This is a genomic window from Streptomyces sp. CB00455, from assembly GCF_001905445.1.
In the GTDB taxonomy this organism is placed as follows: domain Bacteria; phylum Actinomycetota; class Actinomycetes; order Streptomycetales; family Streptomycetaceae; genus Streptomyces.
The window spans coordinates 171021-226105 of record NZ_LIVQ01000005.1 but is presented as its reverse complement, the minus strand read 5'-3'; the positions used below and the strand labels follow the sequence as shown (position 1 = coordinate 226105).

56 protein-coding genes and 2 pseudogenes (2 of these 58 cut by a window edge) are annotated in these 55085 nt (G+C 73.1%); 22 read left to right on the top strand and 36 right to left on the bottom strand.

The features are described from left to right. The 4 genes from AMK16_RS21270 to AMK16_RS21255 all read right to left on the bottom strand — a co-directional run. Nucleotides 1–337, bottom strand: partial view of a sigma-70 family RNA polymerase sigma factor gene (locus tag AMK16_RS21270; RefSeq protein WP_073918169.1) — the 5' portion only. Its footprint begins 557 nt before the window's first position; only the first 337 of its 894 coding nucleotides appear in the window; its start codon is at nucleotides 335–337; its stop codon lies beyond the left edge, outside the window. A gap of 128 nt (nucleotides 338–465) precedes the next feature. After that, the gene (locus tag AMK16_RS21265) at nucleotides 466–999 is read right to left on the bottom strand and encodes a hypothetical protein (protein WP_073918168.1); all 534 of its coding nucleotides are present in this window, start codon (nucleotides 997–999) and stop codon (nucleotides 466–468) included. A 267-nt stretch (nucleotides 1000–1266) separates the two neighbouring features. Next, entirely contained in the window at nucleotides 1267–2091 is an 825-nt protein-coding gene (locus tag AMK16_RS21260) for an SGNH/GDSL hydrolase family protein (protein ID WP_073918166.1), read from the bottom strand. Further along, on the bottom strand, nucleotides 2078–2647 hold the full coding sequence (locus AMK16_RS21255) for a PadR family transcriptional regulator (RefSeq protein WP_073918846.1): 570 nt from the start codon (nucleotides 2645–2647) through the stop codon (nucleotides 2078–2080). Before AMK16_RS21255 ends, AMK16_RS21260 begins: the two co-directional genes overlap by 14 nt. 87 nt (nucleotides 2648–2734) lie before the next feature. On the opposite strand from AMK16_RS21255, the gene AMK16_RS21250 reads away from it, so the two are divergent. From AMK16_RS21250 to AMK16_RS21220, 7 genes and pseudogenes are all read left to right on the top strand, one after another. Then, nucleotides 2735–3172, top strand: coding sequence for a nuclear transport factor 2 family protein (locus tag AMK16_RS21250; protein WP_073918164.1), 438 nt, complete (start codon nucleotides 2735–2737; stop codon nucleotides 3170–3172). 159 nt (nucleotides 3173–3331) lie between these two features. Beyond that, a pseudogene (locus AMK16_RS37360) lies at nucleotides 3332–3475 on the top strand (succinyl-CoA--3-ketoacid-CoA transferase); the annotation flags it as partial. 265 nt (nucleotides 3476–3740) lie between these two features. Further along, entirely contained in the window at nucleotides 3741–4526 is a 786-nt protein-coding gene (locus AMK16_RS21240; RefSeq protein ID WP_073918844.1) for a 3-hydroxybutyrate dehydrogenase, read from the top strand. Between the two features lie 115 nt (nucleotides 4527–4641). Continuing rightward, nucleotides 4642–6048, top strand: a complete 1407-nt coding sequence (locus AMK16_RS21235; RefSeq protein ID WP_073918162.1) for an MFS transporter — start codon at nucleotides 4642–4644, stop codon at nucleotides 6046–6048. Between the two features lie 232 nt (nucleotides 6049–6280). Further along, nucleotides 6281–8224, top strand: coding sequence for a helix-turn-helix domain-containing protein (locus tag AMK16_RS21230; RefSeq protein WP_073918160.1), 1944 nt, complete (start codon nucleotides 6281–6283; stop codon nucleotides 8222–8224). Nucleotides 8225–8384: 160 nt separating this feature from the next. Further along, on the top strand, nucleotides 8385–9560 hold the full coding sequence (locus AMK16_RS21225) for a hypothetical protein (protein ID WP_073918157.1): 1176 nt from the start codon (nucleotides 8385–8387) through the stop codon (nucleotides 9558–9560). 549 nt (nucleotides 9561–10109) lie between these two features. Further along, a complete protein-coding gene (locus AMK16_RS21220) occupies nucleotides 10110–11588 on the top strand; it encodes a UDP-N-acetylmuramoyl-L-alanyl-D-glutamate--2,6-diaminopimelate ligase (protein WP_073918155.1) in 1479 nt (492 codons plus the stop codon). Between the two features lie 21 nt (nucleotides 11589–11609). Here the strand turns inward: AMK16_RS21220 and AMK16_RS21215 are convergent, their stop codons facing one another. Beyond that, nucleotides 11610–12230 (bottom strand): L-threonylcarbamoyladenylate synthase, encoded by a 621-nt coding sequence (locus tag AMK16_RS21215; protein ID WP_073918154.1) that lies wholly within the window; start codon nucleotides 12228–12230, stop codon nucleotides 11610–11612. Nucleotides 12231–12290: 60 nt separating this feature from the next. Beyond that, complete coding sequence (locus tag AMK16_RS21210; protein ID WP_073918152.1) at nucleotides 12291–12521, bottom strand: DUF6296 family protein; 231 nt, start codon at nucleotides 12519–12521, stop codon at nucleotides 12291–12293. Nucleotides 12522–12730: 209 nt separating this feature from the next. On the opposite strand from AMK16_RS21210, the gene AMK16_RS21205 reads away from it, so the two are divergent. Together AMK16_RS21205 and AMK16_RS21200 are read left to right on the top strand one after the other, a co-directional pair. Further along, entirely contained in the window at nucleotides 12731–13291 is a 561-nt protein-coding gene (locus tag AMK16_RS21205) for a DUF4383 domain-containing protein (RefSeq protein ID WP_073918150.1), read from the top strand. A 5-nt stretch (nucleotides 13292–13296) separates the two neighbouring features. Next, on the top strand, nucleotides 13297–13977 hold the full coding sequence (locus AMK16_RS21200; protein WP_073918842.1) for an SDR family NAD(P)-dependent oxidoreductase: 681 nt from the start codon (nucleotides 13297–13299) through the stop codon (nucleotides 13975–13977). A gap of 181 nt (nucleotides 13978–14158) precedes the next feature. On the opposite strand, the gene AMK16_RS21195 is transcribed toward AMK16_RS21200, so the two are convergent. Continuing rightward, on the bottom strand, nucleotides 14159–14365 hold the full coding sequence (locus tag AMK16_RS21195; RefSeq protein WP_073918148.1) for a hypothetical protein: 207 nt from the start codon (nucleotides 14363–14365) through the stop codon (nucleotides 14159–14161). 122 nt (nucleotides 14366–14487) lie between these two features. Between AMK16_RS21195 and AMK16_RS21190 the strand changes: the two genes are divergently transcribed. After that, a complete protein-coding gene (locus AMK16_RS21190; protein ID WP_073918146.1) occupies nucleotides 14488–15063 on the top strand; it encodes a putative glycolipid-binding domain-containing protein in 576 nt (191 codons plus the stop codon). 96 nt (nucleotides 15064–15159) lie between these two features. Here AMK16_RS21190 and dacB read toward each other — a convergent pair whose 3' ends face one another. From dacB to AMK16_RS21175, 3 genes are all read right to left on the bottom strand, one after another. Further along, the gene (dacB, locus tag AMK16_RS21185) at nucleotides 15160–16812 is read right to left on the bottom strand and encodes a D-alanyl-D-alanine carboxypeptidase/D-alanyl-D-alanine endopeptidase (RefSeq protein ID WP_073918144.1); all 1653 of its coding nucleotides are present in this window, start codon (nucleotides 16810–16812) and stop codon (nucleotides 15160–15162) included. A gap of 181 nt (nucleotides 16813–16993) precedes the next feature. Next, nucleotides 16994–17947 (bottom strand): MASE1 domain-containing protein, encoded by a 954-nt coding sequence (locus AMK16_RS21180; RefSeq protein ID WP_073918143.1) that lies wholly within the window; start codon nucleotides 17945–17947, stop codon nucleotides 16994–16996. 73 nt (nucleotides 17948–18020) lie between these two features. Beyond that, nucleotides 18021–18848, bottom strand: a complete 828-nt coding sequence (locus tag AMK16_RS21175) for a PP2C family protein-serine/threonine phosphatase (protein WP_073918141.1) — start codon at nucleotides 18846–18848, stop codon at nucleotides 18021–18023. A gap of 223 nt (nucleotides 18849–19071) precedes the next feature. Here AMK16_RS21175 and AMK16_RS21170 point away from each other — a divergent pair, with 223 nt between their 5' ends. Continuing rightward, nucleotides 19072–19731 carry a DUF2278 family protein gene (locus AMK16_RS21170; RefSeq protein ID WP_073918139.1) on the top strand — a complete coding sequence of 220 codons (660 nt, stop codon included), beginning with the start codon at nucleotides 19072–19074 and terminating at the stop codon, nucleotides 19729–19731. Nucleotides 19732–19803: 72 nt separating this feature from the next. Here the strand turns inward: AMK16_RS21170 and AMK16_RS36280 are convergent, their stop codons facing one another. Beyond that, nucleotides 19804–19974, bottom strand: a complete 171-nt coding sequence (locus AMK16_RS36280) for a hypothetical protein (RefSeq protein WP_158071232.1) — start codon at nucleotides 19972–19974, stop codon at nucleotides 19804–19806. 88 nt (nucleotides 19975–20062) lie between these two features. Further along, on the bottom strand, nucleotides 20063–21331 hold the full coding sequence (locus tag AMK16_RS21165) for an acyltransferase family protein (RefSeq protein ID WP_079191636.1): 1269 nt from the start codon (nucleotides 21329–21331) through the stop codon (nucleotides 20063–20065). Between the two features lie 169 nt (nucleotides 21332–21500). Here AMK16_RS21165 and AMK16_RS21160 point away from each other — a divergent pair, with 169 nt between their 5' ends. Next, complete coding sequence (locus tag AMK16_RS21160; protein WP_073918137.1) at nucleotides 21501–22208, top strand: ribonuclease H family protein; 708 nt, start codon at nucleotides 21501–21503, stop codon at nucleotides 22206–22208. 127 nt (nucleotides 22209–22335) lie between these two features. Continuing rightward, nucleotides 22336–23394, top strand: coding sequence for a hypothetical protein (locus AMK16_RS21155; protein WP_073918135.1), 1059 nt, complete (start codon nucleotides 22336–22338; stop codon nucleotides 23392–23394). Here the strand turns inward: AMK16_RS21155 and AMK16_RS21150 are convergent. Together AMK16_RS21150 and AMK16_RS21145 are read right to left on the bottom strand one after the other, a co-directional pair. Beyond that, on the bottom strand, nucleotides 23384–23623 hold the full coding sequence (locus AMK16_RS21150) for a chaplin (protein WP_073918133.1): 240 nt from the start codon (nucleotides 23621–23623) through the stop codon (nucleotides 23384–23386). The genes AMK16_RS21155 and AMK16_RS21150 overlap by 11 nt on opposite strands. 167 nt (nucleotides 23624–23790) lie before the next feature. Then, entirely contained in the window at nucleotides 23791–25299 is a 1509-nt protein-coding gene (locus tag AMK16_RS21145; protein WP_073918131.1) for a glutamate synthase subunit beta, read from the bottom strand. A 561-nt stretch (nucleotides 25300–25860) separates the two neighbouring features. On the opposite strand from AMK16_RS21145, the gene AMK16_RS21140 reads away from it, so the two are divergent. After that, nucleotides 25861–26136, top strand: coding sequence for an isoamylase early set domain-containing protein (locus AMK16_RS21140; RefSeq protein ID WP_073918129.1), 276 nt, complete (start codon nucleotides 25861–25863; stop codon nucleotides 26134–26136). A gap of 52 nt (nucleotides 26137–26188) precedes the next feature. On the opposite strand, the gene AMK16_RS21135 is transcribed toward AMK16_RS21140, so the two are convergent. From AMK16_RS21135 to AMK16_RS21115, 5 genes are all read right to left on the bottom strand, one after another. After that, on the bottom strand, nucleotides 26189–26812 hold the full coding sequence (locus AMK16_RS21135) for a histidine phosphatase family protein (protein WP_073918127.1): 624 nt from the start codon (nucleotides 26810–26812) through the stop codon (nucleotides 26189–26191). Nucleotides 26813–26950: 138 nt separating this feature from the next. Next, on the bottom strand, nucleotides 26951–28030 hold the full coding sequence (locus AMK16_RS21130; RefSeq protein WP_073918125.1) for an NlpC/P60 family protein: 1080 nt from the start codon (nucleotides 28028–28030) through the stop codon (nucleotides 26951–26953). 46 nt (nucleotides 28031–28076) lie between these two features. Next, entirely contained in the window at nucleotides 28077–28559 is a 483-nt protein-coding gene (locus tag AMK16_RS21125) for a poly-gamma-glutamate biosynthesis protein PgsC/CapC (RefSeq protein ID WP_073918123.1), read from the bottom strand. After that, the gene (gene pgsB, locus AMK16_RS21120) at nucleotides 28556–30124 is read right to left on the bottom strand and encodes a poly-gamma-glutamate synthase PgsB (RefSeq protein WP_079191635.1); all 1569 of its coding nucleotides are present in this window, start codon (nucleotides 30122–30124) and stop codon (nucleotides 28556–28558) included. Before pgsB ends, AMK16_RS21125 begins: the two co-directional genes overlap by 4 nt. Nucleotides 30125–30130: 6 nt before the next feature. After that, nucleotides 30131–32353: a HAMP domain-containing protein gene (locus tag AMK16_RS21115; protein WP_073918121.1), complete on the bottom strand. Its 2223-nt coding sequence runs from the start codon at nucleotides 32351–32353 to the stop codon at nucleotides 30131–30133. Nucleotides 32354–33076: 723 nt separating this feature from the next. Here AMK16_RS21115 and AMK16_RS21110 point away from each other — a divergent pair. Beyond that, complete coding sequence (locus AMK16_RS21110; RefSeq protein WP_079191633.1) at nucleotides 33077–33877, top strand: hypothetical protein; 801 nt, start codon at nucleotides 33077–33079, stop codon at nucleotides 33875–33877. 93 nt (nucleotides 33878–33970) lie between these two features. Here AMK16_RS21110 and AMK16_RS21105 read toward each other — a convergent pair whose 3' ends face one another. After that, entirely contained in the window at nucleotides 33971–34198 is a 228-nt protein-coding gene (locus tag AMK16_RS21105) for a hypothetical protein (protein WP_073918119.1), read from the bottom strand. A 165-nt stretch (nucleotides 34199–34363) separates the two neighbouring features. Then, the gene (locus AMK16_RS21100; protein WP_073918117.1) at nucleotides 34364–35044 is read right to left on the bottom strand and encodes a TetR/AcrR family transcriptional regulator; all 681 of its coding nucleotides are present in this window, start codon (nucleotides 35042–35044) and stop codon (nucleotides 34364–34366) included. 108 nt (nucleotides 35045–35152) lie between these two features. On the opposite strand from AMK16_RS21100, the gene AMK16_RS21095 reads away from it, so the two are divergent. Next, nucleotides 35153–36118 carry an NAD(P)-dependent alcohol dehydrogenase gene (locus AMK16_RS21095; RefSeq protein ID WP_031098779.1) on the top strand — a complete coding sequence of 322 codons (966 nt, stop codon included), beginning with the start codon at nucleotides 35153–35155 and terminating at the stop codon, nucleotides 36116–36118. Nucleotides 36119–36139: 21 nt separating this feature from the next. Here AMK16_RS21095 and AMK16_RS21090 read toward each other — a convergent pair whose 3' ends face one another. Both AMK16_RS21090 and AMK16_RS21085 read right to left on the bottom strand, forming a co-directional pair. Next, on the bottom strand, nucleotides 36140–36745 hold the full coding sequence (locus tag AMK16_RS21090; RefSeq protein ID WP_073918115.1) for an IS5 family transposase: 606 nt from the start codon (nucleotides 36743–36745) through the stop codon (nucleotides 36140–36142). A 44-nt stretch (nucleotides 36746–36789) separates the two neighbouring features. Beyond that, nucleotides 36790–37242, bottom strand: a complete 453-nt coding sequence (locus tag AMK16_RS21085) for a MarR family winged helix-turn-helix transcriptional regulator (protein WP_073918113.1) — start codon at nucleotides 37240–37242, stop codon at nucleotides 36790–36792. A gap of 84 nt (nucleotides 37243–37326) precedes the next feature. Here AMK16_RS21085 and AMK16_RS21080 point away from each other — a divergent pair, with 84 nt between their 5' ends. Continuing rightward, nucleotides 37327–38181 (top strand): SDR family NAD(P)-dependent oxidoreductase, encoded by an 855-nt coding sequence (locus AMK16_RS21080; protein WP_073918111.1) that lies wholly within the window; start codon nucleotides 37327–37329, stop codon nucleotides 38179–38181. A gap of 81 nt (nucleotides 38182–38262) precedes the next feature. Continuing rightward, the gene (locus AMK16_RS21075; protein WP_073918110.1) at nucleotides 38263–39141 is read left to right on the top strand and encodes a YihY/virulence factor BrkB family protein; all 879 of its coding nucleotides are present in this window, start codon (nucleotides 38263–38265) and stop codon (nucleotides 39139–39141) included. 30 nt (nucleotides 39142–39171) lie between these two features. Here the strand turns inward: AMK16_RS21075 and AMK16_RS21070 are convergent, their stop codons facing one another. The 11 genes and pseudogenes from AMK16_RS21070 to AMK16_RS21020 all read right to left on the bottom strand — a co-directional run bounded on the left by AMK16_RS21070 (nucleotide 39172) and on the right by AMK16_RS21020 (nucleotide 49586). Further along, nucleotides 39172–40389 carry a phospholipase D-like domain-containing protein gene (locus AMK16_RS21070; RefSeq protein WP_079191632.1) on the bottom strand — a complete coding sequence of 406 codons (1218 nt, stop codon included), beginning with the start codon at nucleotides 40387–40389 and terminating at the stop codon, nucleotides 39172–39174. 192 nt (nucleotides 40390–40581) lie between these two features. Beyond that, on the bottom strand, nucleotides 40582–41016 hold the full coding sequence (locus tag AMK16_RS21065; protein WP_073918831.1) for a C40 family peptidase: 435 nt from the start codon (nucleotides 41014–41016) through the stop codon (nucleotides 40582–40584). 807 nt (nucleotides 41017–41823) lie between these two features. Continuing rightward, entirely contained in the window at nucleotides 41824–42459 is a 636-nt protein-coding gene (locus AMK16_RS21060; RefSeq protein WP_073918108.1) for a LysE family transporter, read from the bottom strand. Nucleotides 42460–43022: 563 nt separating this feature from the next. After that, nucleotides 43023–43301: pseudogene (locus AMK16_RS21055) on the bottom strand (lipase); the annotation flags it as partial. Between the two features lie 138 nt (nucleotides 43302–43439). After that, nucleotides 43440–43718 carry a GlsB/YeaQ/YmgE family stress response membrane protein gene (locus tag AMK16_RS21050; RefSeq protein WP_073918106.1) on the bottom strand — a complete coding sequence of 93 codons (279 nt, stop codon included), beginning with the start codon at nucleotides 43716–43718 and terminating at the stop codon, nucleotides 43440–43442. A gap of 103 nt (nucleotides 43719–43821) precedes the next feature. Then, nucleotides 43822–44247 carry an ATP-binding protein gene (locus AMK16_RS21045; protein ID WP_073918104.1) on the bottom strand — a complete coding sequence of 142 codons (426 nt, stop codon included), beginning with the start codon at nucleotides 44245–44247 and terminating at the stop codon, nucleotides 43822–43824. Nucleotides 44248–44358: 111 nt separating this feature from the next. Next, nucleotides 44359–44733, bottom strand: a complete 375-nt coding sequence (locus AMK16_RS21040) for an STAS domain-containing protein (protein WP_073918102.1) — start codon at nucleotides 44731–44733, stop codon at nucleotides 44359–44361. Between the two features lie 25 nt (nucleotides 44734–44758). Further along, nucleotides 44759–45211, bottom strand: a complete 453-nt coding sequence (locus AMK16_RS21035; protein WP_073918829.1) for a response regulator — start codon at nucleotides 45209–45211, stop codon at nucleotides 44759–44761. Between the two features lie 2 nt (nucleotides 45212–45213). Further along, nucleotides 45214–46884 (bottom strand): sensor histidine kinase, encoded by a 1671-nt coding sequence (locus AMK16_RS21030; RefSeq protein ID WP_338014463.1) that lies wholly within the window; start codon nucleotides 46882–46884, stop codon nucleotides 45214–45216. Beyond that, complete coding sequence (locus AMK16_RS21025) at nucleotides 46881–48164, bottom strand: PP2C family protein-serine/threonine phosphatase (protein ID WP_107417205.1); 1284 nt, start codon at nucleotides 48162–48164, stop codon at nucleotides 46881–46883. Before AMK16_RS21025 ends, AMK16_RS21030 begins: the two co-directional genes overlap by 4 nt. 228 nt (nucleotides 48165–48392) lie before the next feature. After that, nucleotides 48393–49586: a PP2C family protein-serine/threonine phosphatase gene (locus AMK16_RS21020; RefSeq protein WP_073918100.1), complete on the bottom strand. Its 1194-nt coding sequence runs from the start codon at nucleotides 49584–49586 to the stop codon at nucleotides 48393–48395. 102 nt (nucleotides 49587–49688) lie between these two features. On the opposite strand from AMK16_RS21020, the gene AMK16_RS21015 reads away from it, so the two are divergent. From AMK16_RS21015 to AMK16_RS21005, 3 genes are all read left to right on the top strand, one after another. Continuing rightward, entirely contained in the window at nucleotides 49689–50189 is a 501-nt protein-coding gene (locus AMK16_RS21015; RefSeq protein ID WP_073918098.1) for a MarR family winged helix-turn-helix transcriptional regulator, read from the top strand. A gap of 188 nt (nucleotides 50190–50377) precedes the next feature. Then, a complete protein-coding gene (locus AMK16_RS21010) occupies nucleotides 50378–52045 on the top strand; it encodes a PP2C family protein-serine/threonine phosphatase (RefSeq protein WP_079191629.1) in 1668 nt (555 codons plus the stop codon). Between the two features lie 133 nt (nucleotides 52046–52178). Then, on the top strand, nucleotides 52179–52376 hold the full coding sequence (locus AMK16_RS21005) for a hypothetical protein (protein ID WP_073918096.1): 198 nt from the start codon (nucleotides 52179–52181) through the stop codon (nucleotides 52374–52376). 493 nt (nucleotides 52377–52869) lie between these two features. On the opposite strand, the gene AMK16_RS21000 is transcribed toward AMK16_RS21005, so the two are convergent. Together AMK16_RS21000 and AMK16_RS20995 are read right to left on the bottom strand one after the other, a co-directional pair. Continuing rightward, the gene (locus tag AMK16_RS21000) at nucleotides 52870–53067 is read right to left on the bottom strand and encodes a hypothetical protein (protein ID WP_073918094.1); all 198 of its coding nucleotides are present in this window, start codon (nucleotides 53065–53067) and stop codon (nucleotides 52870–52872) included. 99 nt (nucleotides 53068–53166) lie between these two features. Next, nucleotides 53167–53988, bottom strand: a complete 822-nt coding sequence (locus tag AMK16_RS20995) for a helix-turn-helix transcriptional regulator (RefSeq protein ID WP_073918821.1) — start codon at nucleotides 53986–53988, stop codon at nucleotides 53167–53169. Nucleotides 53989–54127: 139 nt separating this feature from the next. Between AMK16_RS20995 and AMK16_RS20990 the strand changes: the two genes are divergently transcribed. Further along, nucleotides 54128–55085, top strand: the 5' portion of a protein-coding gene (locus AMK16_RS20990) for an MFS transporter (protein ID WP_073918093.1). Its footprint extends 458 nt past the window's final position; 958 of the gene's 1416 nt are visible here — the first part of the coding sequence; it begins with the start codon at nucleotides 54128–54130; its stop codon lies off the right edge, out of view.

Below are 55085 nucleotides of genomic sequence, written 5' to 3'. Positions count from 1 at the left end.
CCGAGTCGGCGAGCAGGACCTCCTGCTCCGGGTCGAGGCCGTCCGCCCGGCCGACGACCGGGTCCGGGAGGCGTACCAGCCCCTCCTGGTCGTGCAGCGGATCCTCGCGCCGGCTGGTGCGCGACCGCAGCATGTCCAGGCACACCCGGCCGACCGCCGTGGTCAGCCACCCGCCCAGGTTGTCGACGGCATCGGCGTCCGCGCGGCCGAGCTTGAGCCAGGCTTCCTGAACGGCGTCCTCCGCCTCGCTGAGCGAGCCGAGCATGCGGTAGGCGACCGCCCGCAGGTGGCCGCGGTGTTCCTCGAAGCGCCGCGCCAGATCGTCTTTTCCGCTCACTGTCACATCCCCGTGTCCGTCACATCCGCCAGGTGACGGACGATAACCGACCGGTGGCGCGGCGAAGGGCGCCGCCCCGTGGTTCCCCACGGAGCGGCGCCCCTCGTGCATGCCGGGAGCCGGTCAGCTCACCCCGCCCTCTTGGAGCCGAGCTCGCCGGGCGTCTTCGGTACCCAGGGTTCCACGGCGGTGGCTTCACCGGGATCCGGTTCGGCCATGCCCACCCGCCACACGTCCTTGTGGTCCACGCTCACGGCCCGGACGTAGATCCCTTTGATCTGACCGGTGTCGTGCAGGTAGAGCACGACGGTCTGCCGGTACGAACCCTCGTCGTAGAACTCCGCGGTGACCTTCCCGCGGGCGCCCTTGCGGAACGCTGTGATCCAGTTCTCGGCGGTCTTCTCGGGGACGCCCTCGCCCCGGTCGTCGGACACGAGGGCCGCCAGCGCGTCGGCGTCCCCGTCGGCGATCCGCCACACCACCTGCTGGGTGATCCCCAACGACCCCGTGGACGGATACCCGACGACGGCGAGCGGCGGGTGGCTGCTGTAGTCGCCGGTGAAGTTCGTCTGCTCGGCGGCGTACTGCGCCGAGCAGGCGGTCAGCACGCCCAGCGACAGGGTGCAGCCGAGTGCGGCCCGCAGGGCCGGCCCGTACCTCACCGGGACCTCGGCCTCAGGGTACCGACCTCCACGATCTTCCCCCCGTTCCTGGCCACGGCCGTGTGGTCGTAGCCGCTGTGACCCTTGTACCGGAAGAGCAATATGTCTCCGGGAAGCAGATTGTACGAGCGGTTGACGTAGCCCGGCCGGCGGGGGTGGAACATGTGGACGGGATCGGCGTCGGCGTGGGCCGGGCGCCGGCGTGGATGCCCTGCGGGGCGTCGGGCAGCGGACTGCCCGTGAAGGCGGTCCAGTTGGGGCGCGGCTTCACGCCCCTTCGGTCTCCGTCCGCGCGACCTCCGCGGCGCCGCCCGCAGCCGCGCCCACGGGAAGGAGCCGGGGGCGTTTCGCGGTGCGGCCGTCGCCGGAGGACCGGCCCCGTACGCGCCGGGCGACCCAGGGGCCCAGGAAACCGGCCGCCCAGCGCAGTTCCGCTGCGGTCGCCTGCCACGGGCCGGGCAGCGTCCGGGGCGGCAGCGGGAGCGTCCAGGCATCGTCGCTCCCCGGCAGCCGGACGGCCCGGGCGAGGGCGGCGGCGATCCGTTCGTGGCCCAGGGGGCTGGCGTGCAGGCGGTCGGCCGTCCACAGTCGCGGGTCGCGGGCGATGGCCTGCCCGCCGATGTCGGCGACCGTGACCCCGTGCCGGGCGGCGGCGGCGCGGATGCGGGAATTGAGACCCGACACGCGCGATCCGAGCGGCCGGGCCAAGGGCACGATCTCGCCGAGGTCGGGGAAGGTCACCGTCACCACGTGCGCGCCGGCCGCCGTGAACGCGGCGAACATCTCCTCCAGGTGTCCGGCCACCTCCACCGCGTCGAACCGGGGCCGGAGCAGGTCGTTGACCCCGGCGACGACGGTGACCAGGTCGGGGCGCAGGGCCAGGGCGGGCGCCAGCTGCTGCGCGCGGACCTGGGCGGCGAGGCGGCCCCGTACCGCCAGATTGGCGTACCGGACGGCCGGGTCGACCACCGCGAGGTGCTCGGCGAGCCGGTCGGCGAAGCCGCGGAGGCCGGTGGTGTCGTCCCCGTCCCCGACGCCCTCGGTCTGGCTGTCGCCCAGTGCGACGTACCGCAGGTACTCAGTGCCGGGCATCGGTCGTCCGCCTCTTCCTCAGGGTGGCCGCGGTCTCCAGGCACCAGTCCCGGTGCCCCCGTTCGAAGGTGACGCCGCGCAGGCAGGTCAGGTATCCGCCGATCCGCTCGCCCCGCAGCAAGAACTCCTCCTCGTCGAGGTCGCCGCGCATCTCCCGCAGCAGCCCTTCGAGGAATTCGATCTTCGTTTCGGCCGCGGCAGCCCGCTCCTCCAGCTGTTCGATCACCGGGCCGGTGCCGATGCGGTCGGCGCTCTGGACCTTGACGAGCAGGTCGTCGCGGATGACCGACGGCTTCGCCGCGGCCACGGCGAAGGCTTCCAGCGCGGCGCGACCGGCATCCGTCACCTGGAACACCCGCTTGTTGGGCCGGGTCTCCTGGACCACCTGGCGGCCGGCGACCAGTCCCTCCTTCTCCAGCTTGGCCAACTCGGCGTACAGCTGCTGGGGGAGCGCGTGCCAGAAGTTGCCGACGCTCACGTCGAAGACCTTCGCCAGCTGGTACCCGCTGTAGTCGCCGTCCAGCAGCGCCGCCAGCACGGCGTGTCGCAGGGCCATCGCGGCCACCCCTTCCCTTGCCTCGCCGGTCCGGTGCATCATACGCAAGAAAGTGAATAGTCATTTTCTTGAGTATCAGGAGGGGTCATGGAGACTGCCGAACGATTCCGCGCCGCCGTGGAGAAGCGTGATCTCGCCGCGCTGGAGGACCTGTTCGCCGAGGACATCAGGCTCTACAGTCCGGTCAAGTTCACCCCCTTCGAGGGCAGGCGGATGGTCATGGGTCTCTTCGGGGTCCTGCTGCGCACCTTCGAAGACCTCCGGTACGTCGGGTACTTCGAGGGCGCCGCCGAGACCAGCTCCGACGGACAGGAGGCGCCGTCGGCGATCCTGCCCTTCCGGGCCGTCGTGAACGGCAGGCAGATCCACGGGATCGACCTGCTCCAGTTCGACGGGGCGGGCCGGGTCAAGGAGTTCACCGTGATGGTCCGCCCGCAGTCGGCCGTGCAGGCCCTGGGGCAGGCGGTCCTCGACGGCCTGGTCGCCGACGGCCTCGTCCCGGGCCCCGGCACGGCCCCGGCCTGAGAGGCCCGCCCGGCAGGGCAGGTACCGGGCCAGCCGGACGAACGGGACGGCCCGGACGACCCGGGCCGTCCGGGAGCCGGATCGGCGGGTGGTCCACGGGCACATGCCCGCCAGGCGGATTGTGGGGCAGAACGCCATGACCGGGGCCGTCGGGTGGTCCCCGGCCGGACCGTCAAGGGGCTGGGCGGCGCCATGGACCCGGTCCACGGGGCCCGGCGGGTGACCGTGCTGATGGAACACACCGCGCGGGACGGCTCTCCCGCACCGGTGGAGACGTGCGGACTTCCGCTCACGGGGCGGGGCCGGCCGCGCCTGCGCCAAGGGCTCGCAGCAGGGCATGGGGCTCTCCGGCATCTTCGTCGCCCACACCCTGGGGGAGTCCCCGCCGGGCCACTACGTCATCGCCGACACCGGCTGCGCACCCCAGGCCACGGCCCCGGCCTCCGGGGGGACCACGGGCAGGTGGCGTACGGAGCCGGACCCTGGGGGACACCCACACCTGCGGCGGCCCGACTGTGGTGGGCACACCCATGGGAGTGACGCGTCCGCGTCACGCATGCTTCCCGCCATGACAAGCGGAATCACTCCCGCGTTCGACGGGACAGCAGGTGTCGACCTGGCGGGCCGCACCGCCCTGGTGACCGGCGCCGGCAGCGGAATCGGACGCGCCTGCGCCAGGGCGCTCGCCGCGGCGGGGGCGCTGGTCCACGTGGTGGACATCGACGCCGAAGCAGCCGCGGCCGCCGCGCAGGAGACGGGCGGGCGGGCCCATGTGGTGGACCTCGCCCACGGCGCACTCGTCGAGGAGCTGCCGGCCGACATCGACATCCTGGTCAACAACGCCGGTCTCCAGCACGTGGCCCCCCTGGCCGACTTCCCCCCGGAGCGGTTCGAGCTCATCCAGAAGGTGATGGTGCAGGCCCCCTTCCTGCTGCTCCGCCGGACCATGCCGCACATGCGCGCACGCGGCTGGGGCCGCATCGTCAACATCTCCAGCGTCCACGGCCTGCGGGCCAGCGCCTTCAAGGCCGGTTACGTGACTGCGAAGCACGGCCTGGAGGGCCTGAGCAAGGTGGCGGCCCTCGAAGGCGCCCCGCACGGCATCACCAGCAACTGCGTCAACCCCGGCTACGTGCGCACCCCGTTGGTGGAACGGCAGATCGCGGCCCAGGCCGCCGCACACGGCATCGACGCCGGCCAGGTGGTCGGCGAGGTGTTGCTCAGCCGCTCCGCGATCAAGCGGCTGATCGAACCGGAGGAGGTCGCCGGCGTCGTCGTATGGCTCTGCGGCCCCCACAGCGGCTACCTCACCGGCGCATCGATCCCGCTGGACGGCGGCTGGACCGCCGCCTGAACGACCGCGCCGGGCCCACCCCGCTCACCCCACCCCCCGGGTCACCCGGTCACCCCTCCGTTCGCCCCCGCTCGCCCCTCCGTCCGTCCCCAGCCGAAATGTGGGTACCCCCGCCATGGCATCGCAGACATCCCGGCCGTCCCAGGCAACCCCGGCCCGCCGGGCCGGCATCGGCCGCATCATCAGCGCCGGCCTCATCGGCACCACCATCGAGTGGTACGACTTCTTCCTCTACGGCTCGGCCGCCGCGCTGGTCTTCAACAAGCTGTTCTTCCCCAGCAGTGAGCCGCTGGTCGGCACCCTCCTCGCCTTCCTCACCTACGCGATCGGCTTCGCTGCCCGCCCCCTGGGCGGCGTGGTCTTCGGCCACTACGGGGACAAGATCGGCCGCAAGAAGCTCCTCGTCCTCAGCCTCGTGCTGATGGGTGGCGCCACGTTCGCGATGGGCCTGCTGCCCACCCACGCCGGCATCGGCGTCGGCGCACCGGTCCTGCTCACCCTGCTGCGCCTGATCCAGGGCTTCGCCCTCGGCGGCGAGTGGGGCGGGGCGGTCCTGCTCGTCTCCGAGCACGGGGACGACGAGCACCGCGGCTTCTGGGCCTCCTGGCCCCAGGCCGGAGCCCCCGGCGGCAACCTGCTCGCCACCGGCGTGCTGGCCCTGCTGGCCGCCGTCCAGTCCGACGAGACCTTCCTCGCCTGGGGCTGGCGGATCCCCTTCCTGCTCTCCGGGGTACTGGTGGCGATCGGCCTGTGGATCCGCGTGTCCGTCTCCGAATCCCCGGTCTTCCTCGAAGCCCAGGCCAAGGCCGCCGAGCACGCTGACGCCGGCGCCGCACACAAGCCGCCGGTGGTGGAGGTGTTCCGGACGAACTGGCGCGGCGTCCTCACCGCCGTCGGCACCCGTCTCGGCGAGAACATCTCCTACTACATCATCACGGCCTTCCTGCTGGTCTACGTGACCACCCACCTGGGCCTGTCCAAGAGCGCGGGTCTGAACGCCGTACTGATCGGCTCGGCCGTCCACTTCGTCACCATCCCGGCATGGGGCGCCCTTTCGGACCGGATCGGCCGCCGGCCGGTCACCCTCATCGGCTCCGTCGGCATGATCGGCTGGGCCTTCGCGTTCTTCGCGATGCTCGACTCCAAGTCCTTCCCGGCCATCACCGCGGCCGTCACCATCGGACTGCTCTTCCACGGAGCGATGTACGGGCCCCAGGCCGCCTTCATCTCCGAGATGTTCGACACCAAGGTCCGCTACTCCGGCGCCTCGATGGGCTCCCAGCTCGCCTCCATCATCGGCGGCGCCCTCGCCCCGATCATCGCGGTCGCCCTCCTCGACGACTACGGCTCCGCCCTGCCGGTCTCGATCTACCTCGCCGCGGCGGCGGCGGTCACGAGCGTGACCGTCCTGGCGGCGCGCGAGACGCGCGGGCGTAGCCTGTCCCGGTCGCACGGCCGGGCCGCCGCCCCGGTTCCGGGCGGCCGCCAGGCCGAGACAGGTCAGGTCTCCGCGGGCAGCTAATGCTGTGACCGGCGGGGTTCACCGGGTCGCGGCGCCCGGCACGGCACCTCGCGGCGTTGCCGGACCACGCGAGTACGTCCAGTACGAGGCCGTCGCCGGCCCGGCCGCAAGGCCGGCGACGGCGGCGGCCCCGGCCGGTGCTGCGCCCCGCGCCGCACCGGGCCGTCCCGGCACGTCCCCGCGCCACCCGGCACGTCCCCGCGCCACCCGCCCAGCACCACGGAGAGCCGACATGCCCCACCCCGCGACGCACCCCGGCGACGGGGAGGCGTGGACCGCCCTGCGGCACCTGTTGGACCTGCTGGCGCAGGGCGCCCCGGCCGAACACTTCGCGCAGCCCGCCGAGACGGCCCGCCGGGCCGGCCTGCCCGCCGCGCAGATCCATGCCGTCGCCGAGGCCACGCAGGTGGCGCTCACCATCCGCCGCACGCTCAGCCAGCACCGCCGGCGCGAAGCCGAACTGGCGGCGCTCTTCGACACCGCCGGGGACCTCGCGGGGCTGCGCGACCTGGACGCCGTACTGCGGGCCATCGTCCACCGCGCCAAACTCCTCCTCGGCACGGACGTCACCTACCTCTCGCTCAACGACGACGAGGCCGGCGACACCTACATGCGGGTCACCGACGGCTCCGTTTCGGCCGCCTTCCAGCAGGTGCGCCTCGGCATGGGCGAGGGGCTGGGCGGGCTCGTCGCCGAAACGGCCCGCCCCTACACGACCGGCGACTACCGCGACGACCCGCGCTTCAAGCACACCGCCACCATCGACAGCGCCGTCGCCGAGGAAGGACTGCGGGCCATCCTCGGCGTGCCGCTGCGCCTGGGCACCCGCGTCATCGGCGTCCTCTACGCGGCGGACCGCACCGCGCGCACCTTCACCCCGGACGAGGTCGCCCTGCTGGCCTCCCTCGCCGACCACGCCGCCATCGCCATCGACAGTGCCCGGCTGCTGGAGGAGACGCGCAACGCGCTCGTCGAACTCAACGCCGCCTCCCAGACGATCGAGGCCCACAGCCAGGCCATGCGACGGGCCGAGGACGCCCACGACCGGCTGACCGACCTGGTCCTGCGGGGCGCCGGCATCACCGAAGTGGCCACCGCCATCGGAGCCGTCCTCCAGGGCGGCATGCTCATCCACGACGCGGATGGAGCCGAACTGGCCCGGGCCGGCGCGGACCCCCTGCCCCCGGCCCCCCAGGCCGTGGCCGCCTCCCGGGCGGGCGGCCGCGCCGTGCCCGTCCAGGGCACCTGGGTGTGCGCGGTCCTCGCCGGACACGAACTGCTCGGCAGCATCGCGCTCACCGGCCGCGCCGACCTGACGGACGCCGACCGCCGCCTCTTCGAACGGGCCAGCGTCGTCACCGCCCTGCTGCTGCTCCTGCGCCGCTCGGTGACCGAGACCGAGGACCGGGTACGCGGCGAACTGCTCGGCGACCTCCTCACCCGCGCCGCCGACCCCGCCGGACTGGCCGCCCGCGCCCGCCGCCTCGGCGTGAACCTCGCCCAGCCGCACGCGGTGTTCGTCCTGCACGCCGACACCGTCCCGCGCCCGCGACTGCTGGCGGTGGCCGCCCGCACCGCGCGGGCGCGCAAGGGCCTGGCCGGGCAGCACCACGAGGACGTCGTCCTCATCTGTCCCTCGGACAACCCCAGCGACTGCGCCGCCGGGCTCGCCGCCGAACTGGCCCAGGCGGTGGCCGCCCCGGTCACCGTCGGGGCCGCGGGCCGCCCCGTGACCGGGCCCCCGGACTTCGCCCGCGCCCACGCCGAAGCCCGCCGCGCGCTGGCCGCCCTGCACGCCCTGGGCAACCGGGGGACCGGGGCGGCCCTGGCCGACCTGGGCTTCGTCGGCATCCTCCTGGGGGACCACGCCGACCTGGGCGCATACGTGCGCCGGACGCTGGGCCCGCTCCTGGCCTACGACGCCAGGCGAGGCACCGACCTCACCCACACCCTGCGCACCTACTTCGCCCTCGGGATGAGCCAGGCCAAGACCAAGGCGGCGCTGCACCTCCACGTGAACACGGTGGTGCAGCGCCTGGACCGCATCGGACGGCTCCTCGGCCGGGACTGGCAGCGCCCGGAACGTGCCCTGGAACTCCAGCTGGCCCTGCGGATCCACCAGGTCTCGGTGGCCGGCCCCGCGCCCGCGGTCGGCGAGGACGGTCCGCCCGCCTGAGGGGGCGTGCGGCGCGTCGCCCACGGCAACACCGTTTGCCGCGGCGGCAGATGGGGACGCCATGCAGTGGCCGCCTTTGATCCACATCGACCACCACGTCTAGCATGTGCACGCCATACGCCCACGCCCCGTGCGTGCCCATGCCAGACGAAAGCACACCATGCGCCTACAGCGGGTCCTCGCCGCGACCGTCCTCCTCGCCTCCTGCGCCGCCCTCACCGCCTGCGAGGACTCCGAGCCCGGCGGCCGGCAGGCCGCCGCGACGGGAGCCGTCACTGCCCCCGTCGCGACGCCCGGATCCCTGGCCGAGGCGCAGAAGTACGTCCAGCGGTACGCGTCCTGCGAGAACATGGGCACCAAGCCCGACGACGGCCGGCTGCCGCTGACCGACCTCACGACGCCCGGCAAGTGGTCCGTGACCGAGCGCGGCGTGTGCAGCGACCGCACCGGACACGGCGAGATCGTCTTCTACACGGCCGCCGACATGAAGGAGTTCCAGGCGGGCTACAAGCAGCACGTCATGGACGAGATCGCGGCCGGCCGCGGTGCGTACGGCCTCAACAGCCGGGTCTTCGTGGGCGAGCACTACGCCGTCACACCGACCGAGACCAAGACGGCCCTCGCCCTCGCCCAGTCGGACCTGCGCATCCTCACCTGCAATCCGACCTTCGCCGTACCCGAGGGCTACAAGCGGGAGAAGGCACTGGTCGACGGTTGCGTACTCAGCGACTTCGTCGGGAGCTCGGACGGCGAGGGCAGCCCGAACTTCCAGACCCCCCAGGAGGACCCGGCCTCGGCGGGCGGGCAGTCCGCGAAGCCCGGCGGGCCCGCACAGGGCAGCCTCGGCCTGCCCCGGGCGGGCAGCATGGACGAGCTGAAGAAGCTCGTGCACCCCCATACCGTCGACTGCACGCACATGTCCGCCGCACCCGACGCCGTCGCCGCCTCCTCGATCGACTACCAGCCGGTCGTGGAGGGCGAGCAGCTCGCGTGGGGCATCAGGGAACGCGCCATCTGCGGCGAACCGGCGGGGGAGCAGCGGGCCCACGACCTGAACTGGCTCGACGTGGTGCGTGACATGAAAACCCTGCAGAACAAGGCGAAGGCCGCCCAGCAGGCCGACCTCAAGGACGACGGACGCCTCAAGGCCACCGCGAGCAGGCTCCTGGTCGGCGAGAACATCGCGGTGGAGACCAACAGCCGTGCGGTCCGCGACGGTCTCTACCAGCTGCAGTTCCTCTCCCTGAACTGCGAGCCGGGCTTCCGGGCACCGGCGGGATACCGCCTGGAGAAGGCACAGACCGAGGGCTGCGTCCTCACCAACTACGAGAAGTGACGGCCGGGCCCGCCCGCGGACAGGGCCGGCCGTATACGAGGCGTATACGGGCCGCGGACGGAGCCCGGGCGCGCGGGGTGGGATCCGCGGGCTCCCACCGGCCGTACACTCGGCCCATGGTTCGCACACGTATGACGAGGCAGTGCCCGCCCCGGGCCGCCTCCGCGTGCCCGGCGGCCACGGGCCGGGCAGCCGACGGCCCGCCGCGCCCGGCGGCTGCCGTGGCGCCCCGGACGCGCCGCACCTCCCTGCACGGCCACGGCTAGCGAACTCCCTGCACGGCCCCGCCCGGCGACCACCCTGCACGGCCCCGCCCGGCCCCCCTCTCCCGCAAGTCCGCACCGCCCGGCCCAGGTCGCCGGTACGCCGCCCTTCCCCGCACACCGGACGGGTCCTTCCTGCCGTAGCGCGCTGCCGTACCCGGATCCGCGGGGGCGACGCCGCTCCGGCCACGCTCCACGTCACCACCGCGGTCTGCGCACGCCGTCGCGGACCGCTGCCCGGCCACGGCCCGCACCACCGGGGTCCGGCCGCTTCGAAGGGATCATCGTGAAGCTGAGCGAGCTGCTGGCCGGACAGGAACACCACGTGGTGCGGGGCGATCCGGACGTGCCGATCACCGCGGGAGTCACCTTCGACGTCGAGCGGGTGCTGCCGGGGTCGCTGTTCATCGCGGTGCCGGGCCACCAGGAAGGCGGCCCCGACTCCGTGCCGGCCGCCCTCGCCCGGGGCGCGGCCGCCGTCGTCATCGACGGCGCGGGCCCGGTCCTGCCCCCACCGGTCTGGCCGTCCCGGGCATGCGCCGTCCGGGTCCCCGACACCCGCACGGCCGCCGCCGTCATCGCCTCGCGCCACTTCGGCGAACCGGGGCGGCAGATGGACATGGTGGCGATCACCGGCACCAACGGGAAGACCTCGGTCTCCTACATGGTCGAATCGGTCCTGCGGAGCTCGGCGGGCGCCAAGGTCGGCGTCATAGGGACGGCCGGCAGCCGGATCGGCGACGAGCCCGTTTTGATGCCGCCGTCCGTGCTCACGACGCCGGAATCGCCGGACCTCCAGTACCTCCTCGGGTACATGCGCGACCGCGGAGCGTCCAGCGTGGTGCTCGAAGCCACCTCGATGGCCCTGCTGACCCACCGCGTCGACCGCACCTTCATCGACGTCGGCGTCTTCACCAACCTGACGCAGGACCACCTGGACGACCACGGCACCATGGACAACTACCGCGACGCCAAGCTGCGCCTGTTCCAGGGCCTGTGCCGGCGGGCGGTGGTGAACGTCGACGACCCGGTGGGCGCCGGGATCACGGCCCTGATGCCGGGCGCGGTCACCACGTACGCCCTGGACGCTCCCGCGGACTACCGCGCCAGCGACCTCGTGGTGAGCGCGGCGGGCACCCGGTTCACGCTCCACCACGAGGGACGCGCCTACCCGGCGTCGATGCCCGTCCCCGGCCGGTTCTCGGTGTCCAACGCCCTGGCCACGCTGGCGGCATGCCACGTGCTCGGGCACGACCTGGGCCCCCTGGTGGACGCCCTGGACCGGATGCCGCCCGTCCCCGGCAGGTTCGAGCGCTTCCGTACCCCGCTGGGCACCTCGGTGATCGTGGACTACGCCCACTCCCCGGATTCCCTGGACAAGGTCCTGACCGCCATCCGCGGCTTCGCACACGGCCGTGTCATCACCGTCTTCGGCTGCGGCGGGGACCGCGACACCACCAAGCGGGCCGAGATGGGCGGCATCGCCGGCGCCCGGTCCGACCTGTGCGTCCTCACCTCGGACAACCCCCGTCACGAGGACCCCGAGGCCATCCTGGACCAGATCGCCCCCGGTCTGCGGGCGACGGGGACCCCCTTCGAGCGGTTCGCCGACCGCCGGGAGGCGATCGCCTTCGCCCTGTCGGCCGCGGGCCCCGAGGACACCGTGCTGATCGCCGGCAAGGGCAGCGAACCGCACCAGATCGTCGGGGAGCAGCTGATCCCGTTCAGCGACATGGCCACGGTGCGCGAACTCGCCCACGCGTAGCCGCCGCGGACGGTCCGGCCGTCACTCGAAGCGGCTGGTGTCCCCGGCGCCGGCGCGCACGATCTCGGCCTCGCCGCTGGAGAAGTCGATGACGGTGGTCGGGCTGGTCCCGCAGTCACCCGAGTCGAGCACCGCGTCCACCAGGTGCTCCAGCCGTTCCTTGATCTCCCAGCCCTGCGTCATGGGCTCCTCCTCGCCGGGCAGGAGCAGGGTGCTGGAGAGCAGGGGCTCACCGAGCTCGGCGAGCAGGGCCTGGGTCACGACGTGGTCGGGGATCCGGACCCCGACCGTCTTCTTCTTCGGGTGGAGCAGCTGGCGCGGCACCTCGTTCGTCGCGCGCAGGATGAAGGTGTACGGCCCCGGGGTGGCCGCCTTGATGGCCCGGAACACGTCGTTGTCGATGTGCACCAGCTGACCCAGCTGCGCGAAGTTGTGGCAGACGAGGGTGAAGTGGTGCCGGTCGTCGAGGTTGCGGATCGACCGGATGCGTGCCAGGGCGTCGCGGTTGCCGAGCTGGGCGCCCAGCGCGAAACACGAATCGGTCGGATACGCGACGAGCGCGCCGGAGCGGATGCTGTCCGCGACATTGCCGATGGTGCGCGGCTGGGGGTTCTCGGGGTGCACGTCGAAGTACTTCGCCATTCGGCGAGCCTACGGGATACCGGCCGCCGCCACGATCACCGGCGGAAGGCGGGGGCGGGGTCAGTCCGGCAGCGGGTGGGCCTGGACTCCCTGGACGGGCTGCTGCTGGCCGCCCGTCGGCAGCATGCGGACCTCGTCCTGGTCACTGATCTCGGCCTGGACGATCCCGGTCTCGTCGGAGTAGACGGGGTGCCCGCCGGGGCCGCTGCGGTCCGTGCGGGAGACGACCACGACGTCCTCGTCGTCGGCGAGGCGGTCCGGGAACACCAGCTGGTACCGCTGTGCGTGCATGTCTGTCGTTCCCTTCGGTGCTCCGGCAATGGTGCGGCAGCTTCATCATGCGGGCCCGGAGCCGGGTCCGCATCGCCGCGCGCCCCCGGGGGTCACCGGAGGTCACAGCGTGAGCGGCTTCGACGCGCAACCGACGCAAGATGCCCCGGGCCGCCCACCGGAGACAGACTGGCGTCCTCAGCCCGGGGGGAGAACCCTAGGAGTACGCCGTGACCATGCGTGACGAACTTCCCGTGGACCACCGCCTCAACCTGGTCTACCGCTTCGGGGCCGCCCTGTGCGGCGCGATCCTCCTCGCCTTCGGCGTCCTCGGCTTCGCCGACCAGCTCGCCTTCTTCGGCACGGACGGGTCACGGATCGCCGGCCTGTCCACGAACGGGCTGCTGAGCCTGATCTCCCTGGTCTTCGGAGGGCTGCTCCTCGCCGCCGCCGCGATCGGGGGCAACGTGGCCTCCACGGTGAAGATGACGGTCGGCGGTCTGTTCCTGCTGAGCGGCTTCGTCCACCTCTTCCTGATCGGCAAGTCCGCGAACGTCCTGGACTTCAGCATGTCCAACGTCGTCTTCAGCTTCGTGATGGGGCTGCTCGTGGTGACCTTCGGCATGTACGGCCGGGTGAGCGGCGGCCTGCCGCACGACAACCCGTACTGGCGCCGGCGTCACCCCGGGCAAGCGGGCAGCCCCGGCACCCGCGACGTTGCGGGCGCGGGTGCGGGCGCCGCGTCGATCGGCGGGAGCGCTCAGGCACGCGCGATCACCACCCGGAGGTGACCGGCATGTCGCTGGACGGCGTACGGATCCTCGTGGCCGGGGCCACGGGTGAGCTCGGCGGACGGGCGGTCGCCGAACTCGCCCGCCGCGGAGCCGCCCTGGCCGTCGCGGGCCGTGACCGGGGCCGGCTCGTGTCGGCGGCCCGCACGGGCGGTGACGCCCCCATGAGACGGTTCGACGCCTACGCGCTGGACCAGTGCGCCGAGCTCGGCCCCTGGGCGGCGGGCGAACTCGGCGGCCTCGACGGTGTGCTGGTGACCGTCGGCGTCGCCGGGTTCGGCCCGGCGGCGAGCACCCCGGACGCCGTCGGCGAACACCTGCTGACGGTGAACGCGCTGTGCCCCATGGCCGTCCTGCGCGGCGCGCTGCCCGCGCTGACGGACGGCGGCTTCCTGGCGGCCGTGACCGGCCGGATCGTGGACCGGCCCCTGCGGGGAACCGCCGATCTCGCCGCGTCCAAGGCGGCGCTGGGCTGCTGGCTCGGCGTGCTGGGCCGGGAAGTGAAAGACCGCGGGGTGCTGGTCCTCGACCTGCGACCGCCGCACCTGGCCACGGGCTTCGCCGGGCGCGCGGTGGCAGGAAGCGCACCGGCCCTGCCCGCCGGGGCGGACCCGGCGCGGGAGACCGTCGCGTGGGCGGACCGGCTGACAGCCCATATGGCACAGCGGCGTGTCCGCACGGGCTGACGCACCCGCGTGTGCGCACGGGCTGACGTACCCGCGTGTGCGCACGGGCCGAGCACCGGCGTGTCTGCACGGGCTGAGCGCCCGCGTGTGCGCACGGGGCCGAGCGCCGGCCCGGGCGGCACGGAGCCTGCCGGTCGGATCCGTGCCGCCGGCCGGGCGCCCGGGCCGGTCCCGGGTACGGTCAGCTCAGGGCATCGGCCAGCAGGCGCAGGGCGATCTCGGACGCCGCCAGGGCCGTCGCCACGTCGCCGCGCAGCCGGGCGTCCTGCGCGGCCCGCAGGGCGGTACGCGCCTCGACGACGGTTCCCCGCGGGTAGACGTTCGAGGCGAGGGAGACTTCGGCGGTCCGGATGTTCGCCTCCACCGTGTCCGTGTCCGTGTCGTGCATGGTCACTCTCCTCGAACGGTGCGGCTACGGCGTCGGGCCGGTACACCGGCCATGGGCAACGTAACCGACGTGCGGGCGCCCGGCGCGTCGGCCGCGCGCCCGTCCGGCGTAGGCTCGCCCCCATGACCGGCACCCGGAACCTTTCGCGCACCTGGGAGATCCTCCCGGCCAGGGGACACGCGACGGCCTGGCTCTCACTCGGTGAAGGGCGGCTGACCGCGCGCGGGCGCGCCGTCGGCCTGGTCCCGGAGCCCTACTGGGTGACGTACGAGCTGGAGACCGCCGACCGCTACGTGACCTCGCGGCTGCACGTCACGGTGGAGGGCGAAGGGGCGGCCCGGCGGCTGGACCTGCGCAACGACGCCGGGCGCTGGACCGCCGACGGAGTGCGCCGCCCCGACCTCGACGGCGCACTCGACTGCGACCTCGGCCTGTGCCCGCTGACCAACACCATGCCCGTGCTGCGTCACGGCCTGCACCGCGAGCCCGTGGGCGAGCCGCACGAGTTCCTGATGGCCTGGGTCTCCGTTCCCGACCTGACCGTCCGCGCCGACCGCCAGCGCTACACGCCCCTGGCCCGCGCCGGGCACGGTGCGCACATCCGCTACGAGTCGGACGGCTTCCGCAGCGACGTCGCGTTCGACGAGGACGGCCTGGTCCTGCACTACCCCTCCCTGGCGGCCGTGGTCACTCGATGACCTCGGGAGAGCGCTGAAGAACCGCTCGGGAGAGCGCTGAAGACGCGTGAGAGTGCTCGGCAGGCGGCCGTCGCGGCGGCCGTCGCGGCGGCCGCATCACCGCGCCGGCCGCGCCGGGTCCTCCTGGAGGTAGGCGGCGATCATCGCGAGGTCGTCGGCGATGGTCAGGACGCCCGCGGGATCCGTCGTCGGGGTGGAAGCACCGTTCACACCGGCGTAGAAGGTGTCGAAGCGGCCGCCGCCCTTGTCCAGATAGCCGGCGATCGTGATGGCGCCCACGGCCAGGCGGGCGCCCAGCGCGTCCAGTCCGACGACGGCGCCGGTCTTCGCGAACACCTTCCCCCGCGCCGGGCAGTCGCGGCAGTTGTCCGCCAGCAGGCCGTCGACGCCGAGGACGGGCAGCGACTCCCGGAAGCGCCTCGCCTCGGGCGTGCGCTGCCAGTACGTCAGCATCTGGACCTCCGCTCGCGGCGTGGCCCGGTCGACGGGGTTGCCGCCCCGGCCGTCCAGCAGCTGCACCTGCTCGCTGTCGACGCCCGCGCGCTCCAGGAAGCGGGCCAGCACCGGGAAGCCGCCCATGCAGTTCCTGCCGCCCGCCGAGACGGCCATCAGGCACACACCGAGGTTGGCGCCCAGATTGTGGCTGACCTTGAGGATGAGCTTGGCGTAGTCGGCGTAGGGCGGGGAGACGTACGCCGCCACGCGCGGGCGCCCCTCGTACGTGCCGGGCAGCCGGCCGGCCGGGTTGGGGCCCGTCGCCTTCGCCGTGACCTCCACCCCGGCCCGTCCCAGTGCCTCGATCAGCGCGGTGCGGCCGAACGCCGCCGGGTCGCCGACGCCGGCAACGCGCAGCAGCGGCTTACCGCCTGCCGGGATCGTGCCGGACAGCTGGATCCGGGTGCCGCCCGCGGAGGTCGTCACCTGGATGTCGGTCGGCTTTCCCGCCGCCACGGTCTTGACCGTCGAGGTGACGGAGTACGGGGCGACCTTCGGCCGCCAGTCCAGCCGGGCCGCCTCGCCGGGGCGGTCTGCGGGGGTGGTCAGCAGGTCGATCAGGTTGTCGTTGATGATCAGCGGGTCCGGGGTGGGCTGGAAGACGGGTTCGGGGAGGAAGAGCCGGTCGTCGACGATCACGTCCCCTTCGACGCGGGTGATGCCGGCCCGCCGTACCTGCTGCGCGATCCGGTCGATGCCGGCCAGTGGGTTCTCCGGGGTGAGGGTGGCGCCGGGGAAGTCGTTGGCGTAGGTGTGATCGAGGTCGGTGAACGCGACGGTGCCGTCGGGGCGGGTCCTGCCGCCCATGGTCAGGTCTCCCTGCGCGACGAGGTCGAGGTCGCCCGACAGGGTGGCTCCGCGCCGCTCGCCGACCGCATAGAGCGGGGTCGTGAAGCGGTGGTCCCCGCCGAGGGTGGCCCACGTCCCGGACACGCTGAACAGTTTGGCCGTCGAGCCCGGGAGGAAGAACTGGTCGGCGAACCGGCTGTGGACCACCGGCCCGCCGCCCGGACCGCTCTGCAGGAAGCCCCATTGGGCGTTGCGGTAGTCCGGTTTGCGCATGATCTTCAGGATCCGGGGATCCAGCCCGTCCGCACCGCTGTCGGCCGGGGAGGTCGGGCGCGGTGTGGGGGTGGGAGGGGGAGGGGGCGCCGATCCGGCCGCCGTGCCCGTGGTGAGGGCCACGAGCAGCAGGGCGCAGAACGCCCCTGCCGCGCGGCGCCGCGAAGATCCGGACTTCCTGCCTCGCACCATGGCACGCCCCGTTCGCCCCCGGCTCGCACGGCGCCGTCCGGCGCTCGTGCTCCTGCGCGTCTTCTCGCCTCCGGCCCTGCTCCCCGAGAGGTGTGACGGGTACTGCGATCAGGGTGGCACGGGCGCGGGGAGCGCGCAGCCCGGACCGTTCGTCCGGCGGCGCCTTGGTGCTGTGACCGCACTAGTGCTCCGGTTTCGTGGGGCCCAGCTGCTCCACCACCTCGGCGAGGTCCTCGCAGATCCGCTCGATCCGCAGCCGGACGTCGTTCTGCTCGGTGACGAGCGCGGCCAGCAGCAGCCCGGTCAGGGCGGCGGCCCCGTTGAGCAGCTGCAGGGTGACCATGACCTCCAGGAGGGTGTGATCGGCGAAGGGGCCCGCGTGGTCGGTCGCCGCCAGGACCGCGAGCACGGAGACGAGCAGGGCGCAGGGCGCGCTCCCGGCGAGCTGGAAGCGCACCGCGGCCCAGACGAGCACGGTGAAGACGAGGAAGAGCAGCGACAGGGAGCTGCGGGTCGCCACGAGGCTCACGGTGACGGCCGTGACCAGGAGCGCCGTCGCCTCGACCACCCGGTAGCCGTCCCGCGGGATCCGGGCCCTGCGCAGGGTCAGCAGCAGCGGGGTCACCACCAGTACCCCCATCGCGTCCCCCGCCCACCAGGCCGTCCACACGGGCCAGAACCTGCTCAGCGCCAGATTGCCGGTGGCCACCAGCGTCCAGGTGCCGAGGGTCGCGCTGATCAGCATCGGGATCAGCCCGCCCAGGAAGACCAGCGCCACCCCGTCCCGCAGCCGGTCCAGCTCCACCCGGAAACCCGCCCGTCCGAGCAGCACGTACGCGCACAGCGGCGCGAGCGTGTTGCCGGCGAGGATCCCGACGTCGGCGGGGTGGAAGGAAGCGATCCGCTCGATGGTGAGGTAGGTGCCGAGCGCGATCCCCGGCCACACCCGCGGACCCCTCCAGAGCAGGGCGGCGAGGGCGATGCCCGTGGGGGCCCAGAGTGCGGTGACCACCGCGCCGTCGAGCACCACCCGCTGGAGCAGGCCGAGCCGCCCGGCGACGTAGTAGGCGGCGGCGACGCCGAGGACCGGGAGGACAGCCGCGGGGAGTCGTCGCCATTCCTCGATGCGCACCACGTCATCAGACAACAGCGCCTGTCCGCGGGCTGGGCGTGACACGCGGTAGGGGGCGCCTTGCTGCTCGGGCCGGTCAGCCCGGGGGTCCGCCGCCGTCGTGGCTGAGGACCAGTACGGCGGCGTCGTCGGCGTGGCCGGTGGAATCCGCCACCTTCATCACCGCGGCGGCGATCTCGTCGGGCTCCGCGTCCGCCGCCTCCCTGACGACCCGGGCCACGCGCTCCAGCCCCACCTCGATCGGGAAGGACGGCCCCTCGACGACGCCGTCGGTGAGCAGCACGATGGACCCCGCCTCCGCCAGCCGCCGCCGGGTCACCGCGTACCGCGCCCCCGGCTGCACGCCCAGGGGCATCCCGCCCTCGTGCTCGGCTATGCCGTAGTCGCCGTCGACGGTGGCCCAGACCGCCGGAACGTGGCCCGCCCGGACGCTTTCGAGCACCCGGGTCGCGGGATCGAAGCGGAGCAGGGTGCAGGTCGCGAAGAGGTCGGCGTCCATGGACAGGAGCACGTCGTTGGCCCGGCTCAGTACCTCGCGGGGATCGACGACGACGGCGGCCACGGCCCGCAGCGCGATCCGCACCTGCCCCATGAAGGCGGCCGCATCCACGTCGTGGCCCTGTACGTCGCCGATGGAGAAGGCCAGCGCGCCCTGCGGCAGCCCGAAGCCGTCGTACCAGTCCCCGCCGATGTCCAGGCCGTGCCGGGCGGGCGCGTACCGGGCGGCCGTCCGCAGGCCCGGCGCGACGGGCAGGGTGGCGGGGAGCATCGCGCGCTGGAGCGCCTCGGCCAGCTCCACCCGGGCGTGGTGCAGCTGCGCCCCCTCACGCGCCTGCGCGGTGAGGCGGTCCAGTGTGGACAGCAGGTCGGCGCTCGCCGCCCGCGCCACACGGCGAGGGCTCATGCACCGCTCCGAGCTAGGTCCATCCCGCCTCTGCTTCCCTGCGCGAAGGTTCATGTCATCATATTTCCGCTCGCTCCGATGCGCGCAGCCGTCATCGTTCTCGCAGGTGGCCGTCGTGGTGCGGGCCCTCTGCCGGGATCCGGGCAGCCTTCGGCGCACACGCCTCCAGACGCGGACTGGGGGCGGCGCGCCGTCCCTCCTGCCGGGTGCTTGACTGGGCCGCATGCCGCTCAATGCCTACGGGGTGCTCGCGGGGACGCTGCACCACCATGTCCGTGAAGAGCCCGACGCCCGGGGCGGCCGGCTCCGGGTCGTCCTCGAAGTCGACGCGCCGGCCGGGCGCTACCGGTGCGCCGTCGACGTGGACGGCGATCGGTCCGGCACCGCCGTCCAGTGGAAAGTGCTCAGGCTGGCCGCCTCGGTCCTCGAACCGGCGAGCGCTTTGCCTCCCGGCTACCACGACCTCTCGACGAGTCCGGGATCGGGCGCGATCGACCACCTGCGGCACCCGGCCCTCGCGGACCGGTCCGGGCGCCTCTTCGGCCGCCGGCCGCCCGCCTGGCTGGAGGGTCTCGCGGCCCGGCTGAACCCGCCCCGGCCGTGGGTGTCGGGACCGGGCCCGGAGGCGGCGCAGGCTCTGGAGGGCGTCCTCGTCCCCGGCCGGCCGGTCCTCGTCTTCGGCGAGCCGCTCGACCAGGGCCTCGGCCTGCGCAACGTCCACCTGAACCAGGGCGCTCCGTACGGCAGCCCGTGGTGGGCCGGGGACGGCGTCTGGCAGGACGGAGCCGTCCTGACCCGGCGGCCCGACGGCTGGTACGACGCCTTCCTCAGCAGGTTCTCCGGGCAGTCCGTCCGCACCGGCGCGGACGGCCACCCCGCGTAGGGCTCGCCGCCCGCACCGGCGCAGGCGGACGCCGCGCAGGGCTCGCCGCCCGCGGCTGCCCGGCCGGGACGCTCAACGGCTGTGCAGGGGCGCCGCGTCGTAGAGCCGCCGGCGCAGCCGCATCAGGACGGGTATGTCCGCGATCTCCTTCAGCCGCTCGACGAGGAGGCGGATGCGGTGGTCGTCGCCCGCGCGGACTGCGGCGGCGATGTCGTCGATCAACAGGTCCGGATCTTCGTGCACCACAGCATCTTTGACCGATCGGGCCCGCTTCATGCGCGCGGCTCCGGTCCGTTCCTCCGGCCGGTCTTCTTCCCTGGTGGAACCGGCCCTAGCGGACGGAGGGAATGCGTTCCGCTTCGGGTGCCGAAGCCTGCGCGGGGAGCCGGCCGAGGGGCGGACGGACGGCGGTGTGCGACCGGATGTCCCGCAGCCCCCGGCGCAGGCTTTCGCGCAGGACCCGGCTCAGCGGCCGCTCGATCGCGCGGTGGATGATCCAGGCCAGGGTCACGATGCCCGCCGTCACCCCCAGAACCAGCGGGACGGGCGCCACCATCCGGCGGAAGTGATGGATGAGCGTGAGCCCGGCCATCATGTGGATCAGGTAGAGCGGATAGGTGACCGCACCCGCGTGCGGGAGCCAGCGCCACTGGATGCCGTCGAGGGCGCCGAGCGCGATGGCCGCCATGGCCAGGAACCCGAGGGTGATGACCAGGTGGGCGGGCCACGCGGGCGTCCGGTCGGTGACGCTCCGGCCGAGACTGGAGATCATGCGGGCGTGCACGTAGTGCTGGGCGAGCAGGAACTGGACGCCTACGAGGGCCCACAGGACGGCGTTCGGGCGGAAGCGGCGCATGAGGTGGAAGGCGATGCCGGCGATGAAGTAGGGGGAGAGGGCGGGCACCGCGAAGAACGACAGCACGCCGCTGTCGCCGGTGGGCGCGACGATGCCGGCGAGGGTCCACAGACCGCAGAAGATCACGCAGTTGCGGTAGGTCACGCCGCGCAGCACCACGACCGAGAAGAGCACGTAGAACTTGAGCTCGGCGAAGAGGGTCCAGTACGCGTCGTCGACGTGGGGCACCCCCAGGCCGCCCTGGAGCATCGAGAGGTTCACCACGACGTCGCTGAACGCGTTCAGGTGCCTGATCTCGGGCCAGGTGAACAGCACGAGCGAGGTGAACGCGACGGCCGTCCAGTAGGCGGGGAACAGCCGGGACACCCGGGACAGCGCGAAGTCCCCCACGCTGCGTCCCCAGGCGCTCATGCAGATGACGAAACCGCTGACCAGGAAGAATATTTCGACGCCGAGCCAGCCGTAGACGGCGAACCGGTGGGCGGTCGGGAAGACCGCGGTGGTCGGTCCGCCCCAGGCGCTCTCCAGGACCACGTAGTGGTAGCCGACCACGGCGAGGGCGGCGAGGATCCGCACGCCGTCGAGGGCGACCAGGCGGACACCCGGAGGCGCGGCGGGACCATCGGACGCACCCGGGGCCGGGGCCGGGTGGGCGCACGGCTCCGGGTCCCGGGCCGGAGCCGAGTCCGTGCCCGGGCCGCGGCCGCCCGGCCGCGGCCCGCCGAGGGAGGTGTGTCCGTCCATTCCTCGACCGCCGTCTCGTGCGTGCGGCGGTCCGGTGATCGCCGTCAGGTCAGCGGAACTGTCCCGGTCACGCTCCGGCTACCTCTGGGCATCACTCGTGTCACGCTCCGGCAACCTCTGGGCGCCACTCGTGGGGCTGGGCCGCCCCCGAGTGCGGCATGATCGGGGGATGTCTGATCGCATCATCGCCGCCTGTGACGGAGCGGCCAAGGGGAATCCGGGCCCGGCCGGCTGGGGCTGGGTCATCGCCGACGCCGAGGGGCGGCCCGAGCGCTGGGAGGCCGGCCCGCTCGGGCGGGCCACGAACAACGTCGGGGAACTGACGGCCCTCCAGCGGCTCCTGGAGGCCGTGGCCCCCGGAACCCGGGTGGAGGTGCGGATGGACTCCCAGTACGCCATGAAGGCCGTGACGCAGTGGCTCCCGGGCTGGAAGCGCAACGGCTGGAAGACCTCCTCGGGCCAGCCCGTCGCCAACCGCGAACTGGTCGAGCGGATCGACCTGTTGCTCGCCGAGCGCGACGTGACGTTCCGTTACGTCCCGGCACACCGCGAGGACGGCGACCACCTGAACGCGATCGCCGACCAGGCCGCCGGCGACGCGGCCCTCACCCAGCAGGCCGCGGGCACCGCCCTCGGCGACCGGGACCTGCCGGACCCCGCCCCGGTCCGCAGCGGGCCCTCGCGGCAGAAGACGGGCGCGGCGAAGCGGAAGACCGTGGGCAGCGCCTCCTCGGGTGGCGGACCCAGGCCGATCAAGGCGAAGTTCCCCGGCACCTGCCCGTGCGGAAAGCCGTACGCGGCCGGCGAGTTGATCAGCAAGAACGGCAAGCGGTGGGGGCATCCGGAGTGCGGCGCGGACGTGCCGGCCGCTCCCTGACGCGAAGGCCGGGGCGGCAGGTCGCCAGAGGTGATCGATCGTCCGGGGTGATGGATCGTCCGGGGTGGCGGGTCGCGCGGGTGGGTAACGAGGTCCACGTGGCGTTCGAGCACAGGGAGGTCCGGACGTGTCGGAACTGTCGGCGGACGAGGCGGCGGAACTCACCGGGCGGCTCGTCGCGCTCGACGTGAGCGCCGGGGCCCGGTGGGCGGTGGGAGCGGCGCTCGACGCCGTCCGCAGGGCCGGGCCCGGGCCGGGCATCGGCCCGGGCCCCCGTCCGGGCGATGCGGCGGAGACAGGGGACCCCACGCGCCGGGCCGCGCTCGCCGAGCTGTTCCAGGTCGCCGCCTGGATCACCTTCGACGCCGAACGGCACGACGTCTCACAGCGTCTGAGCCGCCGCGCCCTGGACCTGGCCCGCGGCGGCCCGGACGGCCCCGCCGCCGTCGAACCCCTGGTCCTGGCCGTGCGGAGCATGCAGGAGGAACACCTCGGCCGGCCCGCGCACTCGCTGCGGATCGCCTCCCGCGTCCTGTCCCGCACCGGCCTCCCGGGCCGCGTCACGGCGATCTTCCAGGTGCGGGCCGGGCGCGCCCTCGCCCGCATGGGGCGCGGCCCCCAGGCCCTGCGGGCCTTGCACACCGCGGCCGAGTTGCTGACCGACGCACCCACGAGCCGGGACCCGGCCTGGGCCTGGTGGTTCGACCGGCAGGAACTGGACGGCCACCACGGACTGGCCCTGGCCGCCCTGCACGAGCGGGAAACGGCTGCCGAGCTCCTCCACCGGGCGGCGCACGCCGAGGGGGACGGACCTGCCTACCGCGTGCTGTTCGCCGCAGAACTGGCCCGGGTGCTGGCGCGGGCCGGCGACTGGCACGAGACCGACACGGTCGTCTCGGCCCTGATCGGCGTCGTACCGACCGTGGGTTCCGTACGCGCGCTGCGCGCGATGGCCGGGGCGGTCCGGCTCGTCGGGCACGGCCACCGCGTGCCGCGCCGCACCCGGGACGCCGCGGACCACCTCGGCCGGCTGCTGCGGGCGGAGGCGGACCGGGACCGGCCCCGGGGAGACTCCCGCGCCCACCCGGACCGTGCCCCCGGGCAGGCGGAACCCGGAAAGGACGCCGTGGCGCCGCGCGGAGCACGACGCCACGTCGGAGGGCCAGGACGGTCCGTCAGGCGTTGACGCAGGCGTTGCCGGCGGCCGGGTTGAGCAGCCCGATGACATTGACGGAGTTGCCGCAGAGGTTGACCGGCACGTGGACCGGGACCTGGACCACGTTCCCCGAAAGGACGCCGGGGGAGCCGACGGCGACACCTTCGGCGACGGAGTCGGCCGAGGCGGCGCAGGCGCCGCTGACGAGCGCGATGCCGACGGCGAGGGCCAGCCCGGCACTCTTCAGGACACGCGTCATGTGAACTCTCCTCGAATGTGGTGCTTGCGCAGCGCGGCTGCGCGCGGACCCGGACCGGGGCCGCACCCCTTTGTTTCGGCAGCCGGGACCCCGCCTGCGGTCCCGGGCCGCCATGTTCCCCCTAAGGGGGTGCGGCGCGGACGCATTCGGCGGCACGCTGCGGCGGCTCAGCCGTCCCCGTAACGCAGACGGCCCAGCGCCGTCATCGGCCGGTCGTGGGCGGCCACGGCGGCGGGCAGGGCGGTGGAGCCGGTCAGGTGGCGGTCGACCGCCGCGGCCGCCGAGCGGCCCTCGGCGATGGCCCACACCACCAGCGACTGCCCGCGCCCCGCGTCGCCCGCGACGAACACCCCGGGCGTCCGCCCGCCGGCGGCGGCGAAGGCGGCGTCCCGCGCGTAGTTCCCGCGCTCGTCGAGCTCCAGCCCCAGCTGCTCGCGCAGGCCGCCCGCCCGCTCCGGACCGGAGAAGCCCAGTGCCAGCAGGACCAGCCCGGCCGGGAGCACGCGCTCGCTCCCGCCGAGCGGCCTGCGGGCCATCGGCTCAACGGCGGTCAGGCGCAGCGCCCGTACCCGTCCCGCGCCGTCCCCCTCGAAGTGCAGGGTGGCGCAGGAGAAGATCCTGGGGTCCGAGCCCTCGCGGCCGCGGGCCTCTTCGTGGGCGTGGGAGATCCGGTACACCTTCGGGTACACCGGCCAGGGCTCCCCGTCCGCCCGGCCGGGGCCGGGTTCCGGGTTGATGTCGAGCTGGACCACGGAGAGCGCGCCCTGCCGCAGCGCCGTGCCCAGGCAGTCCGAGCCGGTGTCCCCGCCGCCCACGATCACCACGTGGCTGCCCTCGGCCGTCACCGGAGACACCGCGAAGTCACCCTCCCGCACCCGGTTGGCGCAGGTCAGGTAGTCCATGGCCTGGTGGATGCCCCGCAGCTCGCGGCCGGGCACCGCGAGCTCGCGGCGCTCCCCGGCCCCGACGGCGACGACGACCGCGTCGTACCCGTGCCGCAGCTCGGCCGCACCGACCTCGCCCCCGATGTCGCAGCCCGTCACGAACGCCGTGCCCTCGGCCCGCATCTGCTCGATCCGGCGGTCCAGGTGCACCTTCTCCATCTTGAACTCGGGGATGCCGTAGCGCAGCAGGCCCCCGATCCGGTCGGCCCGTTCGTGCACGACGACGCGGTGACCCGCCCGCGTCAGCTGCTGCGCGGCGGCCAGCCCGGCCGGTCCCGAACCGATGACGGCCACGGCCCTGCCGCTGCGCCGCTCCGGCGGGCGCGGCGCCTGGTAGCCGCGGCGCCGGCCCTCGTCGGCGATCGTCTGCTCGACGTTCTTGATCGTCACCGGATCGGCGTTGATCGTCAGGACGCAGGCGTCCTCGCAGGGGGCCGGGCACAGCCGGCCGGTGAACTCCGGGAAGTTGTTGGTCGCGTGCAGCCGCTCGTAGGCGGCCCGCCAGTCCCCGTGCGCCGCGTAGGCGTTCCACTCGGGTATCAGGTTCCCCAGCGGGCAGCCGGTGTGGCAGAAGGGGATGCCGCAGTCCATGCAGCGGTCGGCCTGCTCGGAGACGAGCGGCAGCAGCGCCTGCCCGGCGTACACCTCGCGCCAGTCGCCGAGCCGCTCCTCGACGGGGCGGGCCGGGACGGCCTTGCGGGGGATCCTGAGGAAACCGAACGGATCGGTCACGTGCCGCCTCCCTGGATCGTTCGCGGCGTACACGCAGACGAGGGACCCGGCGCACACGGCGCGTCCGGCGCGCGCGGTATGCGGCGTTCCTCCCACATTACGCCGTTCGGGGGAAGGTTCGCCGATCCGGCGGCGGGCGATTCCGCGGCGGGCGGCCCGTGCGGGCGGGCCTCCCGGGCGAGGTCGCGGCGCCGTCCGCAGGTGCCGGTATCCGAGGTCGCGGCGCCGTCCGCAGGTTCAGGTATCCGAGGGCGTGCGCGCACCCGGTCCCACCGCTCGCGGCGCGCCCGCCCCCGCCGTCCCCGCGCCCACCGCTCCCGTCCCCGCCGGGCGTTCGCGACGGTCACCCGTGGTGACGCACCACATGCCGAACGTGACGCCCTGTGTCAGGCTGATGGGGTGCCGCCGTGGCGGCCCGGAGCCCCGGCCGGTGGCCATGGTCACACCCTGCCCCCGGCCGGTCTCCCGCCCGCGGCGCCGCCCGCCGCCCCCACCGCCGGCCCGTGTGCCGATGCGCGTGGGCGTTTCGCAAGCGATCCGATTCTCGTTGAGGAGCTCCTGGTGCTGGAACGAAAGTTGCGCAAGGACCGGACCGAGGTCACGTTCATCCTGCCCGCGGACAGGCCGCCGGGGCCGGTCAGTGTGGTGGGCGACTTCAACGACTGGCGGCCGGACACCCATCCGCTCAAGCCGCGCCGCGACGGCACGAGGGCCGTGACGGTCGAGCTGCCGAGCGAGAGCACGCACTCCTTCCGGTATCTGGCCGCCGGGGACTACTGGTTCAACGACGAGAGCGCCGGCGACCAGGACGGCCCCAACAGCCTGCTGCACACCTGACCCGGCCCGGGCGGGCGCCGGGCCCCCGGCCCGGCTCCCGCCCGGACGCCGGTCAGACGCGCAGGTCGGCCGGGAAGCCGGTCCACCGCAGCTCCGGCGGAAGGTGCCCCGTGTCGTTGTAGAGGAGCAGGGAGGCCGGCCGTCCGGGCACGTACCGGATCACGGTCAGGCCGGCGTTGGCGTGGTTGAGGCCCGTCCAGCGCCACTCCGGGGCGTCGAGCGCGGCCCGGACGAACCAGCCGATCAGGAAGTTGTGCGTGACCACCAGCTCGTGACGGGGCTCGGCGCCGCCCACGGGACCGGCGAACCGTGCGAGCGCGGCCCGGGCCAGCTCCGGCCCCCGCGCCCGATCTTCGGCGGGGAGCAGTGCCAGCCGGTCGAGCAGGGCATCGGCGGACTGTGCCGGCAGCTCGCCGCGGTGCGGCATGTGGGGAACGTAGTCCCCGGCCTCCTCGGCCGGCCGCGGGCGGACCCCCTCGAACCGGTCGCACACCAGCCGGGCCGTTTGCGCTGCTCGCGGCAGCGGCCCGTGGTACACGGCCGAGAGCGGGCGGTGCCGCATCCGCTCACCGAGCAGCTCGGCCTGACGCCGGCCGCGGTCCGTCAGCCGGCTCTCGTCCGGCGAGGCCTCGCCGTGCCGTGCGAGGTAGAGGTAGCGGGTGGCCGTGCCGGTCATGTACGGAGTCCTCGTCAGCATCGCGATCTTGCAGATGCCCGGAGGGACGCCGACGGCGGGCCTCCGGTTCCCCTGCCGCTGCCGTCGCCGTCGCCGTCGCCGTCGCGCGCCCGTGCCCGTGCCCGTCGCCCCGCCCCGTCAGAGCCGCTTGGCGCTGCGCAGGGCTGCCGCGTAGTAGCCGTTGCCGTCGAGGCGGGAGGCGCCGCCCTTGTCGCCGATGGTGGGGCCATTGGCCTCCTCGCGGCTCGAAATGAAGATCTTGTGCCCCTCGACGTCGTTGCCGAGATACATCCCCGTGTGGTCCAGCCGCTGGCCGGTCCGGCCGTCGAGTTTGAAGAAGAGCAGGTCACCGGGCTGGAGCACGTCGATGGAGGTGGGCCTGTCCCTTGCGGTGACGCCCTTGAGCGGCAGGATGTCCACGCCGGTCTTCGAGCGCGCCATCCCGTTGGCCGTGCGCGGCAGGCCGGTGCCGCCGGTGTCGCCGGACATCAGCGGGAAGCGGGCGCGGTAGCCGAACACCGTCCGGATGAAGCCGGAGCAGTCCAGCGCCCGGTACTTGGGCTTCTCGGGCTGCGCCGTGGTGCCGTCGCGGAAGGTGTACGAGGTGCCCAGGTAGTCGTAGAAGTCCGACTGCTCCAGACGCAGGTCGTTGCCCACCGAGCCGTTCGGGTTGATCGGCCCGAAGGCCGCGTCGCCCGCGTACTGGACACCGGCCGCGTCCTTCTTCACCGGGGCCTGGTCGCCGTACTGGAAAGCGGTCGCGAAGAGGTCGTCCTCCTCGCTGCCGTAGTACTTCTTGAACCAGTCCTGGAACCACTGCTCGCGCTCCGCCCCGCTCCGCCAGGCCTCCGGCAGCAGGCGGACCCAGTCGTCGGTGACGACCCGGGTCTGTGTGGTGGCCGGTTCGGAGAAGGTGCGGCTCTTCCCGGTGAGCGTCGCGGTGCGCGCGCCGTCCGTGAAGACGGCCAGGACGGCGCCGTCCCCGCTCCGCAGCACCGAACGCTCCGGGCTTTTCAGGCGTTCCCACTTCTGGGTGCCGTCCTGCCCTCCCTTGGCACCGCCCTTGGGGCCCTGATCGGTCACCCGCATGGCAGCGGGCGCCGCGGCCTGCTCCTCCTTGCGCAGCTCGTAGGTGAAGTACGCGCTGGCGGCCAGCAGGCTGGTGACGACGGTGGCGTGCAGGAGCGGTCGGGTACGGCGGGCGGACTTGGCGGTCATCGGGTGCTCCGGGAAGGATGCGGGCGATCGGGCGGGGCGGCGGCGGTCAGGCGTGCGGCATGAAGCCGAGCAGGATGCCCGATGTGAGGACGACGTACGTCATGAGGGTCGCGGACCCGGTGGCGAGGAGCGTGGCGCCCTTGGGCTGGCGGACCAGCTGGTAGGCGATCAGTCCCGGGACGATGAAGCCGAGGGTCTGGTTGGCGTACAGCAGGGGGAACTTCATCTGCAGCACGATGACGACCGTGGCCTGGAGCAGTACGCCGATCAGGACGACGGCCGCGAACAGGCGCTTGCCGTAGAGGATGACGAACTTCTGCGTGAGCAGGGTGAGCACGTACGTCAGGACGGTGATGCCGACGACGAGCGCCGCACGCTGCAGGTCCTCGATGAGGGTCAGCGCCAGCCATCCCGGGGTGATCATGCCGCCGGGGGAGAGGTTAGTCGTCAGGTAGCAGAGCAGGGAGAACAGCAGGCCCAGCGCGATGCCGATCGCGGCGATCTCGGGCGTGAGGACTGCGGGGATCAACGGGGCTCTCCTGGGTTCTGATTCTGATTCCGGTCCTGCCACTGCGGGCCGGGGTAGGGGTGCTGCGGCAGTGGCCGGGGCGGCTGGTACTGCTGCGGCTGCCCGGCCTGCGGCGGCCGGTACTCGTAGGGCCCCGCCTGAAGTTCCTGCGGCGCGGGCACGGACTGCTCGTACGGGTGACCGGGATGGACGTACTGCTGCGGTACCGGTACGGGGGGCAGTGCGAACCGCGCCTCCTGGGCGGCGGTGAGGTCCGCGTACGGATCGAGGTGGGCGGCGTACTGCCCCTGCGGGTGCGGCGCCGGCCGCTCGTGCGCCGCGGACCCGCCGGATGCGTGCGGAGCTCCCGGCTGCCCGGGGAGGCCCGCCGCGTCGGCGTCCTCCTCGAAGGCGGGCAGTTCCGCCAGGTGCTCCAGCAGGACCTCGCCCTGGCCGTGGATGTTGCCGATGGCGACCAGCGAGGACGTCGCACCCAGGTGGCCCAGCAGCTCGTGCATGAACTCCTCGCCGTCGCGCTGGTCACCGCCGAGGTCGACCGCGCGCGAACGCCATTCGGCCGGGATCGCGTCGATGGCGCTCTTGGCCGGGTGCCCGATCACGAAGACCTTGTCGGGCATCAGGTCGGGGACGATCTGGCCCATCTGCCCGTTGCGCTCGACGCGGTCGGGACGGCAGTTGATCACCACGTTCAGCGGGCGGTCGATCGCGCCGAGGTCGAGGAGCTGGTTGATGTTCATCAGCGTCGACTCGGGGTCGTTCGCAGCGAAGACGTTGGCGAAGCGCACCCGCTTGCCGCCCGGTGCCGCGTACCGCTCGACGGAGAGCACACCGGGGTCGGGCGGCGCGTCGTACATGCCCTGGAGGGCGGTCTCGCGGTCGACGCCCAGGAGGCCGGCGACGGTGAGTGCGATGGCGACGTTCTCCTTGAAGGTGAACCAGCTGAACCCGCGCAGCTCCTCGTCGCTGACCGTGTCGGGGTCCGCGTAGACGAGCGTGCAGTCCCGCGCGTCGGCCTCCTCCTGGAGGACGTGGAAGCGTTCCTTCTCGGCGGTGACGCAGATCCCGCCGTGCGGCATGGAACGCGACAGGGAACGCGCGATGTCGTCCAGGGTCGGCCCCATTTCGGCGACGTGGTCCTCGCGGACGTTGCACAGCACGCCGATGGTCGACTGGATCAGCTTGGACTGGTTGATCTCCTGGAGCGCGGGCATGACGGCCATGCACTCCATCACCAGCGCGTCCGGCCGGTAGGCCGCCGCCCGCCGCACGATGCCGATCTGCTCGACGACGTTGGCGATGCCGAACTTGCGGTAGACGGGCTCTTCGGTGGCGTCCGGATGGATGAAGCGGGCCGCGGTACCGGTGGTCTTGGCGACCGTCCGCAGACCGCCGCCGCGCAGCGCGCCCGCGCACAGCCGTGTGATGGAGCTTTTGCCGCGGATGCCGTTGACCAGTACCCGGTGGTGTATGTGTCCCAGGTTGGCGAAGTGCCGCCGCTGCTCGACGATGCCCGCGACGAGCATGACCAGGCAGCACAAGAGCAGCACGCAGTAGAGGAATAGCACGGGGGATCAGTTCCTTCCGGCCGGGGCGGCCTGGCCGGGCGTCCGGCCCGGGCCGGCGCCGGTGTCCCGCTTGCGCTGCTGGAGCAGCTGCTGACGGATGACTTCCAGGCTGCGGGTCACGGCGCCGACCTCGTCGTGGTGGGTCGGGAAGACGACGGTGCGGCGGTCGCCGTCGGCGAGGGCCTCGGACCGACGGGCCAGGTCGCGCAGCGGCCGGATGACGATGATGTGGATCCAGCCCAGGCAGGCCGCCGCGCCCGTGAGGCCGAGCAGCCCGGCCAGCACGGTGCGGTTCTGCGCGGTGTACGCGGGGATCTCCAGGCCCTTGGTGGGCTGCGAGGTCACGACCGTCCAGCCGAGCGGCTGGGCCACCCCGCCACCCGTCATGGGGGCTGCGGCCGCGACCGAGACGGAACTCCCGTGCCGCAGGAGGGCCACGGCGGGGCGCGGCCCCTTGTCGGTCTGCTTGTTCGCCTGGGTCACCAGCGCGTCGAGCTTGCCGTCCGACAGCTTCGAGAAGGCCAGGTAGCCGCTGTTGCCGCCCACCACCCGGTGCCCTGCGTCGAGCACGCGGACCTCGCCGAGCCCCGGCCGCTTGAGCATGGCGTTGAGGAAGTCGATGCGCAGCTCGCCGACGACTGCGGCGCCGCCCAGCCCGGGCGCCTCGGCGTACTCGGTGATGACGGGCTGGTTGCCGCTGTCGATCACGGTGACGGGCTCGCGCGAGGGCGCCCTGCCCGCCGTGTGGTGGGGCTTGCCCCCGGCTCGGGCCGCGATGGTGCCGTCGGCCTTCAGGACGTAGAGGGATTCGTAGCGCCCGTGCTGGGTGCGGGTGCGCTCCAGCACCGTCGTCATCTCCGCCGGCGTCGTCTTGGCGCTCAGCACGGAGGCGACGGAGGTGAGGTCGGCGTGTCCCTCGTTGAGGGCCCGGCGGACGCGGTCGGCCAGGGTGTCGGTGCGCTCGCGCTGGTCGTCGACGATCGTCGGCGGCACGGCGACGGAGTCACCCGCGCGGTTGAGCATGAGCAGCAGCGGCGCGGACCACACCAGCAGCAGGACGCCGCACACCGCGATCAGCGCGCGGGTGCCGATGCGCCCGCGGCGGCCGGGCCGGCGGCCTTCGCCGGCCGCTCCCGGTTCGCCGAGGAGCTGGCGCCGCAGCCGGTCCAGGGCCGCGCCGATGCGCGCGGCCTCGCCGTACTTCGGTACGGTGACCGGCCGCTGGAGGTCGCCGCGGCCGATCCGGCGGCTTTCCAGGAACAGCCGCAGCAGCGGGCGCTGCACGGTGACGACGAGCAGCGTGACGGCGAGCGTGCCGAGGAGCAGCAGGGCGCCGGCGGCGGCGATCCAGAAGAAGGAGTCGACGGCGGCGGAGCGTTCCTCGGTGACGCCGACGAAGGAGAGGACGGTCAGTCCGAGGGCCGTGGCGTCGGTGCCGACTCCCGGCTCGGAGCCGGTGAGCTTCGCGTAGCCGGCCACGGAGCGCTGACCGGCCTTGGAATCGCCGAGCAGGCCGCCGCTGACGCCGGGGAAGCCGCCCGAGCCGGGCTCCTTGGCTTGGAGCGGGTGTTGCGAGGCCTTCTGCGCCGAGGCCTTCGCGAACGTCCTGAGCTGCTTCCCGGCCCGGTCGGAGCCCCCGACGCCATCGCTGCTCAGCACATGGCCGGCGGCGTCGAGGACGGCGATGGCGCGGGACTTGCCCAGGCTGATGCCCGGCACCTTCAGACTGCTGGAGGCGATCAGGAGCTGCTGGGGCCGGTTCGGCCAGGACAGCAGGGCCAGGGTGAGCAGCCGGGTCTCGCCGTTCTCCAGCCGGACCATGCGCGGTGCGAGGCCGTCGTCGCCGGTCAGCCGGGTCAGGTCGACGGCGGTCAGCGGGAGGTTCTCGCCGCGCTGCGCCTCCAGCCGGCCCGATGTGATCTCGATGACGGCCGAGCCGCGCCATTTCTGGTAGACGCTGCCGAGCTTGTCGAGCACCGAGTCCGGGGAGACGGGCTCGCCCGCGCTGAACAGCGATGCGGTCCTGGCGATGTCCGTGATGCTCTCGTCGAGCGAGGCACGCAGGGCGATGGCCCCGTCCTCCGCGAAGTGCTGCTGCGAGGTGAGGACGGCCGGCGGCACGGTCTCCTTGCCCACCCGGCCGAGCTGGAAGGCGGTGAGGGCGGCGAGGACGAGCAGCACCGCGGACAGGGCGGCGATGGGCGGACGGATGCCACCCAGCAGCGACATGTCCGCCCTGCGGCGGACCCGGCGCCGTCGCTTCGATCGCGACGCGGCCAACGGGGGCTCCTCTACGTTCTGTCCGGGAGCCGTGCGGCCGAGGGACGGTGGTGATCTGCCTGCGGGTACTGCGGGTAGTGCGGGTGCTGCGGAGGCCAGGAGGGGGCCGCCGGGCAAGGCGGAACACCAGGCATCCGGGCGCCGGGGAAGGCTGCTTCCCGGCGCGCGGCCCGGTACGGGCATGCGGGGGCGCGCGGGCGGGCCGGTGCAAGGGGCCTGAGGGCCACTGGATGTTTCCCGCGCGCGGCGGGAGGGCCGGCTCAGCTCACCGTGGAACACCTGCCGCGGCCGCGTGCGGCCCGGTGGCTTCCTGCGGCGGTGTCGGCGCGGGGTGGACGGGCTCGCGGTGGCCGGTGCCGGTGTAGTGTCCGCTTCCCACGCGTCCGGAGGTGCCGCTGCCGAGCGGGGGGAATCCGGGCAGGCCGGCGTGCGCGTCGGCGCGGAGGCCGGTGGGAAGGAAAGCGGAGGGCGTCACTCCGATATTTTCATACGACTATGAGTGCGACATCGACCAAGCGAATAACGATTGCAGCACTGTGCGGCGCCATTTCTTTGCTATGTGCCGTTTGGGTGTTTATGGCAGTTGCTCCGGAAGGCGCGGGGGGCGCCCCGCCCCGGCAGCGAGTCGGCTCCGGGCCTCAGCCGTCCCCCGCCGGTGACCTGGAACACGAGGTGTCCCGGTTCACGACGGGCTTCGGCGAGCACGGCGGATACCGCATCCCCACGGCGGAGGAACGGCTCGTACTCACCCGCTCCGTCGCCCTCCTGCTCGACGGGGACCCGGAAGCGGCCCGTACGGAGCTGGCCGAGGTCGACTTCGCGCTGCGTACGGTCACCGACGCCGCCAGCGGACGCCGGTACGCGGAAGTGGCGGACGCGGCGAGCGAGTCGGGCCGGGCCAACCGCGGCTGGGGCCGTGTCTACGTCGACCTCGACAGCCCGCCGCGCTGGTCGGTGCAGGTGCCGCACCCCCTCGCGGACGCCCGTACCGAACTGCTGGGGGCGCGGGTGCTGCGCGGCGCGCCGGGCGGTGTGATGGTCCTGGCCGGGGCCCACCGCAACGCGGCCGGGGGCGGCGCGGCCGACATGGCGCACCGCGCCGACTCCGTCTTCCACGGCGTGGTCGACGAGCTGATGCGGCGAAACCTGCCGGGCGTCCAACTGCACGGGTTCGCGAACGAGTCGTTCCCCGGCCGTGACGCGGTCGTCTCCACGGGCGCGGGCGACGAGGCCACCGCTGACGCGGAGCGGTTGACGGCGGCGCTGCGGGGGGACGGCCTGAAGGTCTGCACGGCCTACTCGGCCCGTTGCAAGCTCTCGGGCACGGAGAACGAACAGGGTCAGGTCGCCGCCGGGCAGCAGGTGCGCTTCCTGCACGTGGAACTGAACAAGGCGGTCCGGTCGGACGATGCGGAGCTCGACGCCGTGGCCGCCGCGATCACGGGGCTCACGGTGCGCTGGGCCACCCCGTAGAAGGCGGGGCGCCACCTCGCCGGGGGCCGGGGCCGGGTCCGGGCGATCCGGACGGCCGTGCGGCCGTGCGGCCGGGCCCGGGGGGCGCGGCGGTCAGGGGCGGTGGAAGCGGTCGGCTTCGGCGACGCGCTCCCAGGCGGCGGGGGCCGAGGGCCTGGGCAGTGTGCGTCCCTCCTGCCGCCATTGGCGCACCATCGCGTCGTAGATCGGCGTGTCGTGGACCGGCATGTCGTGGACCGGCGTGCCGAACGGGCCCCGGTCCACCGCGGGCGCCGGCGCGGGTCCGGGGAGGGTTCGGGGCGCGAACATCGTCTCCTGCATGTCGGCCCAACGATCCTGCCGCCGGGGGAGTGGCGGCGCGTGATGCTTTCGTCACCTCCGCGCGGCGCCTCCCAGGGCGCCGGACACCCGGTCACAGCACTAGGGCCTGTTGCGAAAGTGGCGCGGTCGCCCGAAGGGCGGCCACGCGGCAGGCGCCGCTTCGTATCAGGTTCCGGAGGACCGCTGTCCCTGGGAGCCGTGGGCTGCGAGCGGAAGACTGCGCAGCGACAGTGCGCTCGGCGCCGGCAGCGCTCCGTGGGCCGCCTCGGCGCGGAACGACTGGAGCAAGAACGCCACCAGACGCCGGGACGCCGCACGGTCACCCGGCAGCGCGGTGACGAGACCGCAGTGCGCCAACAGGGCCACGGCAAGGTCGGAAGGGTGGAAGTCGGCCCGCAGCGCGCCCGCCGCCTGCGCCCTGCGGACCAGGGTAATGAAGTCCCGCTCGACCTGTTCCCCGAACCTCGCGTGTTCTCGCGTGCTGTCCGGATAGGCCGCGACGAACGCCGCCGGGAAGCCCCGTTCTTCCCGTTGCAGTTCGCAGACCGTCTCGACCAGTTGCTGGAAGCCCTGCCACGGATCGGGGTCGGCCAGCGCCTCGGTGAGCGCCCGAGCGCAGGTGTCCATCTGGCACGCGAACGCGGCCCGCACCAGGGCGTCCCGCGTCGGGAAACGCCGGTACAGCGTCGCCACGCCCACCCCCGCCCGTCGGGCCACGGTCGCCATGGGCGCGTCGATGCCGTGCTCGGCGAAAACCAGGCGGGCAGCCGAGAGGATGCGCCGCCGGTTGCGCCGGGCGTCCGCGCGCAGACCGTCCTGCCCCGCGATCCGAGAGGATTCCCCCACCGCTGTCTCTCACCTCCGGTCAAGTGGACGATCTCGTCCGTTTGCCAGCCTACGCTCGGCGCCACGATCCCCCACAGGGCCACTGGTGGCGAAGGTGAGAGCGCAACGATGAACGACCGCACGATGAAAGCCGTACTGTTCGACCGCTTCGGCGGCCCCGAGGTGCTGTATGTGGGCCGGGTGCCACGTCCCGGACCGGCACCCGGCGAGGTCCTCGTGCGCGTGCGCGCGTTCAGCGTGAACGGCGGCGAACTGGCGGTCCGTTCCGGTCGGGTCCGCCTCGTCACCGGCCGGAAGTTCCCGCAGCGCGTCGGGCTGGACTTCACTGGCGAGATCGCCGCACTCGGCACCGGCGCGACCGGCGTAGCGGTCGGCGACCAGGTGTGGGGCGTCCTGGGCCGCGGCTCCGGATTCGGCAGCGCTGCCGAGTACGTGACGGTACGGCCCGAGCGGCTCGGCCTGGTCCCGGACGGGCTGGACCTCGTGGCCGCTGCCGCGCTGCCGGTGGCCACCACTGCCGTCACGGCCCTCCGCGACAAGGCCGCACTGCGCCCCGGCGAACGGCTGCTTGTACGGGGCGCGGCGGGCGGCGTCGGCAACGCCGCCGTCCAGCTGGGGCAGGCGTACGGTGCCGAGGTCACGGCCCTGGCCCGCGCTGCCAACCTCGACTTCGTCCGTACGCTCGGTGCCCACCACGCCGTCGACCACCGGACCGTGTCTCCTGCGGAACTGGGACTGTTCGACGTGGTGCTCGACACGGCGGGCCGCGACCTGCGTACCGTGCGGCGGATGCTGAAGCCGGGCGGACGCATGGTCACCATCGCCTTCGACCTGACGCGGCCCGCCGCCTCGCTGGGCTATATCGCGGCCAGCGCCGTCCACGGACGCGGCCGGGTGCGCTTCTTTAGCGGCAACCCCGAACGTGCGCTCTTCGACGACCTCGCCCGCCAGGTGACAGAGGGGAGGCTGCGGCCGGCGGTGGACACGGTCTTCCCGCTGAAAGAGACAGCGGCCGCACACCGGGCGCTGGAGGCGGGCGGTGTGCGGGGCAAGTACGTGGTCAGGGTCGACTAGGGTTTGTTGGGAAGGTGCTGGTCACAGCCACTCGTTGAGGACTGCAACCAACACGGTCGCCTCGTAGCGGACGGCGAGCTTGGCGTATCTCGTGGCCACGGCCCGGTGGCGCTTGAGGCGGTTGATCCCGCACTCGACGGCATGCCGCTCGCGGTAGTCGGTTTTGTCGAACTTCGGCGGCCGACCGCCTCGGGCACCGAGCTTCTGGCGCTTACGGACGCGGTAGACCATGGTCGGCCGGCTCAACGGCAATGCCGCCGGGCGGTTCCTTTTGCAGATCCCCTTTTTCGAGGCCCCGGCGGCGTGCTGGTGGGCCCGGCAGACGGTGGAGTCGATATTCACGTCCCAGGTGATCAGGCCCTTCGCGTCCGCCTGAGCTTGGAGCTGAGTGACGAACCTGGCCCAGGTGCCATCGCGCTGCCAGCGCCGGAACAGGTCGTAGACCCGCTCCCAGGGCCCGTAGCGTTCCGGCACATCACGCCAGGGAGCACCGGTACGGGTCCGCCACCGAATGCCGTCTATCAGCTGCCGTCGCGTCCACACCGGCGGACGGCCCGGCTTGATGCCCTGCGGCAACAACGGCTCAAGCCGGGCCCACTGTCCATTCGTCAGATCACCACGCCCCACAGGGCGTGATCATCCACGACCAAGATCCACTTCCGCAACAGACCCTAGGCGCGCTTGAGTTTCGCCCACACGGTTTCCAGGGCCTCGATGTCGGCGTCGTCCAGCCGGTCGTCGAAAGCCTCCCGCAGGGCCTCACGCCGGGTGGCGTCGGCCTCGGCGAACGCCGTGCGGCCAGTGGCGGTCAGGGAGATCCGGACGGAGCGGGCGTCGGCGGGGGAGACGCTGCGGGCCACCAGTCCGCGCGCCTGGAGCTGGTCGACGACACGGGAGACCTGGCTGCGGCTGAGCAGGGTCTTGGCCCCCAGTGCGGAGGCGGCGACGGGCTCGCTCTGACGGTTGAGCCAGAGCATCACCTCGAACCAGGACAGGGGAAGGTCGTGCACCCGCAGCAGGGCCTGGTCCACCCGCGCGGCCAGCGTGGTCCCGGCCCAGATCAGTCCGTAGAAGGCGTGATCGCGGGGGGTGAGATCGCCCATGGTCAGCTCGGTACGCGCCATGCGATCAGCTTACCGGTTTGTGTGTGTGCGCACGGAGATATATTGTGTGCACACACACTTAATTCTCTGCTCCAGGAGACCGTCATGCAGACCCCCGGCACCGCCAAGACCGTCCTGATCACCGGCACGTCCTCCGGAATCGGCCTCGCCGCCGCGGTCGGCGCCGCCCGCGCCGGCTGGCAGGTGATCGCCACCATGCGCGACACCGGCAGGGCCGAGCCCCTGCGCCGCGCCGCCGCCGAGGCGGGAGTCGCGGAGCGGGTGCAGGTCAAGCGGCTGGACGTGGTGGATCCCGGCTCCATCGCCGCCTGCCTGGAGGAGGTGCTCGCCCGGTACGGACGGCTGGACGCGGTCGTGAACAACGCGGGCGCCGGCCGGGTGGGCACCCTGGAGCAGGCCGGCATCGAAGACGTACGCGCCACGATGGAGGTGAACTTCTTCGGCGTGGTCGAGGTGACCCGCGCCGCGCTGCCCCACCTGCGCGCCTCGGGTGGCCGTGTCATCACCGTCACCAGCGTCGGCGGTATCGTCGGACAGCCCTTCAACGAGGCTTACTGCGCGGCCAAGTTCGCCGTCGAGGGCTTCATGGAATCGCTGGCCCCCGTCGCCGCGACCGTCGGTGTCGCGGTGACCGTCGTGGAACCGGGCGCCGTGGCGAGCGAGTTCGTGGCCGCCCTGGAGCTCGACGTCCCCGCGCTGCTCGCGGCGGCCGGCCCCTACGCCCCCGCCCTCCAGGCCTACATCGCGCGCACGATGGAGTCCTACGGGCAGGCGCAGACCCCGGCCGAGGCGGCGGCCCCGGTCGTCGAGGCCCTGACCGCCCGGACGCCCGCCTTCCGGGTGCAGACCTCCGACTGGGCCCGCGACTTCATCGGAGCCAAGCTCTCCGACCTGGACGGCTCGGCGGTCCAGACCCTCACCGGCGGCTGGGTCCGCTGACGCCCCCGGGTCCCTTCCCGGGCCCGGTCGGCCACCCGGGCGGCCGGGGATGAGAGCGGCGGCGGCGGGCAGGATGCGTTCGTGGCATCGAACACTCTCCGCACCCCTCGGAGCACCCCGGGACACCGCACCGCCGGCCTCGCGCGACGGGCGCGCAGCGCCCTGCGCGAGACCGCCGTGCGGCTCTGGAACGACAACGTCGCCGACTACGCGGCCGCCCTGACCTACTACGCGGTGCTGGCGCTCGTTCCCGCCCTCCTGGTCTCCGTCTCCCTCGTGGGGCTCACCGGAGCGGGCACCCGCGAGCGTCTCATCTTCGACCTGACCTCCTACGCCCCTCCCGAGTCCGCGCGGGTCCTGCGGGAGGCGCTGGAGGGACTGACCTCCGAGCCGTCGTCCATGTGGCTGCTGCTCGTCAGCGGCGTCCTGAGCGCACTGTGGTCGGCCTCCAGCTACCTGGCCGTCTTCCGGCGGGCCCTGCACGCGATGCACCGGCTGCCGGACACCCGGCGGCCCCTGCGCGCGGCCCACGTCCTCGTGCTCACCGCCACGGCGCTGCTGGCGCTGCTCGTCACGGGCGCCGCGAGCCTGGTGGCGACCGGGCCCCTCGCCCGCCGCCTCGCGGCAGCCGCCGGCTACGCCGGGATGGACACCATGGTCGTCCTGCGGTGGCCGGTCCTGCTGGTCATCGTCACGTCCCTGATCCTGATCCTCTACCGGACCGGGCCCGCCCAGACCCGCGGGACGCGCCGCGGCATGCCGGGCGGCGCCCTGGCGGCGTGCCTGTGGCTGGGTGCCTCGGTGCTCTTCACCCTCTACACCGAGTTCGGCACCTACAGCAGGCTCTACGGCTCCCTGGCCGGGATCGTCGTCTTCCTCGTGTGGCTGTGGTTCACCAACCTCGCGCTGCTCACGGGCGCGCAGTTCAACGCGGTGCGGGCCGCCCGCGCCGGGGAGTGATCCCGGGCCGGGCGGCGGCGCCCGCGGCGCTCACAGGTAGCGGCGGATGGGGAGCACGGAGGTCTCCCGGGCACGCTGGAGGAGGGAGCGCCGACGCCAGCGGTCCGGGCGGATCGGCTCGCTGGCGCGGAGGTCCTCGTCGTAGTGCGCGTCGAGGGTCGCGGTGAACCCGGCGTCCATGACGGCGAGCATCACCTCCTCGTCGTGGTCGAGGGAGCGCCGGTTGAAGTTCGTCGACCCGATCAGGGAGACCACGCCGTCCATCGTGATGATCTTGGCGTGCATCATGGTCGGCTGGTAGTGGTGGATGCGCACGCCGCAGGCGGTGAGCGCCTCGTAGTGGTGCTGTCCGGCCAGCTGGCACACCCGCTTGTCGGTGTGCGGGCCGGGCAGCAGGATCTCCACCTCGACCCCGCGCCGGGCCGTGGCGCAGAGCAGGTCGATGAAGTAGGTGTCGGGGGCGAAGTAGGCGGTGGCCAGGCGCACCCGCACCTCCGCCGATTCGAGGATCACGCGGATCAGGGTCTGCATGTCCTGCCAGCCGAAGCTCGCCGAACCGCGGACCACCTGCACGATGGCGCTGCCGCTCGGCTCGTGACTGACGAAGCGGTCGCGATCGTCGAAGAGCTCCGCGTGGCATTCGGCCCAGTTCTGGGCGAAGGCGGCGGCGATGCCGTCGACGGCGGGGCCCTTGACCTCGACGTGCGTGTCCCGCCACTCCTTGGGGTTGCGTGCGTCACCGCACCATTCCTCGGCGATGCCCACGCCCCCGGTGAAAGCGGTCCGCTCGTCGACCACGAGGACCTTGCGGTGGCAGCGGTGGTTCTGCTTGAGGGGGGAGAGGTACAGCGGCTTGCGGAACCAGGCGATCTCGACCCCCGCCGCGCTCATCCGCTCCAGCAGGTCCCGCTCTATCAGGCGGCTGCCGAAGCCGTCCAGCAGCAGCCGTACCCGGACGCCCGCACGGGCCCGGCCGGCCAGGGCCTCGGCGAACCGCCGCGCGATGTCGCCCCGCCAGTAGACGAAGGTCATCATGTCGACGGTGTGGTGCGCGGAATCGATCGCGTCCAGCATCGCGGCGAAGATCTCGTCCCCGTTGCGCAGCGGACGCAGGGCGTTGCCCTCGGTCGCGGCGATGCCGATGAGCCGCTCCAGGCGGCGGCGTATGCGGCGGATCCGCTCGTCCGCCGTGCGGCTGTCGGCCGTCACGTCCGTCGCGCGGGCCGGCCGCTGCTCTGTGTCGGTCATGCCGGAGGCTCCTCGATCGGTCCCGTTACCGCCCTGGACCTTATCCGACGGTTCCGGGGACGGTTCCCGGGGACGGTTCCCGGGGCCGGGGGAGGGGCCGGGCGGCGGGCGAGGGCGAGACGGCGGGTCCGTTCCCGGAGGCGGGAACGGACCGTGGGATGGCGGGGCGCGGGGATCATGACGACGGCGGGGTCATGTCGCACGCCCGTAGCGCACGTTCCGGGTCCAGATCCGCTCCAGCCGCACCTTGGTGCCCGGTCGGGGGGCATGCCACATCTTGTCGTGGCCGGCGTAGATGCCCACGTGCCCCATGGTCGAGCCCCGGGGGAAGAAGACGAGGTCCCCCAGAGCGCGCCGGTGGGCCGGGATGTGAGCGGTGTGCGCGTACTGCTGGTCGGCCGTGCGGGGAAGGGTGTGGCCGGCCTTGCGGAAGGCGTAGAGGGTGAGTCCCGAGCAGTCGAACCGGCGGGGCCCCGACGCGCCCCGCGCGTATGGGGCGCCTTCCTTGGAGGCGGCGATGGCCAGGGCTTTTCTGCTGTACGGCGCGCCGGCGTAGGCGGGGGTCGAGGGGACCAGAACGGTCGCGAGGGCCATGAGAGTCAGGGCGAGGAAGGCGTGGGGTCTCAGGGCGGAACGAACGGCGCAGTGGCCGTGCGGGGCCTTGCAGGAGTCCGTGAACAAGTGGGACAACGTGATTCCTCCGCATTCGGGAATGCAAGACAATCGGTCGGCTTCTCGAAAGGTTCCCCTCCGTACGGACGTGACAGCCGACAAGTTTTCAGAGATGCCATCCGATATGAGGTCCGGGACACGGTAAAACCTGTCTCGTTTCCGTAAAGAACGTCTTTCGTGAGCGCTGGTGTTCTCGCTCAGGCGGCCCAATTGTCCGGCGACTGTGGGCTGTGACCTGCGGTTTCTCGGTGAAGGGCGGCGAAGATGACAAGATCATCCACAAGTGGGATTCGATGCGGGGGCTACTTGAGCGCGCCCGGTCCGCCCTTCGGGGTACGGCGGCGGCCCATGGGCGGCGCTATGCCCGGGCGCACGGTGGCCAGATGGGAAATCCCCCGCACCGACGGGATGCGAGGCCGGGGGGTCATCTCGGGATTGCGCCCTGCCGGAATTAACCGGCGGTATCACGGCGGACGGTGCAGCGGGAGCCTGCAGGAGATCACTTCACGTGAGAGGGACCTCAGGAAAGGCCACGGAAAGGGGCTGTTGGGCGGACCGTGCGCGACGGGACGTCCCAAGGGGGACGGCAGGGAGGCCCGTTGGCCGCGGGTGAAACGCGCGGGCCGGCCGCCGGGCCCCGCGCCGGGGTGCATTCCGCATTCCCCGCCCGCCGCGAACGCCGGTCGGCGGCCCGCCGGTTGACCGGCGGACCACCGCGAACCCACCGCCGGGCCGGGGAGGGGGCTGAGGGAGGAAGCAGGCTCACGGCGGCGCCGCGAGCAGGAGGTGCACGGCCATGACGGTGATCAGGACGCTGGAGGCGAGCGTGGTGACGAGCCGCCCGCGGGAGCCGGTCAGCAGCCGGCCCAGCAGGGCTCCACCCCCGGCCAGGCACAGCTGCCAGCCGGCGGACGCGGCAAACGCGGCGACGACGAAAACGGCCTGCTGCGGGCGGGTCGTGGTCGCCGTGATGTCGCTGCCGAGGACGAGCGCCGCGAAGTAGACCACGGTCATGGGGTTCATCACGGTGATCGCCAGGAGCGACACGTAGGCCCGTGCGGGCGTCGGGGGCGCCGCGTCCGCCCGGGCCTGCGCCGGCCCGCCGCGGCGCAGGCCCAGGGCGGCGACGGCGCTGCGGACGGCCAGCACGATCAGGACGATGCCGGAAGCCCACCGCAGGGGGACCGTGACCGGCTGGACGAACGGGGTGATCGTGGCGCCACCCACCACGGCGATCAGCGCGTAGAGTCCGTCGGCCGTGGCGACTCCCAGCGCGGCGGCCACCCCGGTCCTCAGGGACGTCCGGGCCGTCAGGGCCACCAGGTAGGCCGCGACCGCTCCGACGGGCAGGGCGATGCCGTAGCCCGCGAGCAGTCCCGCGACGAGGGCGGCGCTCACGTGCGCGGCGGCGTGGTCCTCCGCGGCCGGCCGGGCTGCTGCTGGACCCGCACCCGTCGGGCGGCGGAGGTCGGCGGCAGGAAGGCGGAGGTCGTGGTCATGGGGGGATGGTGTCCGCAACGCTGCCGCCCGGGCAAACCGTTTTCCGTGCGACGGCACTGGGCGGTGGGACCGGCCGCACGCCCTCGCCACATGTCGCTCGCGCGCGGCACTCGTGGAGCGACAGGTGCAGGGGGGGCCCGGGCCGGCCCCGGGCCCGAGGCCGGAGGGAGACCGAGCGGACCGACGAGCGCCGGCGCCCGGCCGCGGCCATGAGCCTCCGTGAGCGCCCGTGCGGCCGGATGAGTGGGCACGCGGGGTGTGGGTGAGCCCGCGCGGTGCCGGGAGGGACGCGTACACGACGCCGGGAGGGACGCGTACACGACGCCGGGAGCGCCCGGGCGGCGCCTGGAGGAGTGCGCAGGACGGGCAGTGAGCGTCCGGGCGACGCCTGGAGGAGTGCGTGCGCGGGGCCGTGAGTGGCCGGGCGACGCCCCGGGTGGGTGCTCAGGCCGCCGGCCGGCTCACGCGCGGCCGGGGGCGGCGAACGGGCCGCCGGGGCCGAAGACGCGGGCGGCGAAGCGCTCGCCCATGCGGCGGTGCGTGGCGGCGTCCGGGTGGAGGTCGTCCGGCAGCGGCAGTTCGGCGTGGTCGGCCTCGCCGTAGAGTTCACGGCCGTCCAGGTAGTGGAGGTTCGGATCCCCGGCCGCCCGCTGCTCCACGATCCGCGTCAGTTCCTCTCGGATGACGCCCAGGGTCAGCTTCCCGCCGGCCCGCTCCGCCGGGTCGCCCGCCGCCCGGAACCCGCGACCAGTGCCCGCCTGGGCCCCGTACCCCCCAGACCGGCGCCGGGCCCCCGGCACGCAAAAGACGGCTCCCGCCACCGTGCCTCGGTGGCGGGAGCCGTCTTTTGCGTGCCGCGCGGGGTGCGCTTCGCCGGGTCAGGCGTGGCGGTGCGAGCGGCGATTGCCGGTGACGAGCCGGTAGAGGGCGAGCAGGATGACGGAGCCGATGATGGCGGCGATCCAGGTGGAGAGGTCGAAGAAGCCGTCGATGGAGTCGACGCCGAAGATGACCTTGCCGAGCCAGCCGCCGAGGAGACCGCCCGCGATGCCGATGAGCATGGTGATGATGATGCCGCCCGGGTCCTTGCCCGGCATCAGCGCCTTGGCGATGGCGCCCGCGAGCAGCCCGATGAGGATCCACGCGATGATGCCCATGATGCGTCTCCCGCTTCGTCGTCCACGATGGTGTCAAGGCATCGTCTGCACCGGATCCGCGATTCCAAACGCCCCGGAGGACGTAGCCGTCAAGACCCGGGGCTCACGAGCGGTCCGGCGCCTCCCCCGCAGGCCGGGCAGGCCCGTCCAGCGGGATGAGGACCTCGATGCTCTTGCCGCCCGCGGGCAGGCGGCTGATCGCAACCTTGCGCGTGAGACGGCAGATCAGGGGCCAGCCGAACCCGCCCAGGGGCACCGTCCCCGGCTCTCTGGCCATGGTGACGGGGGCGTCCCCGCTGGCGTCGGCGATCGCGAGCCGCAGGCCCTCGGGGGACACGGAGGCGCTGAAACCGACGATCCCGCCGCCGTGGCGGATCGCGTTCGTCGCCAGTTCCGATGTCACGAGCAGGGCATCGGTCAGGACCTGGTCCCCGGATCCGCAGGGCTCTATGAGCGCGCGCACGTGGTCCCTGGCCTGCGTGGCGGTCCGAGGGACCGTGTGCGCCGATCCGCTCTCCTCGCGTCGCACCGTCCACCTCCTCGTCGGTCTCGGCACGGGCAGACCGTGTCCGTGTGCCCCCTTCCAGCCCCGGCAATCACAGAGGCAAACATTGCAGTCCTCCGCCTTTGCGGAGCCGGCTCAGCGGCGCCGCGGCGGGACGACCAGCACGCTCGCCTCGGCCACGCTGGGGGCGGACGCGAAGGCCCGGTCGGCGCCGGTGACTTCCAGCAGCCGCGCCAGCCGGTGCGGCACCTCGCCCGCGAGGACGACCGGCCGGTTCAGCGCGGGCTGCAGCATGATGCTGAGCGCGGTCGAATCGGCGAAGGTGACACCGGAGACGTCCAGGACGAACCGCTCCACGCCCTCGGCCTCCGGATCCAGCGCCGCCCGCAGTTCGTCCGAGTTGTCCATGTCGAACTCGCCCGCCATCACGACGATGCGCACCTCGCCCTCGGACCGGGTCTCGACTCTGCCGCGCTCGTCGGCCGTGTGCGTGTCCTTGTTGATACCCATGTTCCCCACCTTTTCTATTGCGATGTCAGACGGACCGCGGCAGCTTGACCACGGTGACGAAGAAGTCATCGATCTGCTGGATCGCCCGGATGAACTGGTCGAGGTCCACCGGCTTCGTCACGTACGCGTTCGCGTGCAGCTTGTAGCTGCGCAGGATGTCCTCCTCGGCTGCCGAGGTGGTGAGCACGACCACGGGAATGTGGCTCAGCTCGGAGTCGGTCTTGATCTGTTCGAGGACCTGCCTGCCGTCGTACTTGGGCAGGTTGAGGTCGAGCAGGATCAGATCGGGGCGCGGGGCATCGGCGTGCTCGCCCCGGCGGTAGAGGAAATCCAGCGCCTCCAGACCGTCCCGCACGACGTGCAGCGTGTTGCCGATCTTGTTGTCCTCGAATGCCTCGCGCGTCATGAGTTCGTCGCCGGCGTCGTCCTCGACGAGCAGGACGACCGCGGGCTCCGTCTGGTGGCGGGAGGTGGGCATGGTCACGGGGCACTTCCTTCGGTGGCCGCGGGTGCGGAGATCTGGGGCGGGACGCCGTCCGGTGCGGAGCCGGGGGCGGCCCCGTCGGCGCCGAGCACGGGCAGGGTGAAGAGCATCCGGGTGCCGACGGCGGGCGCCGGGTCGATCCAGATGCGTCCGCCGGCGTGCTCGACGATCTTCTTGCAGAGGGAGAGGCCGATTCCGGTGCCCCCGTAAGCCTCCCGGCCGTGGAGCCGCTGGAAGATGACGAACACCTTGTCGGCGAACTCGGGGGCGATCCCGATGCCGTTGTCGGTGACCGTGAAGGTGTGGAAGCCGGGATCGCTCTCGGTGTCGGTCCGCACGGCGATCTCCACGTGCGGTGGGCGCCCGGGAGCCCGGAACTTGACGGCGTTCCCGACGAGGTTCTGCCACAGCATGGTGAGCAGGGTCGGGTCGCCCATCACCTCGGGAAGCTCCTGCGGCCGCGTGATCTGCGCCCCGCTCTCCTCCACGGCGGCGGTGAGATTGCGCAGGGCCCGGTCGAGCGTGCCGCCGAGGTCGACCTGCTCGCGCGCGTCCTGCACGCGGCCCACCCGGGAGAAGGTCAGCAGGTCGTTGATCAGCACCTGCATCCGCTTGGCGCCGTCGACGGCGAAGCCGATGTACTGGGCGCCGCGCTCGTCGAGGCGGTCGCCGTAACGCTTCTCCAGCAGCTGGCAGAAGGAGGCGACCTTGCGCAGCGGCTCCTGGAGGTCGTGCGAGGCCACGTACGCGAACTGCTCCAGCTCGGCGTTCGAGCGCCGCAGCTCCGCCGCCTGCGCGTCGAGGTCCGCCGCCGTCCGCTCCAGTTCCTGCGCGTTGAGCCGGGAGGACGTCAGCTCGTCGACGGTCCGGCGGCGCATGGCCTCCACCGCGCGAGCGAGCGAGCGCAGGTCGGAGGGACCGCGCTCGGGGATCTCCTGGCCGAAGTCGCCGCCCGCGACCCGCCGCGAGGCGGCCCGCACCGCGCCGAGCGGCCGTACGACGCTCACGTGGATCAGGAGCGCCAGGCACATCCCGGCCAGCAGGAAGGCCACGACCACCGCCATCAGGATGTGGTCGCGCTCGGAACGGGCCTGCCCGAAGGTGGCGCGCGCCTCGCTCTGCAGCCGGTCCAGCTGCGTCTGCTCGGTCTTGATCAGCCGGCGCACCTCGTCGAAGCGCTCCTTGCCCGCCTGCGCGGACGGAGGGGTCTGCCCGCTGCGGGTCGCGGCGATGACGGGGGTCGCGAACTCGTCCCGCCAGGCACGGGCCGCGTCCTGCACCGCCTGCACGTCGGCCCGGGGGGCGTCGTCCTCGCCGAGCAGCGCGGACAGCTTCTTCGCCGCGCCCGCTTCGTTCCGTATGCCGCGCTCGTACGGTTCCAGCAGCCCCGGATCGCCGGTCAGCTGGTAGCCGCGCAGCCCGGTCTCCTGGTCCAGCAGGGCCGCTTCCAGTTTCAGGGCCTCCCGCTGTGCCGGAGCGATCTTGTCGACCAGCCGGTCACCGGCCCTGGTGGTCCCCGCCAGCAGGGCGGCGCCCACGGCGGCCGTGGTCAGGACCATGACGGCCAGCAGGGCGAGCGCGGCCAGGAACCACCCCTGCACGCTCAGCCCGCGGCGGGCTGCCGCCGGGCGGTCGGTCGGGAGGGCTGCTTGGTCAGGGGCGCTCACGAAGAGATGTTCCATTCGAGGTGGAGTACGGCGACGTCGTCGGCCAGCCCGCCGCAGTCCGCGGCGAGGCTGTGGGCGGTGTAGATCAGGGTGTCGACGAACTGCTCGGCGGGCAGATCGCCGTGGCGGCGGGCGATGTCGAGGAGCCCGGTCTCGTCCAGGCGCTCGGGGCCCGGGCCGATGCGGCCCTCGATCAGTCCGTCGGTGAAGAGCATCACGGCGCCGTCCGGGTCCACCGGGACCTCGGTGACGGGCCAGGCCATGGCCAGATCCGGCACGATGCCCAGCGCGGGCCCCCCGGGGACCTCCTCCAGGCGTACCCCACCGGAGGACCTCACCAGGAAACCGGGGTGGCCGGCGCGCTGCACGGAGATCCCGGTGGCGCCCGGCGAACGGGTGAGCGCGATCAGGGTGGCGAAGATCTCAGGTCCTGAGCGTTCCGCGACCAGGATCCTCTCCAGGAGATCCAGGAGCTCCTGCCCCCGCGCCCCGGCCATCACGAAGGCCCGCCAGGCCACGCGCAGGCAGACGCCCAGAGCCGCTTCGTCCGGGCCGTGTCCGGAGACGTCCCCGACGACGGCGTGCGTCGATCCGTCCGGGGTCTGGACGACGTCGTAGAAGTCCCCGCCCAGGAGCGCCTGGGCCCGGCCGGGCCGGTAGCGGGCGCAGACCGAGACGGTGTCGTCCAACAGGAGCGGCGTCGGCAGCAGACCGCGCTCCAGACGGGCGTTCTCCGCCGCGCGCAGTCTGCTCGTCTGCAGGGCGGCCGCGGCGAGCTCGGTCCGCTTGCGCTGGATCGCGTAGCGGATGGCCCGCATGAAGACGTCGGGCTCCAGGCGGCCCTTGACGAGATAGTCCTGCGCGCCGGCGGCGACGGCGGCAAGTCCCGCCTGTTCCTCCGAGAGGCCGGTCAGGACGACCACGGCGGCCTCCGACGAGCCGGCCAGCACCTCGTTCAGGGCGTCGAGCCCCTGGGCGTCCGGCAGGTGCAGGTCGAGCAGGACGCACTCGGGCGCCTCGGCCTTGAGCTGCGACAACGCGTGCGCCAGGGTGCGGGCCCGTCCGAGACGGACGTCGACCCCGCTGTCCGCCACCAGCTCCTCGACCAGCAGGGCGTCGCCCTCGTCGTCCTCGATGAGCAGGACGCGGGGCGGAAGGCCGCTCCACAGGGCCAGTGAGCGGTCCTCCTCGACCGACGAGGACGGCAGCGGCCGGCTTGCCACGTACGGCGCCGCGGGGTAGGCGAGGTGGTGGGACCCCCGGCCGAGCGCACTCTCCATGGCGTTGCAATTCCTTTCTCGCCACAGAGCGCGGAAGCCCGGCGGGCGCCCGGTCGCGTCCCGGGCGAGCTTAAAGTGATCATTTGCCGCAAGGCAACATTTTAACTGGTCAATAATCTCGGCACGACCACGCGGTGGTGCTCGACGGTCCGCTCCGACGATACGTCCGACCGCTACGCACTGTCGGACAGGTGTGCGCATGCCCCGGACGGTTCCGCTCCGGCAGACCTACGCCACGGGAGCCTCCGCGTCCGGACGGCCGTGCCAGTCGAGACAGACGACCATGGCGTCGTCGGAGGCCTGGATCTGCCCCCGGTGGCCGGCCAGCTCTTCGAGGACCGCCCGGGGAACCTGCGACGGCGGAAGCAGCCGGGTGTTCGTGATGGCCCGGGTCAGCGCGTGCAGCTCGTACGGCTCCCCGCCCGGAGAGGCGACGTCGTAGACGCCGTCGCTCAGGAAGAAGAGCCGGTCGCCGGGCAGGACCCGCAGGCGCTGGCAGGTGTACAGGGTGTCCTCGAACATGCCGAGCGGCAGTTGCGCCTCCAGCTCGATCGCCTCGACCGAGCCCTGCCTCAGCCGCCAGATCCGCGGTGAGCCGGCGTCGATGACGTCGACCTCACCGGTGCCCAGGCAGAAGCGCAGCAGGAGCATGGCCAGATGCCGGCGGCCCTGGTACTGGCCGTAGACGGCCTGATCCGCGAGCGAGGCCTGGCCCACGAGGTCGAGTCCGGCCCGGCGGGCGTTGCGCAGGGCGCTCACCGCGAGATTGGTCAACAGCGCCGCGTCGATCCCCTCGCCCATGCCGTTGTTGACGGTCAGCGTCAGGTGGTCGGCGGACGCCGACCAGTCGAAGCTGTCGCCGTAGATGGCGTAGGCGGGCTCCAGCTGCCCGCCGAGGTCGTACTCGGGCCGCGAGCACGAGCGCCCCGGAAGCAGCTGCCACTGCATCTCGGCGGCCAGCGTGAGCCGTGTCGCCCGCCGCGCCTGGAGGAAGAGGTCGGTGTCGCGCTCGGCGACGAGGATCTCGTGGGCCAGCGCGTCGGCCACGTCCTGGAGCTCCGGCAGGAGCGAGGACGAGTAGGTGTCCGCGGCGAAGCCCACGCTCAGCACCGCCAGCCGGTCTCCGCGCACGCTGACCGGGAGGTGGACGGTCACTGCGGCCGTCCCCGCGGCCCCGTCGGCGACCACGTGGGCCTTCTGCGCACCGAAGGCCCGGCCGGCCGCACTGGTGTGCACCGACAGCGGCTCCCGCGTGTAGGGCAGAGCGGTGACCGGCTGGAGTCTGGTCATGGCGTAATCCGCCATCAGCAGTTCCACGCAGTCCGCACCGTACCGCTCCGACAGTACGTCCTTGATCTTGTCGAACAGCTCGTGCGGCGCCGCACTGCGCAAAATGCGCTCGACTCCCTCGGGTTTTGCCACCGGCCCGGGTCCTGCCTCTCTCGATGCTGTCACTATGGGGTGCCATGAAGCCGCCGGTTCCGCAGGGGAAGGGCAGCTCGTACATCCGGTAGGGAGTGTCACATGAGCCAGGGCCCGATCCGCTCCCCCCGACCGCTCACGTCGGCCGTCGCGGAGATGAGCGGGCTGATCGAGCTGCTGGAAGTGGTGTGGGAGCGGGGCCGTGACACCGTCTGCGCGCCCCCCGTCTCCTCCGCGCAGGCCCGGGTCCTCTTCCTCATCGAGGGCAACGAGGAGATGAACCTGCGGACGCTCGGGAAGCTGCTGGGAGCGGCGCCGCCGTCCGTGACCCGGCTGTGCGACCGGCTCCAGGCCGTCGGCTTCCTGGAGAAGCACACCCGGCCCGAGGACCGCCGGGAGCTGCGGCTGGCGCTGACCCCGGCCGGCCGGACGTACCTGGAGCAGTTGCGGGCCCGCCGGGAAGCCGCGCTGACGGAGGCGATGGCCGCCATGCCGGCGGCCTCCCGGGCCGCACTGGCCACGGGCCTGGCGGACTTCAGCGCGGCGGTCGCCGCCCCGCTGCGCCTGCCGCCCCAGCGGGGCGTGGAGTCGCGCAGCGCCTGACCGGGCCGACGGCCGACTGCCCCTGGGCGTACGCCTGTACGGTCCGTCGCGGGCGCGGGTGATGATGCCGGTGCCCCGGGAGAGGGGATTGCGCCGACGGCCGCGGATGGTGGATGGTTGCCGAGGGGAAACTGTGTTGTGCCGTCCGACGTGAAGGGGTGAGGGGCCCGCACAGCGAGTCCTTGTCTATGGCCAGTTCCCCAGGGCGTTGTGCCCCGACGAGCCGCACCGTCACCGGATTCGCGATCGCAGCCGCTCCCTGCCCCGTCCTCGTCGTCGATCCGGACGGCGCGCTGTCCCTGGTGAACCAGGCGGCCGCCCGGATCTTCCCCGGAGCCCACGCCGGCGCCCTCCTCTGCGACACGGTGCCGCGCTGGCTCGCCGACGCCCACCGGCTCGTCGGGGCCGACCGGCGCACCACCGGGGCGGGGCAGGCGCTCGACCCCGCACAGGGCCCGGTCGGCGGCCGCAGCTTCGCGGCGCACCCGACCCGCCTCGACGACGGTGACGTCGCGTGGTGGTTCTTCGACGACACCGACCGCCGCGAGGCCGCCGCGTCCCTGGCCCAGGAGCGCCGGCGGACGGCGTTCCTGGGCCGGGCCTCCGGTGCGCTGCTGTCCTCGCTCGACGTGGACCGCTGCATGGCCGTCACCGCGCAGCTCGCGGCGGACCACATCGCCGACGGCGCCGTGGTGATCGGCCCCGACTCGGGCCGTACCGTGCCGGTCGTCTCCTGCCGCCGCGGACACGACCCCGAAGCCGGCCGGCTGGACATCGACCCCTCCCTCGTGCCCGGCCTGCCCGAAGCGCTCCAGGGCTTCCCGCCGGTCCCCTCCCGGTGGGCCGATGCCGCGGCGGCGCCGGCCTGGCTGGTGCCCGACGGACTGGGCACCGTGGGATCGGCGGTCGTCATCCCGCTGCCCGGACACGGCGTGCCCGCCGGAGCGCTCGTCCTGCTGCGCCGCCCGGACACCGCGTCCTTCACCGACGGTGAAGAGGTCTTCGCGCAGCTGTTCGCCGCCCTCGCGGGCGCCGCGCTCTGCGCCGCGCGGCTGTACGCCGAGCAGAGCGCGATCACCGAGACGCTCATGCGCGAACTGCTGCCCCCGGTCCTGCGCCACATCGACGGCGTCGAGTTCGCGGGCGGCTACCGGCCCTCGGGCGAAGGGGCCCGGATCGGCGGCGACTTCTACGACGTCCACCCCGCCACCGCCCCCGAGGGCCCCGAATCCTTCGTCGTCCTCGGCGACGTGTGCGGCAAGGGGCTGGACGCGGCCGTGCTCACCGGGAAGATCCGCAACACGCTCCACGCCCTGCTGCCCATGGCCCCCGACCACCAGCGGATGCTCCGCCTCCTCAACGGCGCACTGCTCAGCTCGCACCACACCCGCTTCGCGACCCTGGTGCTCGCCTCGGCGGCGCGCCGGGACGGCACCGTCCGGCTCCGGCTGACCAGCGCCGGGCACCCCCCGCCGCTCATCGTCCGCACCGACGGCCGGGTGGAAGAGGCACCGACGTACGGAACGCTCGTGGGGGCACTGGCGGAGGTCGAAGCCGTGACGGTACGGGCGGAACTCGCCCCGGGGGAAACCTGCGTGCTGTTCACGGACGGCTTCACCGAGGCCAGGGGCGGTCCCCTCGGGGCCGACCTGTTCGGCGAGGCGAGGCTGAAGCAGGCGCTCGCCGGATGCGCGGGACTGCCGGCGGAGGCGGTCGTGGCCCGCCTGCAGAAGCAGGCCGCCCAGTGGATCGGCGCGGGCCGGCACGACGACATGGCCGTCGTCGCGATCACCGCACCGCGCACCCACCACCTCAGCGCGGTGGGAGGGCGCGGGCCGGGCAGGTACACCGCATGACCCGCCCCGGCCGGGTGTCCAGCCGACGCGTGGACGGCACAGCAGCAACGCGTGGACGGCACAGCAGCGACGCGTGGATGGCCGCGTCATGCGGGGGTACACGCTCCTCACCTCTTCGAGAAGGAGCTGTTCCATGCTGGCCATAGCCGCAGCCGTGCTGTTCTTCATCGCATTCCTCATCAACGCCGCCGAGATCGCCACGAACGGCGTGTTCTCCTCCGGCAACGTCATGATCCTCGGCTTGATGCTCCTGGCCCTGCACCTGGCGGGCATCGGCAGCGGCTGGGGCGGCCGGGCCCGTAGCTGGGGCAGCCGGAACCGCAGACGCTGACCGCCGCGCGGCGCGGGCCGGAACTCCCGGACGGCATCCCGTCCTTCCCGGAGACCCGGCCCGCAGCTGTGTCCGGACGCGAACGGGCCCCCGCCGGTGCGTGGTTGGGCCGGTCCGGGGCAGACGCGTTGCATGACCGGAAAGAAAGTCCATCGGTTGCGGGACGTCAGCCGGCTGGTGGGACCGGATCTGCCGGCCTTTCAAAGGGCGGTACTGGAGTCGGTCCTGCGCCGGCACGCACCGCGGCCGGACTGCGGGACCCGGAGGAGGCAGCGATGAGTTGGACGACAGCGGCGGGCGAGGGCGTGACGGCGGCCCCGGTGTGGATGCACCTGGTGGTGATGGCGGTGGCCCTCCTGGTCCTCGCCTACAACCTGGCCAGGGACAGCAGGTAGCGGGCCCGGACCCGGGATCACCACGAGCCCGCTCCAGCCGGGGCGCACCGCGCCCGGCATCGAGACGTGGCCCGCGCCGGCGCTCGCGCACAGCCGGTTCACGTGTCGTTGAAGCTGCTCAGGTCCTCGTCCACACCGCGGGGGAGATGGTCGATCTCGGGGCGCAGATCCAGCATGCCGAGGAAGACGGCCAGCTCGGCACCGTCCCTCGCATGACTTGCGACGGTCCTGCGCGCGGCCCGGCGGGCCTGCCTGGCGCGCCCGGCGGCTGCGAATCCCTCATCGACACCATCCATGACGACGATCCGACCACGCCCGCGCGCCGCGCGCACGCCCCGTACGGCCGCTTGCCCCGCCGCCCCGCGGACACCCCTGGGCGGCGGCCCCGGCCCGGACTAACCGGCGACCGGGTACATCGACCCGCGCCGTCCCTCCGGCGAGGTCAGCCACTCCAGCTTCGCGGCCGTGTCCGTGCCCGGCACCGGGGTGTGGAGCACGATCGACAGATCGGGGCGGGCCGGGACGCGCAGCTGGGTCGACTCCACGTGCAGCGCGCCGACGACGGGGTGCTGCATCTGCTTGAGGAGCTGGCCGCCGGGCTGGACGTCCCGCCGGTCCCACAGCTCGGCGAAGCGGGGGCTGAGCTCGCGCGCCTCCTCGACCACCGCCTGGAACCCCTCGTCCTGCGGGTGCTCCGAGCAGGCCGTCCGGAACTGCGCCACCACGCGGCAGGCGATCTCCTCCCAATGCGGCGAACACGCTTTGTAGAGGGGATCGGTGAAGAAGGCGATCAGGCAGTTCTGCACGATCTCCGGACGCATCCCCAGCACCAGCGCCGCCGCGTCGTTGTACACCACGATGTTCCAGTACGCATCCATGATGTGCGCGGGGAACGGCATCCAGGCATCGATCAGACGCTTCAGGCCGTCACACATGTCCCGGTCGCCCGGAGCCACCTCCAGGGCCGGCGGATTGAGCCCCGCGAGCACGTACAGGTGCCGGCGCTCGGCGCTGGTCAGCCGGAGCACCCGGCTGACCGAGTCCAGCACCTGCGAGGACACCGTGATGTCGCGGCCCTGCTCCAGCCACTGGTACCAGGACACCCCGACGCCCGCGAGCACGGCGACCTCCTCGCGTCTGAGACCGGGGGTGCGGCGGCGGGCACCGCCGTCCGGCAGGCCGGCCTGCGCCGGGCTCACCCTGGCGCGCCTGCTCATCAGGAACTCGCGCAGTTCGCTCCGGCGGTGCCTGTCGATCGGTACGGCCACGAAATCCCCCCGTCGGCTGCCTGGTGGTACCGCCAACAGGATAAGTTCCCACTCTTCACGGGCAGTCCCGGGCCGCGAAGGTGGGGACATGGCGATCGACACACACACGACGACCCCCGCGCCGCACACGGCGGCCCCCGAGGACGAGCGGCTCTCCGGCCGGGCCAGGCTGGTCCTCTTCGTACTCTGCGCTGCGCAGTTCATGGTGGCGCTCGACTTCTCCGTACTGAACGTGGCCCTGCCCGCCCTCGGCAAGGACCTGGGCCTGAGCCGGTCCGCCCTCCAGTGGGCGGTCACCGCCTTCGCCCTGCCCTCCGGCGGCTTCCTGCTCCTGTTCGGCCGCATCGCCGACCTCTACGGCCGCAAGAAGCTCTTCCTGACCGGGCTCACCGTCTTCGGCGCGGCCTCCCTGCTCGCCACCTTCGCCTGGGACCCGGCCTCCTTCCTGACCGGGCGCGCCCTGCAGGGCCTGGGCGCCGCGGTCATCGTGCCGACCGGCATGTCCCTGCTGACCACGACCTTCCCCGAAGGCCCCCTGCGCGACAGGGCACTCGGTATCTCCGGCACGCTGCTGTCCCTCGGCTTCACCATCGGCATGGTGCTCGGCGGCGTCATGACCGACACCCTGGGCTGGCGCTCCACGATGGGCCTGCTCGCGGCCGCCGCGGTGATCGTGCTGCTCCTCGCGCCCGGACTGCTGCCCGAATCGCGCACCCCCGAGCGGCCGCGCCTGGACGTACCGGGCGCCGTCACCGTCACCGGCGGCCTGCTGGCGCTGATCTACGCCCTGTCGACGGCGGCCCAGCGCGGCTTCGGCGGCCCCGACGTCCGGGGCGCCCTGGTCGCGGGGCTCGCCCTGCTCGTCGCGTTCGCCGTGGTGGAGTGGAGGTCCCCGGCCCCGCTCGTCTCGCTGCCGATGCTGGGGCGGCGCACGGTCGCCTGGGGCAACATCGGTGGACTGGTGACCTTCTCGATGATGTCGACGGTCGTCTTCGTGCTGACCCTCTACCTCCAGGAGACCCTGGGCCTGTCGTCCTTCCGCACGG

What these genes read in the sequence shown, in the direction of transcription:
- AMK16_RS21260 (WP_073918166.1), bottom strand. Translation starts at nt 2,091, where the DNA reads ATGCCCGGCACTGAGTACCTGCGGTACGTCGCACTGGGCGACAGCCAG.
- AMK16_RS21255 (WP_073918846.1), bottom strand. Translation starts at nt 2,647, where the DNA reads ATGGCCCTGCGACACGCCGTGCTGGCGGCGCTGCTGGACGGCGACTAC.
- AMK16_RS21250 (WP_073918164.1), top strand. Translation starts at nt 2,735, where the DNA reads ATGGAGACTGCCGAACGATTCCGCGCCGCCGTGGAGAAGCGTGATCTC.
- AMK16_RS21240 (WP_073918844.1), top strand. Translation starts at nt 3,741, where the DNA reads ATGACAAGCGGAATCACTCCCGCGTTCGACGGGACAGCAGGTGTCGAC.
- AMK16_RS21235 (WP_073918162.1), top strand. Translation starts at nt 4,642, where the DNA reads ATGGCATCGCAGACATCCCGGCCGTCCCAGGCAACCCCGGCCCGCCGG.
- AMK16_RS21230 (WP_073918160.1), top strand. Translation starts at nt 6,281, where the DNA reads ATGCCCCACCCCGCGACGCACCCCGGCGACGGGGAGGCGTGGACCGCC.
- AMK16_RS21225 (WP_073918157.1), top strand. Translation starts at nt 8,385, where the DNA reads ATGCGCCTACAGCGGGTCCTCGCCGCGACCGTCCTCCTCGCCTCCTGC.
- AMK16_RS21215 (WP_073918154.1), bottom strand. Translation starts at nt 12,230, where the DNA reads ATGGCGAAGTACTTCGACGTGCACCCCGAGAACCCCCAGCCGCGCACC.
- AMK16_RS21210 (WP_073918152.1), bottom strand. Translation starts at nt 12,521, where the DNA reads ATGCACGCACAGCGGTACCAGCTGGTGTTCCCGGACCGCCTCGCCGAC.
- AMK16_RS21200 (WP_073918842.1), top strand. Translation starts at nt 13,297, where the DNA reads ATGTCGCTGGACGGCGTACGGATCCTCGTGGCCGGGGCCACGGGTGAG.
- AMK16_RS21195 (WP_073918148.1), bottom strand. Translation starts at nt 14,365, where the DNA reads ATGCACGACACGGACACGGACACGGTGGAGGCGAACATCCGGACCGCC.
- AMK16_RS21190 (WP_073918146.1), top strand. Translation starts at nt 14,488, where the DNA reads ATGACCGGCACCCGGAACCTTTCGCGCACCTGGGAGATCCTCCCGGCC.
- dacB (WP_073918144.1), bottom strand. Translation starts at nt 16,812, where the DNA reads ATGGTGCGAGGCAGGAAGTCCGGATCTTCGCGGCGCCGCGCGGCAGGG.
- AMK16_RS21175 (WP_073918141.1), bottom strand. Translation starts at nt 18,848, where the DNA reads ATGAGCCCTCGCCGTGTGGCGCGGGCGGCGAGCGCCGACCTGCTGTCC.
- AMK16_RS21170 (WP_073918139.1), top strand. Translation starts at nt 19,072, where the DNA reads ATGCCGCTCAATGCCTACGGGGTGCTCGCGGGGACGCTGCACCACCAT.
- AMK16_RS21165 (WP_079191636.1), bottom strand. Translation starts at nt 21,331, where the DNA reads ATGGACGGACACACCTCCCTCGGCGGGCCGCGGCCGGGCGGCCGCGGC.
- AMK16_RS21160 (WP_073918137.1), top strand. Translation starts at nt 21,501, where the DNA reads ATGTCTGATCGCATCATCGCCGCCTGTGACGGAGCGGCCAAGGGGAAT.
- AMK16_RS21150 (WP_073918133.1), bottom strand. Translation starts at nt 23,623, where the DNA reads ATGACGCGTGTCCTGAAGAGTGCCGGGCTGGCCCTCGCCGTCGGCATC.
- AMK16_RS21135 (WP_073918127.1), bottom strand. Translation starts at nt 26,812, where the DNA reads ATGACCGGCACGGCCACCCGCTACCTCTACCTCGCACGGCACGGCGAG.
- AMK16_RS21130 (WP_073918125.1), bottom strand. Translation starts at nt 28,030, where the DNA reads ATGACCGCCAAGTCCGCCCGCCGTACCCGACCGCTCCTGCACGCCACC.
- AMK16_RS21115 (WP_073918121.1), bottom strand. Translation starts at nt 32,353, where the DNA reads ATGTCGCTGCTGGGTGGCATCCGTCCGCCCATCGCCGCCCTGTCCGCG.
- AMK16_RS21105 (WP_073918119.1), bottom strand. Translation starts at nt 34,198, where the DNA reads ATGCAGGAGACGATGTTCGCGCCCCGAACCCTCCCCGGACCCGCGCCG.
- AMK16_RS21095 (WP_031098779.1), top strand. Translation starts at nt 35,153, where the DNA reads ATGAACGACCGCACGATGAAAGCCGTACTGTTCGACCGCTTCGGCGGC.
- AMK16_RS21085 (WP_073918113.1), bottom strand. Translation starts at nt 37,242, where the DNA reads ATGGCGCGTACCGAGCTGACCATGGGCGATCTCACCCCCCGCGATCAC.
- AMK16_RS21080 (WP_073918111.1), top strand. Translation starts at nt 37,327, where the DNA reads ATGCAGACCCCCGGCACCGCCAAGACCGTCCTGATCACCGGCACGTCC.
- AMK16_RS21070 (WP_079191632.1), bottom strand. Translation starts at nt 40,389, where the DNA reads ATGACCGACACAGAGCAGCGGCCGGCCCGCGCGACGGACGTGACGGCC.
- AMK16_RS21050 (WP_073918106.1), bottom strand. Translation starts at nt 43,718, where the DNA reads ATGGGCATCATCGCGTGGATCCTCATCGGGCTGCTCGCGGGCGCCATC.
- AMK16_RS21040 (WP_073918102.1), bottom strand. Translation starts at nt 44,733, where the DNA reads ATGGGTATCAACAAGGACACGCACACGGCCGACGAGCGCGGCAGAGTC.
- AMK16_RS21035 (WP_073918829.1), bottom strand. Translation starts at nt 45,211, where the DNA reads ATGCCCACCTCCCGCCACCAGACGGAGCCCGCGGTCGTCCTGCTCGTC.
- AMK16_RS21025 (WP_107417205.1), bottom strand. Translation starts at nt 48,164, where the DNA reads ATGGAGAGTGCGCTCGGCCGGGGGTCCCACCACCTCGCCTACCCCGCG.
- AMK16_RS21015 (WP_073918098.1), top strand. Translation starts at nt 49,689, where the DNA reads ATGAGCCAGGGCCCGATCCGCTCCCCCCGACCGCTCACGTCGGCCGTC.
- AMK16_RS21010 (WP_079191629.1), top strand. Translation starts at nt 50,378, where the DNA reads ATGGCCAGTTCCCCAGGGCGTTGTGCCCCGACGAGCCGCACCGTCACC.
- AMK16_RS21005 (WP_073918096.1), top strand. Translation starts at nt 52,179, where the DNA reads ATGCTGGCCATAGCCGCAGCCGTGCTGTTCTTCATCGCATTCCTCATC.
- AMK16_RS21000 (WP_073918094.1), bottom strand. Translation starts at nt 53,067, where the DNA reads ATGGATGGTGTCGATGAGGGATTCGCAGCCGCCGGGCGCGCCAGGCAG.
- AMK16_RS20995 (WP_073918821.1), bottom strand. Translation starts at nt 53,988, where the DNA reads ATGAGCAGGCGCGCCAGGGTGAGCCCGGCGCAGGCCGGCCTGCCGGAC.